This window comes from Mesorhizobium sp. L48C026A00, from assembly GCF_000502375.1.
Lineage (GTDB): Bacteria > Pseudomonadota > Alphaproteobacteria > Rhizobiales > Rhizobiaceae > Mesorhizobium > Mesorhizobium muleiense.
Genome location: NZ_AYWU01000040.1, coordinates 1 through 43,604, shown reverse-complemented (window position 1 = coordinate 43,604; position 43,604 = coordinate 1). Strand labels below are relative to the sequence as shown.

Annotated in this window: 42 protein-coding genes and 1 pseudogene; 26 read left to right on the top strand and 17 right to left on the bottom strand. The window is 59.5% G+C overall.

What is annotated here, in order from left to right:
• Window positions 1-66 precede the first annotated feature (66 nt).
• Window positions 67-222 (bottom strand): annotated as a pseudogene (locus X738_RS83830) (DUF736 family protein); the annotation flags it as partial.
• Window positions 223-955: 733 nt separating this feature from the next.
• Between X738_RS83830 and X738_RS87865 the strand changes: the two are divergent.
• From X738_RS87865 to X738_RS77165, 4 genes are all read left to right on the top strand, one after another.
• On the top strand, window positions 956-1,303 hold the full coding sequence (locus X738_RS87865) for an HU family DNA-binding protein (protein ID WP_245277849.1): 348 nt from the start codon (window positions 956-958) through the stop codon (window positions 1,301-1,303).
• A 146-nt stretch (window positions 1,304-1,449) separates the two neighbouring features.
• A complete protein-coding gene (locus tag X738_RS77175) occupies window positions 1,450-4,539 on the top strand; it encodes an ATP-binding protein (protein ID WP_023803468.1) in 3,090 nt (1,029 codons plus the stop codon).
• A 16-nt stretch (window positions 4,540-4,555) separates the two neighbouring features.
• Window positions 4,556-6,784, top strand: coding sequence for a hypothetical protein (locus X738_RS77170; protein WP_023803467.1), 2,229 nt, complete (start codon window positions 4,556-4,558; stop codon window positions 6,782-6,784).
• 429 nt (window positions 6,785-7,213) lie between these two features.
• Window positions 7,214-7,504: a hypothetical protein gene (locus tag X738_RS77165; RefSeq protein ID WP_023803466.1), complete on the top strand. Its 291-nt coding sequence runs from the start codon at window positions 7,214-7,216 to the stop codon at window positions 7,502-7,504.
• Between the two features lie 205 nt (window positions 7,505-7,709).
• On the opposite strand, the gene X738_RS87860 is transcribed toward X738_RS77165, so the two are convergent.
• Window positions 7,710-8,474, bottom strand: coding sequence for a hypothetical protein (locus X738_RS87860; protein WP_023803465.1), 765 nt, complete (start codon window positions 8,472-8,474; stop codon window positions 7,710-7,712).
• Window positions 8,475-9,076: 602 nt separating this feature from the next.
• Between X738_RS87860 and X738_RS87855 the strand changes: the two genes are divergently transcribed.
• The gene (locus X738_RS87855) at window positions 9,077-9,295 is read left to right on the top strand and encodes a hypothetical protein (RefSeq protein ID WP_245277848.1); all 219 of its coding nucleotides are present in this window, start codon (window positions 9,077-9,079) and stop codon (window positions 9,293-9,295) included.
• A 384-nt stretch (window positions 9,296-9,679) separates the two neighbouring features.
• Here the strand turns inward: X738_RS87855 and X738_RS77150 are convergent, their stop codons facing one another.
• Window positions 9,680-10,684: a hypothetical protein gene (locus X738_RS77150; RefSeq protein WP_023803463.1), complete on the bottom strand. Its 1,005-nt coding sequence runs from the start codon at window positions 10,682-10,684 to the stop codon at window positions 9,680-9,682.
• Window positions 10,685-11,229: 545 nt separating this feature from the next.
• On the opposite strand from X738_RS77150, the gene X738_RS86445 reads away from it, so the two are divergent.
• Complete coding sequence (locus tag X738_RS86445; RefSeq protein WP_023803461.1) at window positions 11,230-11,634, top strand: hypothetical protein; 405 nt, start codon at window positions 11,230-11,232, stop codon at window positions 11,632-11,634.
• A 279-nt stretch (window positions 11,635-11,913) separates the two neighbouring features.
• Here the strand turns inward: X738_RS86445 and X738_RS77140 are convergent, their stop codons facing one another.
• From X738_RS77140 to dcm, 3 genes are read right to left on the bottom strand one after another with little or no spacing between them, the layout of a single operon-like run.
• The gene (locus tag X738_RS77140; RefSeq protein WP_023803460.1) at window positions 11,914-13,137 is read right to left on the bottom strand and encodes a type II restriction endonuclease; all 1,224 of its coding nucleotides are present in this window, start codon (window positions 13,135-13,137) and stop codon (window positions 11,914-11,916) included.
• On the bottom strand, window positions 13,134-13,550 hold the full coding sequence (locus tag X738_RS77135) for a very short patch repair endonuclease (protein WP_245277850.1): 417 nt from the start codon (window positions 13,548-13,550) through the stop codon (window positions 13,134-13,136). The genes X738_RS77140 and X738_RS77135 overlap by 4 nt, the downstream gene beginning before the upstream one ends.
• Before the next feature lie 31 nt (window positions 13,551-13,581).
• Window positions 13,582-14,847 (bottom strand): DNA (cytosine-5-)-methyltransferase, encoded by a 1,266-nt coding sequence (gene dcm / locus X738_RS77130; RefSeq protein WP_023803458.1) that lies wholly within the window; start codon window positions 14,845-14,847, stop codon window positions 13,582-13,584.
• A 708-nt stretch (window positions 14,848-15,555) separates the two neighbouring features.
• Here dcm and X738_RS81380 point away from each other — a divergent pair.
• The 8 genes from X738_RS81380 (at window position 15,556) to X738_RS77105 (ending at window position 26,920) form a co-directional block, all read left to right on the top strand.
• Window positions 15,556-17,421, top strand: coding sequence for a sigma-70 family RNA polymerase sigma factor (locus X738_RS81380; protein ID WP_023803456.1), 1,866 nt, complete (start codon window positions 15,556-15,558; stop codon window positions 17,419-17,421).
• 50 nt (window positions 17,422-17,471) lie between these two features.
• A complete protein-coding gene (locus X738_RS77125) occupies window positions 17,472-18,920 on the top strand; it encodes an ATP-binding protein (protein ID WP_023803455.1) in 1,449 nt (482 codons plus the stop codon).
• Between the two features lie 4 nt (window positions 18,921-18,924).
• Complete coding sequence (locus X738_RS77120) at window positions 18,925-21,759, top strand: Z1 domain-containing protein (RefSeq protein ID WP_023803454.1); 2,835 nt, start codon at window positions 18,925-18,927, stop codon at window positions 21,757-21,759.
• On the top strand, window positions 21,749-22,765 hold the full coding sequence (locus tag X738_RS0144340) for a PD-(D/E)XK motif protein (protein ID WP_198032931.1): 1,017 nt from the start codon (window positions 21,749-21,751) through the stop codon (window positions 22,763-22,765). Before X738_RS77120 ends, X738_RS0144340 begins: the two co-directional genes overlap by 11 nt.
• Window positions 22,762-24,540 carry an AIPR family protein gene (locus tag X738_RS77115; protein WP_023803452.1) on the top strand — a complete coding sequence of 593 codons (1,779 nt, stop codon included), beginning with the start codon at window positions 22,762-22,764 and terminating at the stop codon, window positions 24,538-24,540. The genes X738_RS0144340 and X738_RS77115 overlap by 4 nt, the downstream gene beginning before the upstream one ends.
• Window positions 24,541-24,550: 10 nt before the next feature.
• Entirely contained in the window at window positions 24,551-25,210 is a 660-nt protein-coding gene (locus X738_RS86440; protein WP_023803451.1) for a hypothetical protein, read from the top strand.
• A 43-nt stretch (window positions 25,211-25,253) separates the two neighbouring features.
• On the top strand, window positions 25,254-26,075 hold the full coding sequence (locus X738_RS77110) for an HNH endonuclease (protein ID WP_023803450.1): 822 nt from the start codon (window positions 25,254-25,256) through the stop codon (window positions 26,073-26,075).
• A gap of 554 nt (window positions 26,076-26,629) precedes the next feature.
• Window positions 26,630-26,920: a ribbon-helix-helix protein, CopG family gene (locus X738_RS77105; RefSeq protein WP_023803449.1), complete on the top strand. Its 291-nt coding sequence runs from the start codon at window positions 26,630-26,632 to the stop codon at window positions 26,918-26,920.
• 145 nt (window positions 26,921-27,065) lie between these two features.
• Here the strand turns inward: X738_RS77105 and X738_RS0144330 are convergent, their stop codons facing one another.
• Window positions 27,066-28,172, bottom strand: coding sequence for a hypothetical protein (locus tag X738_RS0144330; RefSeq protein ID WP_023803448.1), 1,107 nt, complete (start codon window positions 28,170-28,172; stop codon window positions 27,066-27,068).
• Between the two features lie 820 nt (window positions 28,173-28,992).
• Here X738_RS0144330 and X738_RS83825 point away from each other — a divergent pair.
• The 6 genes from X738_RS83825 (at window position 28,993) to X738_RS77075 (ending at window position 33,721) form a co-directional block, all read left to right on the top strand.
• Complete coding sequence (locus X738_RS83825; RefSeq protein WP_084833941.1) at window positions 28,993-29,295, top strand: hypothetical protein; 303 nt, start codon at window positions 28,993-28,995, stop codon at window positions 29,293-29,295.
• An 11-nt stretch (window positions 29,296-29,306) separates the two neighbouring features.
• Complete coding sequence (locus tag X738_RS77095) at window positions 29,307-30,704, top strand: tyrosine-type recombinase/integrase (RefSeq protein WP_023803446.1); 1,398 nt, start codon at window positions 29,307-29,309, stop codon at window positions 30,702-30,704.
• Window positions 30,705-31,397: 693 nt separating this feature from the next.
• Window positions 31,398-32,156 carry a DUF4142 domain-containing protein gene (locus tag X738_RS77090; protein WP_023803444.1) on the top strand — a complete coding sequence of 253 codons (759 nt, stop codon included), beginning with the start codon at window positions 31,398-31,400 and terminating at the stop codon, window positions 32,154-32,156.
• A gap of 22 nt (window positions 32,157-32,178) precedes the next feature.
• On the top strand, window positions 32,179-32,781 hold the full coding sequence (locus X738_RS77085; protein WP_023803443.1) for a hypothetical protein: 603 nt from the start codon (window positions 32,179-32,181) through the stop codon (window positions 32,779-32,781).
• A gap of 139 nt (window positions 32,782-32,920) precedes the next feature.
• A complete protein-coding gene (locus tag X738_RS77080; RefSeq protein ID WP_023803442.1) occupies window positions 32,921-33,163 on the top strand; it encodes a DUF982 domain-containing protein in 243 nt (80 codons plus the stop codon).
• Between the two features lie 342 nt (window positions 33,164-33,505).
• The gene (locus X738_RS77075) at window positions 33,506-33,721 is read left to right on the top strand and encodes a hypothetical protein (RefSeq protein ID WP_023803441.1); all 216 of its coding nucleotides are present in this window, start codon (window positions 33,506-33,508) and stop codon (window positions 33,719-33,721) included.
• A 77-nt stretch (window positions 33,722-33,798) separates the two neighbouring features.
• Here the strand turns inward: X738_RS77075 and X738_RS77070 are convergent, their stop codons facing one another.
• On the bottom strand, window positions 33,799-34,125 hold the full coding sequence (locus tag X738_RS77070; RefSeq protein ID WP_023803440.1) for a hypothetical protein: 327 nt from the start codon (window positions 34,123-34,125) through the stop codon (window positions 33,799-33,801).
• 261 nt (window positions 34,126-34,386) lie between these two features.
• Between X738_RS77070 and X738_RS77065 the strand changes: the two genes are divergently transcribed.
• Together X738_RS77065 and X738_RS89435 are read left to right on the top strand one after the other, a co-directional pair.
• Window positions 34,387-34,638 (top strand): hypothetical protein, encoded by a 252-nt coding sequence (locus X738_RS77065; protein ID WP_023803439.1) that lies wholly within the window; start codon window positions 34,387-34,389, stop codon window positions 34,636-34,638.
• A gap of 127 nt (window positions 34,639-34,765) precedes the next feature.
• The gene (locus X738_RS89435; RefSeq protein ID WP_084833939.1) at window positions 34,766-34,993 is read left to right on the top strand and encodes a WGxxGxxG family protein; all 228 of its coding nucleotides are present in this window, start codon (window positions 34,766-34,768) and stop codon (window positions 34,991-34,993) included.
• A gap of 124 nt (window positions 34,994-35,117) precedes the next feature.
• On the opposite strand, the gene X738_RS77060 is transcribed toward X738_RS89435, so the two are convergent.
• From X738_RS77060 to X738_RS81370, 5 genes are all read right to left on the bottom strand, one after another.
• Window positions 35,118-35,348: a hypothetical protein gene (locus tag X738_RS77060; RefSeq protein WP_023803438.1), complete on the bottom strand. Its 231-nt coding sequence runs from the start codon at window positions 35,346-35,348 to the stop codon at window positions 35,118-35,120.
• Window positions 35,349-35,476: 128 nt separating this feature from the next.
• Window positions 35,477-35,842: a low affinity iron permease family protein gene (locus X738_RS77055; protein WP_023803437.1), complete on the bottom strand. Its 366-nt coding sequence runs from the start codon at window positions 35,840-35,842 to the stop codon at window positions 35,477-35,479.
• A gap of 170 nt (window positions 35,843-36,012) precedes the next feature.
• The gene (locus X738_RS87850; protein ID WP_245277847.1) at window positions 36,013-36,240 is read right to left on the bottom strand and encodes a hypothetical protein; all 228 of its coding nucleotides are present in this window, start codon (window positions 36,238-36,240) and stop codon (window positions 36,013-36,015) included.
• Window positions 36,241-36,853: 613 nt separating this feature from the next.
• Window positions 36,854-37,552, bottom strand: coding sequence for a trimeric intracellular cation channel family protein (locus X738_RS77045; protein WP_306455001.1), 699 nt, complete (start codon window positions 37,550-37,552; stop codon window positions 36,854-36,856).
• A 456-nt stretch (window positions 37,553-38,008) separates the two neighbouring features.
• Window positions 38,009-38,389, bottom strand: coding sequence for a response regulator (locus X738_RS81370; RefSeq protein WP_023803434.1), 381 nt, complete (start codon window positions 38,387-38,389; stop codon window positions 38,009-38,011).
• A 156-nt stretch (window positions 38,390-38,545) separates the two neighbouring features.
• Between X738_RS81370 and X738_RS77035 the strand changes: the two genes are divergently transcribed.
• The 4 genes from X738_RS77035 to X738_RS77020 all read left to right on the top strand — a co-directional run bounded on the left by X738_RS77035 (window position 38,546) and on the right by X738_RS77020 (window position 40,092).
• The gene (locus X738_RS77035) at window positions 38,546-38,692 is read left to right on the top strand and encodes a DUF3606 domain-containing protein (protein WP_306455000.1); all 147 of its coding nucleotides are present in this window, start codon (window positions 38,546-38,548) and stop codon (window positions 38,690-38,692) included.
• Window positions 38,689-38,874, top strand: a complete 186-nt coding sequence (locus tag X738_RS77030) for a hypothetical protein (RefSeq protein WP_023803432.1) — start codon at window positions 38,689-38,691, stop codon at window positions 38,872-38,874. The genes X738_RS77035 and X738_RS77030 overlap by 4 nt, the downstream gene beginning before the upstream one ends.
• Window positions 38,875-39,031: 157 nt before the next feature.
• Window positions 39,032-39,790: a Crp/Fnr family transcriptional regulator gene (locus X738_RS77025; RefSeq protein WP_023803431.1), complete on the top strand. Its 759-nt coding sequence runs from the start codon at window positions 39,032-39,034 to the stop codon at window positions 39,788-39,790.
• Window positions 39,790-40,092, top strand: a complete 303-nt coding sequence (locus X738_RS77020; RefSeq protein ID WP_023803430.1) for a DUF6894 family protein — start codon at window positions 39,790-39,792, stop codon at window positions 40,090-40,092. The genes X738_RS77025 and X738_RS77020 overlap by 1 nt, the downstream gene beginning before the upstream one ends.
• Window positions 40,093-40,153: 61 nt before the next feature.
• On the opposite strand, the gene X738_RS77015 is transcribed toward X738_RS77020, so the two are convergent.
• From X738_RS77015 to X738_RS88890, 4 genes are all read right to left on the bottom strand, one after another.
• Window positions 40,154-40,345 (bottom strand): hypothetical protein, encoded by a 192-nt coding sequence (locus X738_RS77015; protein WP_023803429.1) that lies wholly within the window; start codon window positions 40,343-40,345, stop codon window positions 40,154-40,156.
• A gap of 16 nt (window positions 40,346-40,361) precedes the next feature.
• Window positions 40,362-40,577, bottom strand: coding sequence for a hypothetical protein (locus X738_RS77010; protein WP_023803428.1), 216 nt, complete (start codon window positions 40,575-40,577; stop codon window positions 40,362-40,364).
• A 1,542-nt stretch (window positions 40,578-42,119) separates the two neighbouring features.
• Window positions 42,120-42,308, bottom strand: a complete 189-nt coding sequence (locus tag X738_RS87845) for a KTSC domain-containing protein (protein ID WP_023803425.1) — start codon at window positions 42,306-42,308, stop codon at window positions 42,120-42,122.
• A 325-nt stretch (window positions 42,309-42,633) separates the two neighbouring features.
• Window positions 42,634-42,903: a helix-turn-helix domain-containing protein gene (locus tag X738_RS88890; protein ID WP_306454999.1), complete on the bottom strand. Its 270-nt coding sequence runs from the start codon at window positions 42,901-42,903 to the stop codon at window positions 42,634-42,636.
• Between the last annotated feature and the right edge of the window lie 701 nt (window positions 42,904-43,604).

Here is a 43,604-nt window from a genome sequence, read left to right as displayed (position 1 = left end):
AAAACGACAAAAACCCCGGAAAACCGGGGCCGCCAGCACGCGACTCCGCATAATCACGCGCTACGCATAATCGGTGGCGCCGGCGAAGATGCGGAAGTCCGGCCCCTTCTCGTTATCGCCTTCGGCCGGGGAGAACGTCACCGTCTTGACGTTGAGGTTGAGGGTCTTGACCGAGCCGGAGAAGCCGTTCGCGGTGCGGGAGAAAGTGCCGATCGTAGCCATTGTGGTGGTTCCTTCTGCTTTTCTCGGGCCGCGCCCATCGCGGCCTCGATGGTGGTCGTGAGACCGGAGACGATCGGTCCGCACCCCGAAGGGGCTGAAACGAAGTGAAAGACGGCGGCGCGAGGCTTTCTTGGTTCGCGAGGAATGGACGCGCAGCGGCCAGGGGAAGAAAACGCAGCGCCGTCGTTGCGGAAGACGATCGAGGATGAGTGAAGCGAAGCCGGTCTTCGGTCAGACCCAATCCATTCGAGGACGCCGTGGGCGTGGCTTGGAACGAACAGCCAGTCGGAACCGCCATGGTGGCGAATGATCGGTCACCTGCTTCGCACCGTGAGAGCTTCTCCGTTGCGCGAGGATAGGGAGCCTGCATCTCAACCGCTCGGCGATGTCGGCCGCCGCCCGCAATCGAGTGTCGATGCGATGGCCGGACTTCCCTGCTCTTTGCCCGAACCGCTGTCACTCTGCGGTGGCGCGCAGGAACACAGTGCACTTGTCGTGGCCAGCGGCTGCCACGCTGCCAAGGTACCATGACGACTTCCCTATCTCCGCTGGATCAAAGCGAGCCTGGTCGAGAGCGAGGGCGAGGATGACTTAGTCACACGGGATCCTCAGCCGCATCGCCGAATGATCCGGCTACTCGTGGCCGCGCCCCCACGGTGAGGCAGTACCGGGAAAAGGTCCGCCGCCGCCCTTGGTGTCAGTCGATTGATGCCAAGGTGGAGACCTACGCTGCATGACTTTCCTGATCGCAGTGGTGGAAATACCCGGTTCAAGCCTTGGTTTGCGGCGGATTCCATTTCCTGGGGCGATGACAGTGCGGAATCGCCTGTGGCATAAGGCCAGCCGTCGAACCAACACAACAGAAGGGATGGAAACGATGGCAGTAATCACGATCGATATTGCCGAACGCCTTGCAGACGCGCACGGTCTGTCGAAAACCCAAGCGAAGACCGTTGTCGAGGATGTGCTGAAAGGCATTGGTGAGGCCGCTGCCAAAGGCGAGGAAATCAGCCTCAACGGGTTCGGCAAGTTCAAGCCGCTGATAGCTAGCGTCAGCTCTGTGTCTCCGCCTGCCCACTAATGTCGAAAGTGCGCTGTTGGCCCGATGACCTAACCTTGGTGTCGCGCATGTGGTATTCTCCACGGAATCGCAATCCCTCCGCATAATGACCAGAAATCGCCATTCTCCGCGATGATTGGGGATGAACGATTGCGGCCGCCTACTCGATGGGCATGATGCGCATCGCAGAATTTGTCGAGGGGGACGACTTGCAGGCAACAACGCACATCGATTTGGACGTCTTGAGCCCGGCCAAAGTGACAGGAGCGCTCGACCGTGACTCGGCCGCAGCGTTTGTGCAGGCGATCTTCGACCGCGAGATGGGGGTGACACTACACAACTTGAAGGCAGGGTCTAAGCGGGACGAGGCAATGCGCGAACTCACGAAGGAAGCGGCCAGTCTCTATTCCCGTCGCGTCTTGCGCGAGCTTATTCAGAACGCGTTCGATGCTGCCGCCAGCGCAGCCAAGCCCAAGATCCTGCTTCGCCTTGATCTAACGACTGGCGATCACGGGACCCTATACGTGGCTAACAACGGCCGGGGGTTCACGTCGGACAATGTGGACGCGATATCAAATCCGGCAATGAGTAATAAGACGCCGGGTAACTTCATAGGGCACAAGGGCCTGGGATTCCGCAGCGTCGAGCTGCTCTCCGATGACGTGCAGATTTATTCTAAGGTCGATCCCGAAGCCCGCGACTTCGATGGCTTCTGCTTCGAGTTCGCGGCACGGAAAGACGAGCTCGCGTGGGTGGAACGGGCGGGTGAAATGGAGTTCGCGCCCGCCGTCGTCGGCAGGGCGCATAGGCTCCAGCTTCCAATCCCGCTCAGATCGATCGGCCCTGATGCCGAACTCATTGCAGCGGATGGCTTCTCGACGCTCATCCGTATGTCTTTACGGGACGACGTCGCAGCGGAGCGCGCCACCGAGGAGATGCAGATGCTGATCGACGAGAAGGCGCCAATCGCTCTGTTCCTCAATCGACTCGACTCAATGATGCTTGAGACAATCCGCGCCGACGCTCCGCCGGAGACCAAAATCCTCTCCCGATCGAGCAAAGGCGCCCGGCAGCCGCTGCGAGGCCGGAACCTCATGCTCGAGGAGATCTCAGTTGACAGGCAGCGTTTTCTTGTCGGTCGGATGGAGGTCGACGACGCCGCGTTCCGCGTGAGCGTTGAGAAGGCCGTAGAACGTGGTCATCGCGTGGAGCGTTGGCGAGACTGGGAAGGCGCACCCACAGTCTCGATCGCCCTTCCTCTCTCGCAGGATGCAAGATCCGGATCCTTCTACGCGTTTCTGCCGATGGACGCGCAATCGCCCTTCAACGGCTGCCTCGACGCTCCCTTCCATCCCGATACCGACCGGCGAGATCTCGACCTCGTCAACCCGCTCAATTCCTTCCTGCTAGATTCTGTCGCAGACCTCTGCCTGGCTGTCGCCCAAGCGCTCGCAGACGAGCAGACGACTTCGATCGACAGCGCCTCCGCCGTAGTTGATGCGATCGCCTGGTCTGGCGACGCGCAGCGCATGGCCGACGCCTGTGCAAGCGCAGGGATCGAGATGGATGCAGTGCTGCTCCCAACGGTGCGCCGGAGAGAGGTCGAAGGTCGCTGGGCGCCTCTAAAAGATGTCTTCGATTGGAACGACGAGGCCTTCCGGATCATAACAGGAGCGTGGCTCGTACGGGCCTGCAATATCCCGATGCTGAGACGAGGCCTAGGCCCCAAGCGCTTCGAAGCGTTGCGTAATTTTGTGAATGAGGTTGACCTCACCTTCGAACCTGCCGTTTCGAACTGGTCGAGATGGGGACCGGCGCTTGCGAATGACCTCGCGAAGCGTCGGCGCAAGGTGACGAAACAGGAATGGGAGGACTTTTACGCCGATCTCGCCGGCCTGCCTGCCGTCCTGCCTCACCTAAGAGGCTCTGGGATCTTTCGGCTGGACGATGGCCGGATCGAGGCAGCGAACTCGCCCGCTACAATCGCAGAGCGCGAGCTTTTCATCAGCCCTGACCCGGAGAACGCTACGCGATCCAGGAAGCGGCTGGCGGGCACGACACTTTTCCCACCAAAGAGCATCGCGCAGCGCATGCTGTTCGCCGATCCCGCGTTGACGTGGCCGCCCAACGTCACTTCGGCCTTCGTCAATGCTGGCCTCGCAACCGAATATAGTCTCCCGAAGGTTATCGCGGGCATGGGGAGACTGCTCGGCAAGCGGCCATCCCGGCAGACAGCTCTTGCGGCGATTAATTGGGCCTTCGGCGCCTGGAAGGCACACAAATCGAACGAAGTGGAGACGGCACTCAAGCTCGCCGCGCTGCCGCTTCCTTGCGCGGACGGAAAGCTTCGCGCAGCAAACACCGTGCGCTTCGGCGCCAACTGGCGCGAAACGCGCGGCGACCTTTTAGCCGAGTTCTGCGATGCCATCGGCGATGCGCCCCGGGGTGCGAAATCGCTCATTGAGAGTCTTATCGTTCCTTGGGAAGAATGGCCGCTCCGGGAAAAAGGTACCGCGCTCGACTGGTTCGCCTTTATACGGCTCCTGGGCGTAAAAGACGGTATCACGCCGGTCTACTACAAGGCCGTCACCATGCAGGTCGACGAGTGGTGGAGTCTTCGACGCCCGCTCGTCAAAGGGATTCCGTTAGAGGTGTCCGTCGGCCCCCAATGGCGAGCGGCACTCCAATCCCCCCAGCAGGCGTTCTCGTATCAGAGCGGCTCCTATTCGACCGATGAAACGCTGTTTGCGCTCCCCCTTCAGGGTGAGCACGCGGCAATGAGCGACCGCGCGAAGATGGCCTATGCCCGCCTCGTCGTTGCGGGACTGCCAGAATTGAAAGACCATCACTATACCACAACGCTCCGGCGAACCGTCGGAAATAGCGATCATGTCGGCTGGACCAGCCCTCTGCTCGGCTTCCTGCGGGAGGCATCATGGCTTCCGACCTACAGGGGCGATGAGCTCTCCTGGGTTCGACCGCGCGAAGCATGGTTCGCGCCGCGAAAGGATCCGCTCCCCCGTTTCCTTTCGCGCCTCGATCGCCAGCTACGCGACGCGATCGATGCGGATGCTGCAGCCCGCGACGTTTTCTCAAAGCGACTTGGTCTGCGGTTATGGAACGATCGCGCCAGCGCGCCGGCGAGGCTCGCGGAACTCGGCAGCGTGCTCCAGGCAGGGATCGCTGATCACGAGCAAGATAATTTGCGCAGTGCCTATCGCGACGCCTGGGAAGAGATCGGAAGAGCACACGTCTGANGAGGAAGCCGACGACATGACCGTCTTTGTCGGCAACGGCACCGATGCGACTCTCGAGAACCTCCTGGTCGCGCTGGGCCACATTCTCCTCGCAGTGCCCGCGTCGGCGGCCAGCAATGCCGTGGCGGCGCTCTCAGAGGCAGGATTTGGCAATATCCGCCCGGTTGCGGACGTCCGGCCGCGCATCATCGTCGACACGGGCGAGCTGGACCTCAGCGTGGAACACCCGAGACTTGTCGCCGATGGACGTGACTGGCTAGCCGAAATTGCCGTTCTCGTCCTAGAGTTCAACATCGGGCCAATCGGACGCAGTACCCCAAAAAGCCGGCAGACTTTGTACGAGGACTTCAGGCAGCTACGCGTGGTCCACTCTCGCAATGTGCAAGTCGAGATCGACGGCCTTGCCGGTGCCCTCCCAGCAATGCTGGACGGGGTTCTGCCCGTGCCGGACGGCGACCGACCGACTGTCGTCGTACAGAGCTCAGACGACGATCTCGACTGGTCAACGCTCGCGCGCATAGCGCGTGCGATCTCCCTCGCGCTCGGTCGGGGATGGCTCCTCACCGACTTCAAGATGGTCTTCGCCACGTTGGCGCACAGCCAGGCACCACTGGGCGGCCCTCTCGAGCGTCCCGACGACGAGGCGCTTGCGCGCGCCTTCAGTCAGCCCCTGGAGCGGATCCGCGAGATTCTGCGTTCGCTTAGCGCGAGCAACAGACGAATCCTCGAATGGCTGGTGCCAGTTGTCGCCGTCCGCTTCGGGCACGACGCAGCCATCCATCTACTCGATCGCGAATATGTGCTCGTCGAGGACGAGGAGATTGTCACGACGCTTGTCGCCATCTGCATCAACGCTGACGCAATAAGATCGCTGATCGGGGCCTGCCACGCGGCGCAGGGACTCGATGAGTTGCGCCGTGACCTCGGCTTCTCGCTATCGGTGTTCAACGCCGCTACTGAAGCGCTCGGCCCCCCCTTCCCACAGCTGCGCTTCGAAGGCCAGCTTCGGCGATCGTTCTCGGACCGCCTCGACGAACTCCGCCCAGAGCTTCGCGAGCGTGTGCGCAATGCGTTTGCCGGCGAGACTCGCGATGCTCTGATGCTCGCGAAATACAGAGATGCTGCCGCGCTCGGATGGGCAACTTTCGACGAGGCGTGGATCTCAACACACGATGAGCTCGACGACAAAATAATCGATGAGCGGATCGAAAATCTGGCGACGATCGCACTGCCTGCCGTGAGCGAGGCTCCGGAGGTCCCACTCGACGTTGCGCGTCAGGCCAATCGCATCGTGATCATGGAGAACGCCGGCGATATCCAGCGAGTTGTGGCCGCCTGGACCGCTAAGGCACCGGGTCGTGCCGCACACACTTCATGGGTAGGGAAACCAGAACTTCTCGCGCGCGAAGCGCTAGCTTCCGGAATATTCGATTTCGGGACCGTCAGTTTGGGCGATTTGCCGCAAGCGCTCGAACTTGCTGGGCTATGGCCGGCCGGAATGCCGACTTCACTCGATCTCAACGATTTGGGGCTCGTCGCCAATGATCTCGATCAGCAAGCCAAGGCGGAACAGAAGCGCAAGGACGAACAGGATCGGCAGACGAAGACCGTCCGCTTTGGGTCGACCGACATCGTCGGAGGCACCAGCGAATCATTGCAGGCGGTTGTCAGGGCACTTAGTGAAGGACTGGAGTCCAAGGCATTCCAGAAGCGGTCAGGACCGGCCACGCTCAACCCCTTCCCCGAAGGCGACGACAAGGGCCGCAAGCGACGCAAGAGAGGTACATCCGACAAGGATCCTATCTATCTTACCGACCAACAACGCTCACTTATCGGCTTTGCCGGTGAATACGCAGCCTACATCCACCTGAGACGCACAGTCCGAAATTTTGCTGATGAACACTGGATCTCTTCGTTGGGTCGGAACTTCCTGTGCCTGCCGGCAAGGCAGGACGAGGAAGGCTACGACTTCCACGTGCCCCGATGGCGCGGTGGCCTCTACTTCGAGGTGAAGGCGCATACAGGCGATCCAGGATATTTGGACCTCGAGCGATCACAGGTGGCAGCCGCCGTGCAGTTTGCCGACGAGAGGCAGGGCATCTGGAAAGTGCTCTACGTCGCGAACGTACTCGATCCGTCGCTCGTTGCAGTGCACGAACTCGCTAATCCTTTCACCGAAGGGAATATCAACCTCTATCGGCCCAGCAGCCGTCAGGGAGTTCGGCTACTTATCGACAGGAAGTGACGCGCTTGGATTGGCTAGCCGACATCATCGACCATCGCGCCGGCTGTTGTATATACCGGTGACCGGAGCCGGTGGCGGTGCTCTTGTCACCCCACTTCTGCAGTGAGCGCTGGCCTGTCCCTAGTCAGCGCGGCTTGCGCTTGCCTATGGTTTCCGCAATCCTGGCAAGATGCGACGTTCACCTCTTGCATTTCTGCTGACGCTGGCAAAAGGACGGTTGGCTCAAAAGCCCTGCGCCGTTGCAGAGGAATGGAAACCGCTGTCGAAGGCGGCTAAAGGCTTCACGATTGTCTCCGAGGTATACTATCCGCCAGAGGAGTTGGACAGGCAGCGTGAGAACACGAGGCGAGCGACGGAACACTCCGCCGCCTATATCGCAGCTGAATTGGAAAAAGCAAAAGGGCGCAGAGAGCGGCGGCGCAGCCGACTATGACCCGTATGTCCTTTGCTGAAGAGCTTGAAAGCGCCGCGCATCGCATAGCGGACATGTCGCGCCCGGATCTGCAGATCATTCTTCGTCGCGCGGCGTTGATGCTCAGGAATGTTGCCGGCGTGTCCCTGGAGCCGGCGACTGAGGATGCACTCAACGCCATAGCTGCTGAGATGAAAGTCGGCCGATCCGACCTCATACAGATTGTATTGCGCGAGTGGCTGGAGACGAATGCCTATCTCCCGGTGCGTACCATCGACGAGGAGAGCGAAACCGACGGGAGCGCTTAGCAACGATGACGCCGTCGTCATTCGTCTTTTCAGACGACGCGTCGCTCCCTCGTTGATCTCCGCGCCGACGACCGTCGGCGCTCTAAGGAAGAACGGCGTATAAACCGCAGTCCTGCGCGCGTCCGCAACAACGGACGGTTGTCGCGCGTAGGACGGAGGAAATTCGCCCCCGCCGCGGGCGGTGAACGGGACAGCCGTAGGAGCGTCAGCATAGTGCCGGCCGCAGGACGGGACGCGGGACCGACTGTCCCCGTCCACGGTGGTCCGCATCCTTTTGCGTCAGGATGGAAGCCGACGGGCCGCAATCGCGCGCCGTTCCGGTTCTCGACAGTCCGGCCGCTGATCGGCGACGATGCGATAGGATTGGCCAGTACCGGCGCAGAAGTTGGCCTGGAAGAGACCGATTACGTCTCGCAACCTTTCGGCTCCTCTCAATTGCGTGGCAGCTTGTGAATTTCCAGCCTGACAGGCCCGCCCCTGTCACAACTCGTGCAAAAAAGCGCTCGCTCAGAGCGCCTTTTCCATAGCGTTTGATGAGGCCGGCTGGTTTCACCGTTGCATGGTGTGAACAGGATCTGCGCCAGGCCCGCAACACATGCCATTCGCGAAGATCTCCGAGCGCCACATCGAGGCCGGCGTGAACGCTGCCGTCGATGATGGTCTGTGGCGGGATCGTCACCTCGCCAGGTGTCAGGATTTTCTCCATCACATGCCGACTGTTGTAGTGGATCAGCAACATCCCTGGGCGGCGCCGGATAGCGGCTTGCCAGGCTGCCTGACTCACCGTTGAATCGGGGGAACGCGAAATGGTTTCTGCCAAAGCCTGCTCCTCGCGATCCCAGACCTCGATCCGAAAATTGTCTTCCGCTGTTGTTGCCATAGCTTCGCCGGCCAGCGCGATTGACGCCGAGCCATGGCCTTTGCTGCTCCAGATCACGCTGAAATAAGGAACATATTCCTCTCCCGTCAAGGGCACGCTTGACTCTTTGTTCTCATTTTGTTCACATTGGCAGGGCTAGGCCATATGAGGTGAACCATGGAACTTCGCTTGAACATCGAGGACGCAACACCCCAAGAGCTCGTGCGTGGCATCGCGGCGGCCGAAACAGTGTTTGCACGCGCCGGCATTACAGCTTTGCAAGGCGCGGAAGGGCTGTTTGCGTTGGAAGGGTGGGATATCAAAGGCTTTCCAGAAGACGACAAGCCTACCGAGGACGAGGACCGGGCCGCCACAGTTTGGCTGAAGGCCGATGAGGCTGCGGCGACGGCATGTTGTGCGGGCTGGCCGGAGGACAAAGTCCCGCACCATCAGGTCATGGAACTGATCAATGTTCCCCGCACAAAGTTGCAAGCCGAAGCGATTCCAGACACTTGGCCGGAGCGGAAGCAGCTCTATCCTGACGTCGTCAAGCGGCTGGAGATCACGACCGGCCCGGACCGCCAGATCGATTTCGATATTGCCTTCGTTCTCGGTTGGGTTCCCGAGCGGCCGACGCTGGATCGGGTTGAGCCGCTTTCGGAAGACGGAGACCGTATCCCTTCTTCACCAGCGACCTTGCCCAGGTCGAAGAGATGGCTCGCAAGGCGCTCAAGGACTGGACAATCGAGATCGACCGAGATCCCTGTGATGCCCACGTTTTTGACCCGGCGGCCAGTGATGACGATGATGAATTGCGCATGGCGGCATGGCGTGATTTCGACGGCTCCCTGTACATGGAGAAGCCACCGGCAAATCCTGCAATCGCGCTGACACTGGCAATGATGCGCGGCCAGTCCCTGCATTTCGAATAGTGGTCAAACGCAGTCGGGGCTCACCAACGCCATCGGTCATCGACCGCGACTGGCCACACCAAGTTGCGCTGCCGGATGACCTCTGCACCGACCGGAACTTCACCATGATCGCGACGTTCTGCCAGGAACGAGGGCTTAAGCACCAGACGCGGCATGTGCAGGCGATATGGCCGAACGGCAAATATGAAACCCTATCGGCTCCATTGCTTCAGCGATGCCGCATCGGCAGAGGCGTTCTACAAACGACTTCGCCTGTTCTACGGCAAGTCCCTAGAATCCGGTCGAAAGGGCTAGCTTCCCAAAGCTGGCGGTCGAGGGGTGAGGAATGGCAGTGCCAGACCATGCTCTTCCGGTCATCGCCTTCTGCACATCGGCTTATCGCGGCTAGCACGGAATTCCGTCGACGACCGGGTCAAACTGGCCCTCGGGAAACGGTCCCGGATAGATCACGATCCCAAATCGTCGCTTGGCCGGAATCCATTTGAGCGCCTCGCGAATGATGACGAGAGAATTCTGGTAAGCAGCTAGAGCCTCTGAGACGGACGTCTGAATTTCGCCATAGCGGACCTTCGCTTCACACATGACGGCGTCAACCACTGCGCTGGTGAGATGCCTACTGTTCTTGAGTTTTGGCGACAGGTCTACCAGCTTGTAGAGGTGATGGCCTGCCTTGAAGTACTTATCAGATGGTACGCCATCGAGTTGCAGCAGCGCTTTGATTGACTTCTCGGCGGACTGTAGGAAGCACCATCGAGCGTGTCCTAGGGAAACGCCGTCCATGAGAGCGCCCACGCCGCCATTGATATCGGCAGAGGCTTCCTTCACCAGCGCATTGCCAAGTCGCGCAGTCAATTCGTTGTACACTGACATGATCAGCGCGCCCTGGTTTGCAATCGACGGATAGAGGTCAACCGGAATGCTGTCTGCATACTGCTGGGTCATGCCGTCGAGCATTCTGAGCAGGTTGTCCTTCACGGACCTTGGGGCGCGTGCGATAGGTCGATAGCGGAACGCCAGGCGCGCAGGATTGATCTCGACGTTCACTTGACCTGCTTGGATCATATGCACCGACATACGGAACCGATCGCCATCGATATCGATCACGCCGATCGAAGGGTTGAAGATGATATTTGACCGCTTGTCGTAGCGCTGCTCGAACCAACTGAAGATGTGTGCGGTCAGCGCGCCAAGGCTAAGGTCGTCAGGCCGTGGATCTTCGATTGAGGGAGGGAAAGTCAGTGCAAGGCTCCGTTGAAAGCAGAAATCTCTCCATGCGCGAAACGCCCTAGCATGTGGCGGCACGCCGCTCTTGCGCATCTCGTTGTCGAGGGCGGCAAGCTCGGCGTGCAGGTCCTGGAGCGTGTTCAAGGTGGCTTGGTGCTTGTCCATGCACTGGAACTTAAATCAGGCCCCGCGCCATACAAGGCAGAAAAGGGACGGCGGGTTCCTCGCATACTGAAGGGATACATACCAAATAATGGGGATAGCGGTAACGGGCGCCAACGAAATCAATGACTTATTTTTAAAGGCGGGTTAAGTCTTGCCGATGGTCCGCCGCACGGCATCGCCCCAGGCGAAAGGGACTTGAACCGGGGGGGGCGGGACGAAACGGTCTAGCGCTACCATCATCAACCACACCGACCTCATGAGCCGAAGCATCCCATTCGCCCCCTTTGAATGACGAGTGTCTCAAGCAAAATATGCTCCGACGACTGGCGCGGTCGAGTTCCTGATAAAGCCATTCAGCGTAGATAGATTCCCGTCCCGGACCACTTTCTGCTGTCGCGCCGGCCGTGTGGCCGAGTCTGCACTGGCAGCCTCATCCCGCCTTTTTGCAAGTCGAAGCATCCTATTTTTTCGACGGCGAAATTGGATGACTTTTCAAGGCGGAACGCCTTTGCATTTATGCCTTCTATCAAGCATCGGAGACAGCGATGGAAATCGCCCACTTACTGGATATGGATGGCGTTCTTGTGTGCGGTGGAGCGCCCATCGAAGGTTCTATTGGCTTTGTCAGGACTTTGGTGGAAGAAATGAGAGCTTTTCAAATTTTTACCAACAATTCCAGGTACACGCCCGAGGATCATGCGCACCGTCTTCGTGGGATGGGATTTCCCGTTGAACCTCACCACATATACACTTCCGCGCTGGCCACTGCGCAGTTTGTCAGCAAGCAGTTTCCCGGGGTCCCGTTGTGCTTGCGCAATGGGGTGGTCCTTAGGGCTGAAACGAAGTTAAAGACGGCGGGGCGAGGCTTTCTTGAACCGCGAGGAATGGACGCGCAGCGGCAAGGGGAAGAAAACGCAGCGACGTCGTTGCGGGAAGACGATCGAGGCTGAGTCAAGCGAAGACGGTCTGCGGTCAGACCCAATCCATTCGAGGGCGCTGTGGGCGTAGCCTGGAATGAACAGACAGGCAGGAACAGCCACCAAGGCGATCGTGATCCGCCAGCCTTCGCGTTCGCATGATGTCGGCTTTCCAGCTTTCCTGAGGTAACCCCGTCTCAACCGTCAACGATGATGTTCGCCATCCGGCTATCCAGGCGAACAAGACCCGGCCTGACGGTCAGCTTATCCCCAAACTCCGGTGAGTACCCAAGGTAAGCGACCTCGCCTGCCCTACCGCTGACGGCTGTCCACAAGCGTAACAAAATCCAGAAGTGTCATCAGCCAGGGCCGCTGGCTCTCGCGGTAGGTCTCATGGAGCTTCGCCGGCAGTACCAGCTGGAGACGCTCTGCCTTCATCTGGTCGGTCTGGTTCTCGGATATGGCCGGCTCAAGTGTCAGCAGATGCTTTGACGGTATCCGTGCCGCCTCCGGAAGCACCTGACGCCAGCGGTCTTTCAGCGTCGATTTGGACGCCAGCATGGTCAGCAGGTCTGGAGAGAAGTCGGGATCATTGTACTCGGCATGACCAGGAAACAGAAAATCTGGCCTGTTGCGGTTTTCGGTCTCCGCGCCCCGCGAAAACCGGATCGACCGTGCCTGGAACAGCGCTTCCAGATGATGCTCCAGCGACTGCCCCGCCCGGGATTTCCGACGGTTCTGCACGCTCAGGGAAAATGCCAGAAAACCATCAACGTCAGCGATACCATCGCCACCAACAAATCCGTTGCTCAGCCGCCCTGCAACAATGTGGCGCTCCAGCCGCCGGAACAGAAGCTCTTCCCGTTCCAGCCACGCCATGAGAACCGCGTCCGGATTGTCCAGTGCCGAAACGCCGGTGAGTGAAGTCCGCGCAAGCTGCGAGAATTCCCGCGTGCCGGGGAACTTCATGCCAAATCTTACAATAAGCATGTCAAGCTCGCCGGCCTCCGGCTCTTCGAAATCGATGCCGAGCTCGTCAAGGATATAGCGCGCCGCAAAATCGACGATGGCGGCCTGGTCCTCGGTAATTTCGCGGCCGGTGAACTGGAGTTCGGGCTGGTCCTCCAGACCGAAAAGCCACAGCAGCTGGTTCTGGACGGTGCTGTCGGCGGGCGTGACGATCACCATGGCCGTACCGTCACGCCGCAGGGCGACAAACAGCGTATCACCTTCCTTCATCAGGTCGGTCACGTCATTGGTGTAGTAATAGAGGTGGTATTCGGTCCGCGTCGCGTGCTTTTTGCGCGCGTCGTACCAGCTCAGCATGCTGTCGGCCGCAACACCCTCCTGCTCCTCCCCGAGCCATATGAACCGGGTCGGGATCTTTTTCCGGTCGGCATCTCCCATCAGTGCCCGGAGGGTGCGGGAACTGTTAAACTCATGCTGGTTTGAACCGTCTGGTGTCGTTTCGACCATGCTGAGCCGCTTGACGGCCACGCCTTCAAAGTAATCAGAGAGCAGGCCACGTCTGATCATTCCCGCCCTCTCACTGTGAGCTGCGGCCGCCCGGACTCAAGCCACGTAGCGCACTGGACGATGACATCGTCCAGGAGAAGGGCCGTTCGTCCACGTATGGCACACTCCCAGACGACCCCGCAGCGCCACCCAAGCTCGGACAGCGCCCGCTCGGCTGCTTCATCCCGCTCACGGTTGCGGGCAATTTTTTCACGCCAGAATTCAGGCCGTGTTCCTGGCAGCCGGAAGAGATGGCAGTCGTGCCCATGCCAGAAACAGCCGTGCGCGAACAGGACCGCCCGCCGGCGGGGAAATACCATGTCAGGTCGGCCAGGCAGGCGCCGGTCATGGAGTCGATACCGGAATCCGCCCGCATGAAGGGCGAGCCGCAAGATCATTTCCGGCCTGGTATTGACGCCCCTGATGCCGGCCATCATCCGGCTGCGCACCTCGGGCGAAACGATGTCAGCCATTGGCCGCGAAGGCCCTGTCTGCATCGGGCCATGTGACCCGGCGGACAAGCGGAGACGGTCCGGCGGTGGGCGTGCGCCCCAGCGCGACCTCCAGGTAAGGCCGGATGGCCTGCGCGACAAACTCGACGACAGGCACCACCACGGCGTTGCCGAACTGCCTGTAGGCCTGTGTGTCAGAAATGTTGATGCGGAAAGGACGGTCAGGGCGCTCGAAGCCCATGAGCCTTGCGCATTCCAGAGGTGTCAGTCGCCGCGGCCGTTTGCCGGGCTGGTCAATCAGGACTTCGGACCCGTCCTTGTAATAGCGCGCCGACAGGGTCCGGGAGACGTCGTCCGGACCAAACAGGCTGAAACCGAAGCCGTTGCCTGCGGCACGGTGCTTTTCCCTGTACCCCTGCAGGTATTCCCACAGGCGTGGCGTCAGGGTGTATTTCGGGTTGACCTCGGCATGATCCTGGAGGATGGTCCGCAACTTCGGCCCCGAGCCTGGTTTCGGCAGCACCAGCGCTTCAAAATCGAAATCGGTCGGGTCCCTGAAACCGACGATGAATATCCGCTCCCGCTTCTGGGGCACCCATGGCTCCGAGCTGATGACACGGTACTGGACGTGGTACCCCAGCTCGTTGCGCAGCACGTTGATGATGGTAGCGAAGGTGCGTCCCTGATCGTGGCTTTCCAGATTCTTCACGTTCTCCAGGACAAACGCGGCTGGCCTGTGATGTGCAATGATCTGCGCCGTGTCGAAAAACAGGGTGCCCTGCGTGTCGCACAGGAAACCGTGCGGCCTGCCCAGGGCATTCTTCTTGGATACGCCGGCGATCGAGAACGGCTGGCACGGAAAGCCCGCCAGAAGCACCTCGTGTTCGGGTACCTTCTCCGGGTTTTTCGAATACTCCCGCACGTCGCCGCCGATCGGGTGATTGTCCGGAAAATTCAGCGCGTAGGTCTTCTGGCAGCCGGGATCCCATTCTGACGTAAACACGCAGCGTCCGCCAATGCTTTCGAAACCCATCCTGAGGCCGCCGATGCCGGCGAAGAGATCAATGAACCGGAAGCCGGCTGGTGACTGTTCCACCGGCGCAAGCCGCTGGCGGGCAGCTTCCCTGAGCGTCCGCATGGCGAGCCTGCTTGGCTCGCTCCTGCCCTCCTCGTAACGGTAGACGGTGCGCAGGGCCACCTCCAGAAGGCTGGCCGCTTGGTCCAGAGTCAGACCCGCCTGGTCCCGGAGTCTGGTGAATTCTGTACGTCTGCCGCGCATCGAATGCTCCGAATCATTTCTGTGTCATTTTTTGACACCTTGACACTGGATGTCCTAACGGGCAATGAATTTTGTTCTCTTTTTGTTCATTGGCGAGTCTGCATCCACACGTTTAGTTCTGAAAGCTCCCGATCAACGCTTTGCCCGTCCAAAGCCCTGCCCTCAGGCAGGCCTGATTCCGGCGCCGCCGGTGCCGCGCCAGCGGCCGCAAGAGAAAGGGCGCACAAAGCGGAGGCGATGAAATGTCCGCAGCGTGGACAGATCCATTTCATTGCCGGAGCCAGTTCGTGACCTCGAGACCGGTTAACGGGGCGCCGAAGGAGCGTCAGCATGGCGACGCCGCAGGCGGGACGCGGGGCCGCCGCCCCCGGCGAGAGGTGCCGTATGAAGGCGGCAGGTCCGTCAGGGTCGCGGCGAATTGAAGAGCGGCATCCGTTCAAGCCCGAGCCAGGCGTTGCAGCGGACCAGACGACGAGATCCTGGCAAAGCGCTCAGCCTGTCGCAGCCCGAACGGTTCGGACAGCGTCCTGCCCGGCCCGGCAGGTCTGGCTTACAGATGTTGTGGAATTTCTTGCGCTGGCAGGTGAACGGCAACTCGGGCAAAAGTAGACGACACGCTTCCCTTGCGCTTTTTCTTGCTATAAATCCGGTGTGGGAAATATTGGGGGGATTCTGACATGATGCTGCCGACGGACGGCAGGCGCTTTCGTGCTTGACTCGGTCGGCACCGTAGCGGTTTCGCCGCTGTTCAGGCTCGCGCTTTCGAAAGGCCCCGAGAGTTCCATCCTCTTGCACCTCAGGCGCGGAGCGGCTGTCAATGGCCGTGATGCTGCAGGGCGAACGCCGCTGATGATCGCGGCCGCGCTTGGACGGGAAGACATCTGTGCTCTTCTGCTGGACGAGGGGGCGGAATCATCGCTCAGAGATCCTGGCGGCCTGACTGCTGCCGAGCTCGCCACAAGGGCAGGCTACCGGGAAGTCGGGCATTATCTTTCGCAGGTAGCTCTGGCGGATGCCGTCCTTGACCAGCGGGCGCATGAAGGGCTCCGCGGCCCTGAACCAGAAACCGGCGCCGCAGGATGGGAGCCCGAGCAAGATTTCCAGCCGCCAGAGTGTAAACAGGCGCCCGACGAGAGTGTCCTGGCTCTCCAGGCAGCCATTTCGTCACATCGGGCAAGGGTCCATGACGACGACTGGTCGTCCGCCGAAATCTCCTTGCCCCCGGGATCTTCGCTCGGCCAGACCTTCGTGCTGCCTGACCAGGCGGGCATGATCCTGGCTGAGGCGATTGCAAGCGGATGGATATCCGGGCGCAGCCTGCGTCAGGCCTGGCCAGGGGCCACGGTCGATCAGCTTCTCCTGTTCAGGCTGATTGTGCAGGAAACCGGTGTCAGGATTGTCGCGGGCCGCATCGCAGCAACATTTCTGAACCGCGGAGCCGTGGTCCCCGACCGGCAGGACAGGGAGCTTGCGGCTGCAGCAATCATTCAGCTTGAGGATGAACTGAACAATCCTGCTGCTGAGGAAAGATACCTCGCCGACATCCGCTCATTTTCGACTTTCAGCCGCGATCGGGAACAGCGGATCTTCATGTTACTGGCGCAGGCGCGCCAGGAGGTTGCTGAGGCATTGAAGGGCTGTCTCCATCTGTTCAGAGGTCTTGAGACAGTCCGCACCCCGGGTGAAAGCGTCGAGGAACCGGAAGACACGGATATCGAACTAAGCGCGCCTGATGCGGACGGTTCTCCCGATGATACAGATCTTGCGGAAGCGGATGACGGCGCTGGAAGCTGGCCACATGAAGCCCTTTTCAAGGCGCTGGAAGAGGTCAGTGCCGATCGTCACGATCCAGCCGTTGCGAGACTGTCAAAAGGCCTTGAGAAATACTGGGCAGCCCGCAACCGGGCGATGGAAGGCGGCCTGAAACTCGTGCCCTGGATCGCACGAAGATACATCAGGCGAGGACTGCCATTCGACGATCTTGTCCAGGAAGGGAATCTCGGACTGCTACGGGCCGCCGAGAAGTTCGATCCGCAGAAGGGAGCGCGCTTTGGAACCTATGCCACCTACTGGATCCGGCAGAGCATGTTGCGGGCGGTCGATGACCAGTCGCGTATCATACGGATCCCGGTGCATGTCGCCGAACAAATCAGGAAGGTCGCCCGGCTGCGTGAGCGGACACGGGCCGAATTCAACAGGGAACCGAATGTTGATGAGGTGGCGCAGAAACTCGAAAAGCCGCCTGCCTTTGCAAAACGGATTCTCAACCTTCTGGTCGCCTCAAACCGGAGCATCCCGGAGAGACTTGTCGACAGAACTGGTTCCCAGCCGGATCGCCGCCACGATGCGGCATGCCTTCGCAGGCTGATCGAGGGTGTTCTCGCGCAACTTTCGCCCCGCAGCGAGCGGGTAATTCGACTGCGTTTTGGGCTGGCGAATGTCGATGAGCATACGCTTGAGGAGGTCGGAGATCTGTTTGAGGTCACCCGTGAGCGGATCCGTCAGATCGAGGCCAAGGCAATCAAGATCCTGAGACATCCCAATCGCTCGACTGCGCTGCAGCCATTCCTGTGACATCAACTGTTCCGCCACGTTCAAGAAATGCTCCACCACGTGCCAGCGCCATGGTCGAGGCTCTGCGCGGGCTAGGCTATTCACCGGCCACCGCCATTGCGGACCTTATCGACAACAGCATTGCTGCCCGTGCCTCCGCTGTCGACATCCGGTTCGTCTGGGACGGGCCGGACAGCAGCATCTCGATAACCGACAATGGCGCAGGCATGCACGAGCAGACGCTGGATTCAGCGATGCGCCTTGGCGAAAGAAGCCCGCTCGAGCAAAGGGAGACAGGCGATCTTGGCCGGTTCGGCCTCGGCCTCAAGACGGCGTCATTTTCGCAGGCGCGGCGCCTGACTGTAGCATCAAGACGCGATGGCGCGACGTCCTCGCTGCGCTGGGACCTCGATGTTCTCCGTGACGACCCGACGGGGAGCTGGTCACTTCTGGAAGGACCCTCGCCCGGTTCTGAATCCCTGCTGATGCCTCTGGACGAAATGCCAGGTGGAACGCTGGTTCTGTGGGAAAACATGGACCGGATCGTTCCTGCCGGCTCCAGGGACCAGGATTTTCTGGCTGTGATAGACCGTATCGAACGGCACCTTTCGATGGTCTTTCATCGTTATCTTGAGGCCCGCCGGCTGGTTATCCGGATCAATGGCACGGCCATCCAGCCGTGGGACCCGTTCCTGCGCAGCCGGCCGGACACCTGGCGGTCGGGATCCGAATCATTCCGGGTCAACGGTCATGGCATTGAGGTGGAAGGTTTTGTCCTTCCCCACAAGGACCGGCTGTCACCAAAGGTATACGACGAGGCGGCCGGACCGGATGGATGGACGTCCCAGCAGGGCTTTTATGTATATCGCAACGAGCGCCTTCTCGTTGCCGGGCACTGGCTCGGTCTCGGACAGGGCAGATCCTGGACCAAGGAAGAACCGTTCAGGCTTGCGCGCATCCGCCTCGACATTCCCAACAGTGCTGACGAGGACTGGAAGATCGACATCAGGAAATCGACGGCGCGCCCGCCACTTGAGGCGAGAACGCGCCTGTCGCTGTTTGCAGAAGACGTTCGCCAGCGTGCGCGCAAGGTCTTTGCGTTTCGGGGCAGACCGGAACGGTCTCCAGGTGCGGGGCCGGTCTCGCCCGCCTGGCATGCGACGCACCTCACGGGCGGCCTGCGCTACCGCGTCGACCGCAATCATCCGGCTGTTGCGGCAGTGCTGGAGAATGCCGGCGCTATCCGGGACGACGTCATCGCAATGCTGAGGGTCATCGAGGAGACGGTACCGGTACAGCAGATCTGGCTCGATACGGCCGAGGCAAGAGAGACGCCGCGCACGGGTTTCCAGGGCGTACCGCCGGAAGAGGTCAGGTCTGTCATGCAGACCGTCTTCAACAACCTAGTGAACCGGAAGGGGTTCACGGAAGAGCAGGCAAGACGCCAGCTCGCGGCCACCGAACCCTTCGACAGCTGGCCCGGCTTTGTCGAAACGCTGCAATCCGTCTCCAGAGGATAGACCATTGAGTAACCAGAGTGTCATCAAGTTTGCCCAGGAGCTGCTGGTCAGCGAGGATCCCGGCACGATCAGCCCCGCGATGATCAGCGCAAAGATCGATCAGGTGCTTGCGTTCCAGCCAGCCTGGCGTGAGGGATTCGACCTGGATGCAGCGATCGCCGAGCTGGTGAGACGCTTCAGCGTATGGGTCGGAACCGACTCCACCATACGCAACGACGAGGGCCACAGGCCGTGGCTTGAAGCTTCGCGCAAGAGCGACTGGCGATACTGGCAGCGATATCGCGAGTATCTCGAGGCACGGATGTCCCTTGCAGCGGTCGATGGCCTTGATCGCTCCACCGACATGATCCTCGGAATGCTGGAGGATCCGCTGCGTGATGGAGCATGGGATCGACGGGGGCTGGTCGTGGGGCATGTCCAGTCGGGCAAGACCGGAAACTATACCGGTCTGATCTGCAAGGCAGCTGATGCGGGCTACAAGATCATCATCGTGCTGGCCGGTCTCCACAACAATCTGCGCTCGCAGACGCAGATGCGTCTCGACGAGGGGTTCCTTGGCTATGAGACCCGGCCGATCGCTGACGATATCCGCGAGATTGGCGTCGGTCTCGTGGACCGGGACCCCTCGATCCGTCCCAACTACGTCACGAACCGCACCAACAACGGTGATTTCAGCACAGCCCGTGCGAACACGCTCGGAATCACGCCGGAGCAGCGGCCGTGGCTTTTCGTGGTCAAGAAAAACAAGACCGTGCTCGAGCGTCTGCTCGGGTGGGTACGCCATCATGTTGCCGACGCACAGGACGAGAACGGGCGCAAGATCGTCAAGCGACTGCCCCTGCTGCTGATCGATGACGAGGCTGACCATGCCTCTGTAGATACAGGCGAGCAGATCTTTGACGAGGACGGCAACCCGGACCCCGAGCATCAGCCGACCGCGATAAACAGCCTTACCCGCAAGATCGTGCACACCTTCAGCCGGTCCGCATATGTCGGATACACTGCGACGCCCTTTGCCAACATCTTCATTCACGAGCGGGGAGAAACAAAAGAGGAGGGTCCGGACCTTTTCCCCTCTGCCTTCATCGTGAATCTGGCTGCTCCATCGAGTTATGTCGGCCCTGCGCAGATCTTCGGGCTCCGGTCGACAGCAGGACGCACACCTGGACTGCCGCTTTACCGGGAGGTGGACGATCACATGTCGGAGGATGGCAGAAACGGATGGATGCCGCACACCCACAGGAACGGTTACGCGCCGCGCAGCGACCGCGAGACAGGCATCCCGGCAACGCTGGAGGCGGCAATCGACTCCTTCCTGATCGCCTGCGCGGTGCGGCGGCTGCGCGGCCAGGGTGATGCACATTCCTCGATGCTGGTGCACGTCACACGATTCACCTCCGTGCAGAAGATCGTGCACCAGAAGGTCGAGGAGTACATCCTGTCGCTGCGTCAGCGCCTTGGCCGCCAGATCGGACATGAAGACGCCGAGGCGCGTCTCGGGCAACTGTGGTTGGCCGATTTCGTCCCGACAAGCCAGGCTTCAGCAGAGAGTTTCGGGACCCTCGCTGGAGATGCAGTACTTCCCGCCTGGCCGGATGTGCTCGAGGCAATCCGGCTGATCATAGCCGACATCGACGTCCGCATGATCAACGGCACGGCAAAGGATGCGCTTGACTATGCAGACCAGACAGGCCCCGGGCTGAAGGTGATCGCCATTGGCGGCGACAAGCTTTCGCGTGGGCTAACCCTTGAGGGCCTGTGTGTCAGCTATTTCCTCCGGACGTCGAAAATGTACGACACGCTCATGCAGATGGGCCGGTGGTTTGGATACCGCCCCGGCTACATTGACCTTTGCCGGCTCTACACCACTGGTGAACTGGCGGGCTGGTTCGGACACATCGCAGACGCCGCCGAGGAGCTTCGCGAGGAATTCGATCTCATGGCCGCTTCTGGTGCCACTCCCCGGGAATACGGGCTGAAGGTCCAGTCACATCCCGTGCTGCTTGTCACGTCGCGGCTGAAGATGAGATCGGCCAAAAGCTTCATGCTCTCGTTCAGCGGGCAGGTTTCGGAAACGATCACCCTCTTCACAGACGAAACGGTGCTGAAGCGCAATCTGGATGCTGCGACGGATCTTGTCCGCAGGCTAGGAGAAGGCGAGGACAATCCCGAACGGCGGCGGGGAGATGGCATCCAGCGCTGGCAGGGACGGCTCTGGAACAATGTCGCCGCCACCGACGTCATTGCCTTCCTGAATTCGTACAGGACGCATCCGGAAGCATACAAGGTCAACAGCGTCCTGCTCGCCGAATTCATCACGAAGATGAATCTCGTTAACGAGCTGACCAGCTGGACTGTCGCTGTCGTCGGCGGTGGGCGCGGCGTGTCCCATCCACTTGCCGAAGGTCTTGACGTGGCCATGCTGAGACGGTCGTCCGACGGTGTCGAGGGGCGCTATTCGATTGGCCGGCTGCTGTCACCGCGCGACGAGGCGCTCGATCTGGATAAGGATGAATGGGACGCGGCCATGGCGATCACCACGAGCGGCTGGAAGCCTGATCCTGCGCGTTCCCGATCCGTCGAGAGTCCCTCCGACCCCTCGGGGCCGGCTATCAGGCGGGTCCGGGGTGAGGGCATGGACGGACAAGGCGGCCATCCCGAACGCGGCCTGCTTCTGATCTATCTCCTTGACCCGGCAGAGGCAGGCAGGAACGTGCCAGCGGGGCTGCCGCCGGTGGTCGCCTTCGGCATCAGTTTCCCCGCCAGCGAGTCCGGAACAAAGGTCGAGTACAAGGTGAACAACGTCGCGTGGATGCAGGAGTATGGTGGTGCTGACTGATACGGGCGAACTGGAGACCGCATGGAGTGCGCTCGCGGGCCAGAAAGCGGAGAAAGGCTTTCTGACGGTAGCACTTGGCCATTCACAGCCCCGCTTCAGGGGCGGGATTGCTTTTCCTGAAGGAGGCGAGACGCTCCTTGTGGGATTCAATGTCGATACCGCACCTGCCAAAGCCGAGCTGCCCGAAGGCAGCGGGTTCCGCGTCGAGACTGCAGGAGAGGCGCTGGCGCCGGGCTTCGGATTATGGGTCTGCCTGATCCGTCAGGCGGGAGCCGGCCGCGATCTTTTTGTCCAGATGTCGGCCGATATTGTCGCTGCGCTTTCGGCTACCTCCACGAAGTCGGACAGCTGGCTACTCGCGCTGATGCTTGCCCGTATCAGGGCGTGGCAGGATTTCATGCGCAGGCCTAGGCCAGACCGGCTTTCGCCGGAAGAAGAGATCGGGCTGTATGGCGAGCTGGTCTTTCTTCGTGAATCGCTTGATGCGGGGGCCGTTCCCGACATCATGGTCCATTCATGGGCAGGCCCCCGGGGCGGACTTCAGGATTTCCAGAGCGACACCATAGGGATCGAGGTGAAGTCGACGACATCGGTCAACGGCTTCCCGGCCCAGATCAGCTCGCTTGAACAGCTGGACGGTCTTTCCGGCCGGCCGGTTCTGCTTGCCGGTCTCCGGCTCTGCCAGCAGCAGACCGGCCAGACGCTGCCCGAGCTGGCTGATGCTCTAAGAGCCCGGGTCGCATCATCCCGGGACCTCGCTGCTTCCATGGACCGCGCGCTGCTCCTGGCCGGTTATGACGGTTCGGCCGCAGGCCTTTACTCCCGCCGGTTCGATCTGGTGGACGTCCGCGTTTTCGAAATCGATGCCGGTTTTCCGTGCCTGCTGAGAAGTTCAACTGATCCGGCAATCAGGGCAGCGGTCTATGAAGTCGATCTTGACCTGGTGAATGCGAATGTCATTTCACTGCCCGAAGCTCTGACCCGTTACGGAGTGCTTTCCGCATGACCCTTCAGGAATTTCTGATCCAGACCCAGAACGAGGTAAATGCCCTCGTCAGTGATCGCATGACGGAAGGCGGATATCTCAAGGCCGAAGCTGCCTTCACCGACGTCGTCATGCAGCACATGGCCGAATGCGGCATGACGTTTGATCCCCGTGTCCTTCATATCGAACGCAAGGTCGGTGCTGCGACGCTCAAGCTCAATGGTTACGCCGTGTCGGACGAGGCTGACCAGGTTGACCTGTTCGTCACGCTGTATTCGGGGACCGATACCGTTCAGCCCATATCGGACAGTGAGGTAGTCAAGGCAGCGGAGCAGTGTCTCAAATTTCTGGGCAGCTCCGCGGATGGCAGACTGGTGAAGGCGATAGATCCTTCCGATGATGCCTACGAGTTCAGTCTGACCATCCGGGACTGCTACGCCGATCTCGAGCAGGTCCGTGTCTATGTGCTGACTGATCGCCAGGCCAAGACCAGGACGTTCAAGCCGCGCGATGTCGCCGGAAAGTCGGTGCGGCTGGAGGTCATGGATATCGAACGCCTGCACCGGCACTGGTCGGAAGGAAAGCCGCGTGACGAACTGGTCGCCAGTTTTGAGGAGATCTGCGGCTCCCCGCTGCCGTGCGTCTATGTGCCTGGTGAAAACGAGGAATATGACTACGCGCTCACGGCGATTCCGGCGAATGCCCTGCGTTTGCTCTACGACCGCTATGGAGCCCGGCTTCTCGAGGCAAATGTCAGGTCGTTCCTGAGCCAGACCGGGAAGGTGAACAAGGGAATCCGGGACACGCTGCGGGACACTCCCGAGCGGTTCATGGCCTACAACAATGGTATCGTCCTGATTGCTGACGAAGCAGGCCTTGGACGCGCGGGGGACAGCTCGACGGGCCTTGCCTGGCTCAAGGGAATGCAGATCGTAAATGGCGGCCAGACCACCGCGTCAATCTATTTCACCAAGCGGAAGTTCCCCGAAACGGATCTTGCCCGGGTCAGGGTTCCGGCAAAGGTGATAATCCTGCACCGGCACGACCCCGAGGCCGAGGAAATCCTGATTGGTGATATCTCCAGGTACGCCAACAGCCAGAACGCGGTGAAGGTTTCCGATCTCTCCGCCAACAAGCCGTTCCATGTCGAACTCGAGAAACTTGCCCTGTCGACCTACTGTCCGGATGGCGTTGGCCGCTGGTTCTATGAACGGGCAGCCGGCAGCTACAACGTCATGCTTGCCAGGGAGGGAACGACTCCGGCGAGGCTACGACAGATCAGGGATGCAGTGCCGCCAGCAAGAAAGATTACCAAGACAGATCTTGCCAAGTACATCCAGGCCTGGTCCAGCAGGCCGCATATCGTTTCGCTCGGCAGCCAGAAAAATTTCGAAAGGTTTATGGCCGAGCCCGAAACCACCGCAGCCGGGTCTCTGGATGTGGCGGGGTACAAGAAGCTGATTGCACAGGCGATCCTGTTCAAAGCAGCCCAGAAAGTGGTTCGAAATGGTGGCTTCAGCCAGGCCCAGGCAAACATAGCCGCGTACACCGTGGCCTATCTTGCGGAGAAATGCCGCAGCAGGCTTTCCCTGGAATCGATATGGCAGCGCCAGTCAGTTTCTCCGCAGCTGTCGAGCTTCATTTCGGAACTCGCTTCGAGAATGAACGAGGTACTCCTTCAGACGGCCCGCGGAGCCCAGGTATCCGAATGGGCAAAAAAAGAAGAATGCTGGGATAAAGTGAAACTTGCGTCGCTTCCGGCAATTCCTGATGGAGTGCCCGAACTGGCGCGTTAGGAGAAATCTTTTGGCAACCGGCACAGGCGTGCTTTCGGACCTTTTCAGCGGGATCGTCTTTAAGCGGCTGAGCCCGGTCGAGGTCGATGCCGTAAGATCCAACCAGCATGAGTTTAACGGCTCCAGACCTCTGATCGAGCTGTTCGGCCGCGAACAGCCGCAGCGTCTGGATACCGATTTCTACTGGATGTCCAACGCCGGGCAGCTCGTGTCTGAAAGGGGAATGCTGACGTGGTATGATGCGAGGGCGCGTCATCCGACGCGGACGGAGTACCGGCTCTACTACTACGACAATTCCGTAACCCGGAAGGCAACGGCGGGAGATACCCTCCTTATTGGCCGCAAGCCCGATAAATCGACATTTCTCCTCATAGCGCCTTCCACGGGCGCGGCAGCAACGCGCATTGCCTGGCTCTTCGGCATCGAGGTCGAGCCGGGCGCGGCTTTCGCGGCGCTCGATCTCGATGCCGCAGAGCGATCAGGACTCAGTATCGCATTCGGCATGGACGATCCGGAGGAGATGTCACTGTGGCAGACAGACCAAAGCGCGCGATTGTCCGACGAACCTCCCGAACTGCGAAATTCCATCAGGATTCTGCAGAAAAGGCTTGGAGAACATTCAAACAGGACAGCGATCAAGGCATTGCCCACTTTTCAGCCCGAAGAGTAAGCCGGCCTGCTGCTCCCTGCCGTGATGACAGGAGACATGCTCTATGGACCTCAGGAAACCGCAGGATCTCCTTACTCTGCCTCGAGGGGAGACGATCACCAAAAGGAATCTCTACGATCTGATCCAGTTTTCAAAGGTTGTGGCATCTCCATACTGGGGCGGGTCCGACTTTTCGATCGGGAATACGCCGCAGCAGGGCATCAACTGGATTGGTGCGCCACCTCGCGTCCATGGGGTGGTGATCAAGACGCGACCGGGCTCGTACGAAGAGGACGGATGGGTAGACCAGACAAGGGACATCTATCGATATTCCTTCAAAGCCAGGAACTCCAGAATCTCCTATGCCGAGACCGCAAACAGTGTCCTGATCGCCCAGCCACAGCATATGTACCCGGTCCTTCTTTTTACAGAGAGTGGGCCGGGCTGGGTTTTCGAAGGGGAGTTCTCGGTCGCCGAAATCGAGGATACCAACGTCGTTCTCCATAGATACATTTCCGGTACCCATCATACCTCTACTCTCGACGACGAAGTGGTCTTTGAAGAAGGCGGCAGGCGGTACGCTGTCCATCTTCTTGCGGAGAGAAGTAAAGGTGTGGTCGCTCTCCTCAAAAGTGCGGGTACTTTCGTCTGCGAAATCTGCGATGTCGACTTCGCTGTCCGGTATGGAATGGGATACATCGAAGCGCATCACAAGGTGCCCATCTCGAGCTACACCTCCAAGCATACCGTCAAAGCTTCGGATCTCGCGCTGCTTTGTCCCAACTGCCACAAAGGTATCCATCTCCACATGAAAATGGACGGAAAGAGCTACTCGGAGATCAGAAGCCTGATTCGTTCCCACATGAAACTGGTGAACACGAAATAAGCCTCTGCAGTAGTCTGCACGACAGAGTTCCTTCGCCAGATTGTTGTCATATATTCGCAGACACTGGTATCGCCTGATAGTGGATGGGCACCTTGTTATCAGCGTCTTCGGCAATCACGCATTACGGGCATCGCGGGCCGCTACGGCTGAGGCGCGGCAGACCTGATGCCGTCTGGTACCCGGGGTCTGGAAATCCCGGCCCCAAACACGACGGCCTCTTTCCATTGTCGAAGTCATTAAGGCAGCCCAAACGAAGCGCGCTTGCGCTTACATACGGTTTCCGCAATCCTGACCAGATGCGACATTCGCTTATTGCATTTGCTCTGGCGCTCGCGAGAGTGCGGTTGGCTCAGAGGCCCTGCGCCGGTGCAAAGGAATGGAACCGCTGTCGACGGCTGCTACAGTCTCCGCGGCTCTCCCCAGGTGTACTACCCGCCGGATGAGTTTGAGCGGCACCGCAAGAACACGAAGCTGGCGACCGAACGCGCTACTGCCTACATCGCTATTGAGCTGGAAAAAGCAGAAAAGCGCAGGGAACGGCTCGCCTCGCGACAATGACCCGAACATCCTTTGCTGAAGAGCTCGAGAGCGCCGCGGATCGCATTGCGGACGTATCGCGGCCGGACTTGCAGATCATCCTCCGTCGTGCGGCATTGATGCTCAGGAATATCGCCGGAGTGTCTCTGGAGCCGGCGACCGAGGATGCACTCAATGCCATAGCTGCCGAGATGAGGATCAGCCGATCGGATCTTATCCAGATCGTGTTGCGCGAGTGGCATGAGACAAACGCCTATTTGCCGGTGCGTACCATTGATGAGGAAAGCGAAACAGACGGCAAGGCTTAGTAGCGATGACGCCCTTAATGAGGCATTGAAAGGTGGCGCCAGTGTGAGAGCACCATCCGCACCGTCCAGACTCAGCATGGCGCTCCGGAGCTAGTCGTATACCGCTTTGGCAACGCCAATTTGGCCCGCCTGCAACGGGTTCTTGTCAATCGTGATAGGTCCAATCGTTGATCTCTGCGATCCGTCTGAAGATACCGTCAACGCCCTCGGTTGTGGGATCAGCGCGTGTAAGCCAATCCTCAGCCCACGCTATCCATTCTTCAATGCTCCGCCCGTCAATTTCGGCAGACGGGTCGACATTCATTGAGCGAAGCGCCACGAGGAAATCGCGTACGGTGGCAAGCTCGTGCCAGTCTTGTGCCATCTCCTTGAAGCGGCGCCAGCGGTTCGCGTCGCGTTTGCGCCGTCGCTGCTCTTCATATCGGCGTTGCTCCGCAAGCTGACGCTCGCGCTCGACGGCTTCTCGATCCTTTCGCTGTTGAACCAGCAACGGCCCAGCAGCCACGAAGGTGGTGAGGATGTCAGGCAACATATCTTGCATTGCCTGTTTGTCGCTCTCGACCCATTGGCGCCGTAAACCGCCAGGCCACTGCCACGTCTTGATCTCGAAGACGAGACGTCCGGTTGCAACCAACTCCTGCTTCCAGTGATTGTCGTCGGGCGAGCGCCATCGCTTCTCATCGGCCGTTAGCGGTCGACGTTCCTGCTTTTGCTTCTCACGAACCTGGAACTCGACTTTTTCTCCCAAAACCTCCGCAAATAGTTCGCGCCGGTCTCCCTGTTTAATCCTGCCGCCGTGACGTTCGACGGCCTTGAACAGAGCGTCCAGAATCCGGTGCTTCCGGCGATCGCTTTGTGTGAACTCGCCCGGATCGTACAGACTGCGCGTCCACGGATCTCGCTCCCTGCGCGCTCGCTGCTTCTTCTCCTCGTGCTCGGCGAGCCACCCCGCGATAACCGCATGAGGTCGCAGAAGACGCTCGCTCACCGCTATAGCAGGCTCGCTGGCGCGAGCCTTGTCTACCTGCTGTTGCACCTCCGGCGGCAGGTCAATTGGCGGTGGCGGCAACGGTGTCGGCCGAATGGTGATCGCATGGGAACTACCAGATTCCGGCAACGGAGGCTGTGCCGGCGCCCTGCCCACGGCCAGCTTCGCCCAATAGCCGCGCGGCGGATACGGGATGTTCTCCCGATCGCAAATCTTGGCGAGACCATTGCCGCTGATGCCAAACTGCTCCGCCAGTCGAATCATCGGCGTTGTCCAGACCGAGCTATATAGCTCGTCGCGCGTTATCGTCGTCGGCTGTGTCGGACGCGGCTTGATCGGCGCCGGCACGGGCACTTCGAGCGGTTGTGCCCGGATGTCGGGCTTTGGAGCCGGATCCGCTTTTGGTGTTGCCGTCCCTTCTTTCAGCCTGGGCCGGCGCGCTGCGCCTCAGATCGGAAGAGCACACGTCTGAANGGCTGGCGCCGGCGGCAATGGCTGCTGAACGACAGGTTTCCCGAAGTCCTTTCGCATCCAATGGCCAGCAGGCGGAGTGGGTATGTCCGCACGACGCAACAGGGTACCCAATATTGCCGTCGTCGTCCCAAGCTCTGAGACAATGTGCGACATCGGCTTGGACCAAACTCGGTCATACAGCTCTTGGCGGGTGAAGTGGTGTTCCATGAGGCCAGGCAGGTCTTCGAGTGGGGCCCAAAGTTGAGTGGTTGCGGGCATTCCGCTCACAGAACATACCGGAGCACATCCGATCTGAGGAAGCCTTGCGACTGCGATTGGGTCGCGAAATCGGACAAAAGCCTTGTCAGATCCTGCCAATCGCCACGTCCGGCCTGATGTGACCGAACAGATCGTTGGACTACGACCCGCTTCCGTTTCGGGCGCATGTAAGCGCTCTCTTCGCTCAGCCGCAACAGCGAAGCCTGAACCGGTAGTTCGATGGGTGTGGGGAAGGTGGCAGCGCTCGAGCGCTTCCATCATCAACCGCACCAATCTGATGAGCCGATGCATCCTATCTACAGGCCGCGACCGCAGTTTGCCGCACAGCCCAATCACACCTCTTCCCCCCGGGATGACGCCGGTTTACGGAAATTCTGATTTCTCAACCGGGACCGGAGGTGAAGCCGTGAGAAGCGACCCGCTCTCTTATCCTCCACGAGGCCTGTCACGCGAGGAAGCTGCGCGATACGTCGGCGTCGGGATCACCAAGTTCGACCAAATGGTTTCGGACCGTCGCATGCCGAAACCAAAGAAGGTGGACGGTCGAGTGATCTGGGATCGTATCAAACTTGAGGCGGCGTTTGCCGACCTGCCTGGCGACGATGAAGAGAATATCGTCGACTTCCTGTTGCAGGGGAATCATAGAAAGGAATAGATTCGTTTGCGATGAAGGATAAATATCCTGGCCTCTCCTCCTATACCGATCGCCATGGCAAGGTTCGCTGGCGCTATCGAACCAGGGAGCGCGTGGTCAGTCTGCCTGCACCTGATCAGCCTGGATTCAAGGCGGCTTATCAAGCTGCCGTCGAAGGCCGAAAGGCCCCAAAGGCGCCCGTCGTCAGGATGCCGGGCGCTGCCCTGCCCGGCACGTTCGGCGCGGCCACCCAGAGGCTAAAAGTATCGGTCAAATGGCTGGCCCACGACGAAGCGACAAGGCGAAAAAACACTCGTCTAATCGATGAGTTCCTGGACCTGCGGGTAGTGCCTGACCATTCGCTTACCTGGCGCGACGTGCCAGTCAAGAATCTCAGGCGTGCGCATGTCGAAGAACTTCTGGGCCGTTTCATTGCCACGCCTCACAAGGCGAAGCACCTGTTGGTCGCAATTCGCAAACTTGTCTATGTCGGGCTGCGCCAGGATTGGATCGAGACAGACCCTACCGCCTCGGTTGAATGGCGGCCTGCCTATACCGGCTGGAAGGCGTGGCCTCGCGAAGCAATGGAACAATTTGAAAGGCGCTGGCCAGTCGGCACTTCCGCACGCACGTGCTACGGCCTTGCTCTTTGGCTTGGCAATCGTCGAGGCGATGTCGCAGGCTTGCGATGGGACCAGCGCGTAACCCACCGCGTCCTGATCGATGGTGTCGAGCGTCAATTCGACGGATTTGATATTGTTCAGGCCAAGAACAAGGGAAGGACCGGCGGCAAGCGGCTTTTCGTTCCGGTAACTCCCATGCTCGCCGAGATCCTCGACGCCGCGGACCGGCGCGGCGAAACCGTCCTGGTCACCGGATATGGCCAGCCTTTCTCGGCGAAATCCCTGACCGGTGCCATGGCACACTGGTGCGCCCTCGCCGGATTGCCGAAGGGCCTTACGCTGCACGGTCTGAGGAAGTCACTCGGGGTCTATCTCGCCGAAGCCGAAGCATCCACCAGGCAGATGATGGATGTTCTCGGCCACGACGACATCGACCATGCCGAGCTCTATTCCCGGGAAGCGTCGCAGGTGCGCTTGGCTGTGCAGGGCATGGACCGAGTCGTCCGGCTGGTAACGCGCAAGCCGCTGCTTGGCGAACCTGTTGGCGAACCGCATGGCGAACCTGTCCATAAACCATTGATAAATAACAATGATGGTGGGCCCGGAGGGTGTTCAGAAAGCCATAACAATCAATTGGTTAGAGATCAGTGGGACTTCAGAGTATTCAAATCTTTTCCAATGTTTTTCGATGTTGTTGTCCCACTCAGAAGTGCCTCAGTCCACCAAGCCGACGCACTGAACGCCTCACTCGGAAGGGAGGTTTGCGCAAGGCGAAAGGAAGATCGCGTCGGTGTGCAGCCTTCCTGAGAAAGGTCGCGATAGCGCCAACTGCTGACGCTCAGCGCGAAGACAATCAACGTCCTGTTAGGGGCCGCAAGCTGTAAGTCTGCTTGTCGGCAACAGGGTAGGATAGCAGACGCTTGCAGATGGCGACCGCGTGGGAGACACATTTGCGAACCGCCATCGCGATCACATCGTTAGATACCGCCGCTAGGGTGCTGGTCGCCGGCAGTACAGCTCAAAATCGCGCGGGACTTTGGGCGTGCGCGGCCGAACAGGGGCGATGAACGCGAGAGTGGCAAGCCGGCGTTTGCTCTGATGGCCGAGCGAGGCACAGGCCGCTATGTTGGCAGCGCATTCATGACCTTGAACCGGAAAATGCGGGAGCGGCTCTGGAAATGGGTTCAGGAAGCCCCAGGACAGCCGCCAAAGGGCATGAAGCGGCCCCGGCGACACAATGGGTCAAGCCGGGGCTGATCGGCCGCGTGAAGCACCTGCGAGGCGAGGAGGACTTGCGCCACGCCTCCTTGCAAGATTTCAAGGAAGAGAAGCCCTAGCAGGGTCTGCTCCGTCGAATTCAGACTTCGGGGTAGGCGGACAGATACAGGGATGGTGCGGCTGTGACACTCATTGCACAGATTATCGCTTTTCCGTCGGAACAAAGCCCGTGCGCCGTAGTTAGTCCGCGATCGCACAGCCGTGCTTAACGAGGACAGATTCATGAAGACGAGTTACTTGGTGGCCTGCTTGGCCACCGCTACTGCTATTGGATTCGCAACGCCCGCCTTCACGGCGGAAAAAGCGCAGGATTTCGTCACCAAGGCCGCTGTCGGCGGGATGTTCGAGGTGGACTCAAGCAAGGTCGCCCAAGGCAAGGTAAGCGCCCAAAACGTCAAAGACTTCGCACAAAAGATGATCGACGACCACGGTGCGGCTAACGCCAAGCTAGAGTCGATTGCAGGCGAGCAGAAGCTGCAGATCCCCGCCGATCTGGACGCTCCCCATCGGACCGATTTGCAGAAACTTCAGGACGGCAACGCACCGCTCGATCAGGCCTACGTCGAGACGCAACGTAGCGCTCATGCCGACGCGGTTTCCTTGTTCGAGGAATATGCGAAAGACGGCGACAACGCTCCGCTTAAGGCGTTCGCCCACGAGACACTGCCGACGCTCAAAATGCACAGGGAAATGATCGAAAAGATCGCCACAACAATCGGCACCGACCCTTCCTCGGCAACGAGTTCAACAACGCCGGCTGCTAAAACGACGGACACGCCCAACGCCGCCGCTCCTATCCCCGGCGCCAACAGCTTTACCGAGGACCAGGCCAAGAGTCGCATCCTTGATGCAGGTTATTCGAACGTATCCAAGCTCACCAAGGATGACCAGGGCATCTGGCGCGGTCAGGCGAGCAAGGACGGGAAAGACACCGCAGTGGCGCTCGACTTCCAAGGCAACGTCATTGCCGGCAGCAATTAAACATTTCAAGGGAGAGACCCCGATGAAAACAGTAACTGGACTGTTCGACAACTACGACGACGCCTCCGAAGCCGTCGGTGAATTGGAAGCAACGGGAGTCCCGGCTGCCGATATCAGCATCGTGGCAAGCAATTCTAGCGATTGGTACGATGACGATCGCTCCGAGGCCGGTGAGGATGCCGCCAGTGGCGCGGGAATCGGAGCAGTGGTAGGTGGCACCGGCGGATTGCTGACAGGGCTGGGCATCATGGCCATTCCAGGCGTCGGACCGGTGGTCGCGGCGGGATGGCTTGCTGCCACAGCCGCGGGCGCACTTGCTGGCGCTGCGGTCGGCGGTGCTACCGGAGGGATCATCGGAGCTCTCACGGATTCCGGCGTGCCCGAAAGCGATGCGCATGTTTACGCAGAGGGCGTCCGACGTGGCGGGACTTTGGTTACGGCCAAAGTTGCGGACGAGCTTGTGCCGAGCGCCGAGCAAATCCTCAATCAATCCAGATCGGTCGACTTAGCCGAACGCCGCAGGGACTATGAAGCGGGCGGTTGGACCGGGTTTGACGCCGACGCCGAGGACTATACTGCCGATGAAATCGAGCGTAACCGCGCCCTGAACACCAACCGAATTTAATTGAGAAGCCCTGCCACTGTCGTTGGCGGGGCTAATTTCGTTGTTTCTTGATGCCAGTTCACTCTGGCTACTCTAGGTCCTCAATTCCGCCGGCTCGGCCGCGGATTCTTTTCATTCCTTCGACGGTCGCGAGCAAGCGATGCACAGGTTCTCTTCTCCGGTCTATGTGAGGACCGATCGACCAGACTTACGCCATGGCGTCGATCACGTCCAAGGAGCCGCCGAGCAGCTCGTCAAATGGGCAAAACGCGGTCCTAGGTGGAATAAGGCGATGACGCTTTGCCTGTCTGCTCTGGAGGGTGATCCGATTGATCCGCAGATAGTACGGAAGGCTTTTGAGGCTGCGGCCAGGGAGGCCAAGATGTTGTTCCCCTCCGACTAGGGTCTTACCAGCCGGCTACGAGCTCTAGTCAGAGGGAACGCTCCCCTTCGGCTCGGTGCTCGAAACAGAATTAGTGCGATGGCTGGCGCGGCTTGGCAAACGCCCCATCCCGCATTCTTGGCGCAGCGGGGATGCTCGCACCTATGGTGCTGAATGCCAGGGCGCGTGACTGGCTCCATTGCCCAGGGAAGGCGGATCAGTTCGTCGCTCATCCGTTATCGTGCTCTTGGATGTGAACGAAATCGCAACAAAAATGTCAAGCACTGTCTTGACGGGAGAGGAAGATATTCCTTATTCGTTGGTTGAATCTCACCAGGAAGAACTGAGGGCGATGCGCCATTCGTGCTGGCCGGCGAAGCTATGGCAAAAACAGGGGAGGACAATTTCCGGATCGAGGTCTGGGACCGCGAGGAGAAAGCGCTTGTAGAGACCATCTGCCGCTCGCCGGACTCTTTTGTTAGCCAAGCGGCCTGGCAGCCGGTGACCTGTGCGAACAAGGGCCTCACCTCGCAAAACCATATGACCCTGCAACTGTTCTGGACCACGTCAAGAGGCTGAAGGGCGGGTCGGCGTAGGGCTTTGCACCGCACCGGTTGCCAGACCTCGGCGCGAATTTCATCGCTAGACGGCCTAGCTCACGCATCATCGCACGCGCCATCGCAAGCTGCCATTGGCCCGACGACGAGCTGGCTGAAGACCAAGAGCTGGACGGTCACGAATTCGAACTGCTCGGCGAGCGTGAGCCGGGTAAGGCGGCATTCGCGCTGCTGGCTGAGCCAGGCACCGGGAAATATCTCGGTACCGGCTTCATCACCCTGGGCCGCGACATGAAGGATCGGCTGTTGAAGCGCGTCCGGGGGCACGCCGGCCCGCCGCCAGAGGCCATGAAGAAGCGGCCGGCGACGCGCGCCGACGGCAGCCTCCACGATCCGAATCTGGAACGATGCGCGCCGACCGATCAATGTGCAGGTCCGTGTTCTTCGCTGGACCCAGAAAAACGGGGAGGATGCCTACGAAGGGTCGACGGCGACCACGACACGCTGCAGATCGGGCTGGCGGGCAATGTTAATTTCTTCGCCTGGCCAGAGGGTGCTTCGGCGGATAGCCCAGCCCGGCGGACCCGCTCTCCCCACCCCGGTTTGGAGCGTGGGTCCTTGGAACGGAGTCGCATCATCGGCGTTACCGGGCCAACCAAACGCTGCCAATGATATGGAGGAACGGGCGTGATTGAGTTGACCGAGAAGGAAAAGCGCTTTCTCACGCGCGTTGACACCATCACTCACGTTCCGTGGTCGAACAAAGTCACCGCCGCAGATGCCGAAGGCAAGCCAATGCGTATCGCAAGGGCGACGTTTGCCCGATTAAGAGACGACGGCATCATCATCCGATCCACTAGCGACCTGACCTCGAACACCTACGTCATTAATTCTGCACCCGTGACGCCACAAGTCGCGGAAGTGGAGGAAGCATCCTGATCGGGCGGGATGCTCAGCGCCCCATGATCGCGCCTGATTTTGGTTGCTCCGGTCACCGTTTGAGCACTCGCGGGAACAAAGGTCGTGTCCGCCTGTTAGATCACACCTCGAACAACGGGAGACTGCGATGCTCACCAAATCTCTATTAGCGCTTATGCTGGCTACCGGCTTGACTGCAACAGCAGCACCTGCCCTTTCGCAAGAGACGCCAACACCTACACCGCCTGCCGCAGCCGATGATGCTCGCGACGACTTCGACTGGGGTTGGTTAGGCCTTATCGGCCTACTGGGTCTGGCAGGTCTAACAGGCCGCAGGAGGCGGGACGACACTCTCGGTCGGACGAACGTCAGGTAATGAGCTACGGCGTGAGCGCCGAGCGCCACTCCGCCATCCTCGCCGCCCTTAGTAGCGCTCTGCCTCAGATGTGCGATGCTGAGCACCGCACTGGCGCCTTCTCTGCGTCGCACAGTGCGGCGTTCTACTTCTTACGCTTATACGGGAAGGTGGCGTCGCCATCATCATTCCCGGATATGACGCGAGGATTGGCGCTAGAGACGCCGTCGCTGGTTCCACCTTTGTGGTTTTTCTCTGACTGGCCCTTGGCGTCCGCCTCCGGGCCCGGCTTAGCGGATGAGCGTTTGAGTTCTCGATCGACTACCGAGCGGCTGCCTTCGGCCGGGTCTTTATCAAGACGGTTTTTCTTAGACATGGCTCTTTCTCCGTTGAGAAATCGCCAACTCGGCATGAGGAGCAAAAGTTCCCTCGAATAGGCGGCTTTCCGCTTCTGCCCTCCCCGCTGGCGATACCGTGCCCCAGTCGGGCTAGGCCGCCGGGCGCTCAGGCGGGCAGAGGCCCGTCTTCCTCTGCTTTTCGATCGGCCTCCGCCGCTTCCATTTCAAGCCGCGCCAAATGGGCCTGGATCTCCTCGGGCTCGGCGTGCTCTAGCCCGACGACATTGTTCCTCGTTTCCTGCAGTGCAACGATGATCTCATCAAGCTTTGCATGAATAGCAGCGGTATCGCGATAACCCTGGATCAGGACGACACCGGTAATCACAATCGCAGCTACTGAAAGCGCATAGGTGACTACGTTTGTAAGCCCGAAAGGAACCACCGCGGTGCAAGCAACCATCGCGGCGATCATCAAATAGAAGCCAGGCGGCCGGGACAAAAAGTCGGCAACCGCAAAGAGAAATCGGTTCATGCGAATCCCCAACGAACAATCTATTACGATTGGGGGATTTTACATATTCGTCAATGCTCCGGGGGGCTATGAGCCGGACGGGCTCGAATGATGCCGGTTGACGATCAGTCTTCGAAGCAACGGCGGAAGCGCCATGACGGGTTTGAGATGGATGGACTGTTTAACGGTTCTCAGCAACCTTCCGCCCTCAGGGATCGCACCATTCGCACCACAATCGGATCGTACGGGATTTTTTCATCGCTGCTGTAATTTATGACAAAGAGCGCGGCACGGTCGTTGCAGACCGCAATGGCGCGGACATATCGGATCTGTTCGTTCTTGATACCCGAGTAGCTGGCCCATCTCGGCGTGACGCGCCTATAGGTCAGTTTCCAGCCCTCCTTTTCATCCTCGACCATGCGGTGCTCGATCTCGGCGCGAAAACTGTGCTTGCCGAGCCTTGCGCCCCACACGGTAAGAAGGGCATCGTTTTCGCCCCGAAATTTCCGCGCCCTGGTCCGAACGCTGCGTCAGGACAAAGCCAGGGGGAACATCGAATATGAAGCCAAACTGCCTGACGCCGAAAAGCTGCCACGCTTGCGCTTGGAGAAGCGTGCTGCAAAATAAAATTGAAACGAGGCTCAACAGAAAACGTGCCATTGGCATTAAATTAGCGTCGCGTCATATACTGTCCAGACCGGACAAGATTGGCGACAAAAAAAGTCGCAGACGACTTGCCGCTGATGGCAGCCTCTGCGCGACTGAAACCCGGGAGACCACCCTTGAAATTCTTAAGGGTTGATCACTTCAAGCCGGGCTCCTATCAACCACGGCGGCGGGAGATGTTGGCATAGCGCCGGGGCGGACTAGCAGGTCTCGGGGGCGTTATGCACTTCGATCCAGGCGGTCGATCTCATCGGGCATTCGCCCCCGCCACTCCGCGATAGCGTGGCAGCGACCATCCCTTATGCAACGCCATGCCGCGCACGAGCAGCCCGGCAATGAGACCTGCCCCGAGCACGACCTCGCGACTTAAGCCGATACTCGTGAGCACAACAAAGACGATCGCCCTAGCAAGGGCTGCCGTGACATAGACTTCACGGGAAAGCACTCCATTGCCACCGCCACCACCGCGCCTGAGCCTGCAAGCAAAGCGCGCTCCGCACCCGTGACAGCGAAGAGCGCCAAACCGGCATCGAGCCACAGGAGCAAGCGGTAGCGACTCTGCGGGATGTGAGCGGTGAAAAACACTGCGCATGATACGATGACGCATGCGAGAAGAACGGCGGGCTCCCGCACCCAGAAAACGGGGCTCAAGCCCAGAAGAAGGTCGCGCAGCGTGCCACCGTCGATGCCCGTCACCGCGCCGAGCAGGACGAAGCCGACTACGTCCATTTGCTTGCTCGAGGCGACCAGCGCGCGCAAGATCGCAAAAACGATCAAGCCCAGCCAGTCGAGAAGTGCGGCGGCTGTGTCGAAGAGCTTAGGAATCTTCCGCTTAGGTGGCGACCGCAGCGCGTCTTCCGCTGCTGCATACGCTCGGCTACGCGTCAACACAGAACCAATGCTCACTGTGGGGAGAAAGTCTAGCGAAGAGTCGCTGCCGTCCTTCAGACAGCCATAACGGTAACGGGGCCACTCGCTGGCAACAATGACGATACCCGATCCGACCAGACTGGCTGAGTTTGCCGAGTTCGACCCCTTATATCTACATCTGAGAAAACGCCACACCCAAAAGTCCGTCGCGCCTTCGGCGTACTTAGCGGATCGTGCGTGAATCCCACGACTTGAGATGCCCGTGGTCACAGCACCTAGCAAGGTCAAGACGCAGCTCGCGATCGCGCGCACAATGATCCGCGCCGCCCGGCTGTTCTAGGTGCTGACAATCGGCCGCAGCGAGAGCTCTTAAAGCTTCTGCCCTAGATCACGGCGCAAGAGACGCGCTTCTCTCAGGATCGAGGCACGATCAAGCCCGATCAGCGATGCAATGTCCCGTATCTGCTGCTCAGTTGCACCTGACTGCTGCGCAAGTGAGCGCACATAGTCATCTGTCGGGCGGACCCGCCCTGCTTCTTCTGCCATCAGACAATGCCTTACGTTTGGGGCAGGAGTGCGATGCTCGCTCCCAAGCGTCAGCGCCCATTGTGCGTGGCTGGCGATCTCACATTGTACCGACTTGCATAGACTTTAGCAGATGGAAGCGTGTTCGCCAGCCGTGGATGCCCTAGCCATCGAACTCGCCAAAGCTACGAGCACGGAATCGTCGGCAGGTTTCTCGACAAAAGTCCCGGCCTTGAAGGCCTCACCTCGGCCCTCGATGTCCGTGGCACTATAAACTACAAAGGGGATGTTGCGGGCCACGAGTTCTTCAGCAACCGAAGAGCTGACGCCGTCCTGCAAGAGCACGTCCAGGATAACGACGTCCGGCTCAACAAGGGCCAAAATTTGTCTTGCACGAACGCAACTTGGCTCTGAGGCTACCGCAAAGCCAGCCTGTTTAAGGTACGCCTCGATGTCAACGACGATCATCGGCTCGTCCTCAACAATGAGTGCTAAAGGCTTTCTCATGTGCTCCTCCTCGCTGGGCAGCCGACCTGCGCTGACACCACGGCGACCAATTTCATAAGCCTGTCCGGATCAGAGTGCATGCTCATTTGTTAAACGGGCGAAAACAGATCGCGCCCAGGAGGCATGGAGCCAGGCTCTCATGCGATTCGCAATCGCGTGTCAGCCGACGAAGATTACGAAGCGGAACATTTCGCCCGCGAGAATGGCGTCACGATCGAGCAGGTCCGCGAGCTCATCAAGGCCAACGGCGACGATCGTGAAGGCCTGATAGAAGCCGCGAGGGTATTGCGGGAGCGGAAGTGAGATATCGGACCAACAACGAAGGCACGGGCTACACGGGCAAGGATCACGACCGGCCAATCAAGCCCGAGGCGGAGCATTTCGAACACTGCCCTATATGCGGGCAGGATTTCGACATGCGCGATCTCGGTCAGGTGCTTCATCATGCAGAGCCGGAGCATAGGCCGGTTCCGGTAGACCAATAGACCGGCCATTCGTCGCTGAAACTCAGCAGCGAGGGGTGCCATATGTGGCTGTGATCGCCGCGCAGATGCCGCAGCTTCATCCCGGGCGTGTCCACCTCTTATCCGCATCAGCAGCGTGGAACATCTGAGGCGAATGCAAGTTCGGCCGGTAACGCCCATGGAGGTAACCAAGTCCTTGTGTCCAGCTTTGTCCTCGGACGTGCTCATCCGCAAGCTGCTTCGCGTCGCTGATATCAGCGATGATGACGCCGCAGCCTTAGGAGGCCTCACGATTCAGGAGAAGGATGTTCCGCCTAACAGGGATATCGTCTTAGAAGGCGATCGACCAACCAACTCATTTGTCGTCTTGGACGGCGTGGTATGTTCATACAAGCATACAGGTGCGGGAAAGCGGCAGATCACCAGCTTCTTTGTCGCAGGCGATCTCCCGGATCTGCACGGCATCCATCTCTCAGTCATGGATTGCAGCTTCTCGAGCATGACGCCCGGCAGATTGGGCTCAATCCCGCACAGCGCACTTCGTCGAATTTGCGAACAGCGCCCGCGTGTTGCAACCGCATTCTGGCGATCGACCCTGATTGACGCTGCGATCTACCGGGAATGGGTCACCAACGTCGGGAGACGGGACGCCTACGCTCGCACGGCCCACCTATTATGCGAACTCATTGTGCGGTTGCGGTTTGCAGGACGCATTGAGGACCACGTCGCGGATCTACCGATCACCCAGGCAGCATTTGGTGATGCGGTGGGTCTGTCCGCGGTTCACGTGAACCGCACGCTTCAGGCGCTACGAGGTGACGGGCTGATCGCCACGTCAGGTAGCAAGTTGCGTGCTCTCGATTGGCCGGGTTTGGTTCAGGCAGGGGAATTCGATCCGACTTACCTGCACCTGAAGGACCCCGACGTGGCATTCTGATGACGGAAGCCGATATGCCGAGATATTTCTTTGATAGCGGCGATCACCAGCATCTCGTGGAAGACAACACGGGTCTGGAATGCGAGGGGATTGAGGCAGCGCGCAATGCAGCCGTCGAAGGATTGACTGAGCTGGCAAAGGACGAACTCAAAGGTCCCGATGGGCAGCAACTCATCATGGATATCAGGGACGAGAGTGGCAGAAAGGTTCTGAGGCTTCGCCTGTCCCTGGTGATCGAACCGCTTGAGGTAAATGCCGTCTCGCCGACATCCAACGAAGATGAAACTCGACGTCGCGGTTGAACCTTGCGGCGCCGGAGCACCAGCCGCTTGTAGCTGTGCAGCGAACGGAAGACCGGACCTTTTAGCCGACGTCGCGGATCAAAGCGATGCGGGCCTTGCCAAGCGAGACGGACAGGCGCTCTAGAAGGCCTTCGTCCACTTCGGAAGCCAGACCGAACCGCCGGTCGTGCTCAACGATCCTGTCCTGGATCGACACGAGGATTTCATACCGAGCGACAAGGCTCGTCAGGACTTCCTGATGGTGGGAGGTCAACGCTTTTCTTTCCGCGCTACAATCGGGCATAGAGTCGAAGGCGTTCGTAAAGAACTGCCTCGTCAAATTCGCCATCTGAGAAAAGTTCCATTGCGATCACGCTCAGGCGCTCCGCCTGCTCGCTACCGACGGGAATACCTTCCTCAACGCGAACACGATCAAAGACCTGCTTCAACAAAGTCAGGTCACTAGGAAAGGCAATGCCACTCTTTGCAGTCTTAAGGCTGACCATATGCCTTTCCTCCCATTGGGGCGGAAGCGCGGTCGCTCACAGCCAGCGATGCCCGTTGTCTATCGCCGATGAGAACACATTACGCCGATCGGCGCGGAGAGTCTTGAAAATAGCGCCAGACGCTTTCTGCCCGTCGGTTCCATGCTGCCCGGGAAATGACAACAATGAACCGTTGAAAGACAGGCAGTGCGACGGCGAGGCATTGGGAACCAGAACAACCGTAGAGCGTGACCCAAAGCCTGGATCTGCAAAAGCGGCCATTTCGCTGAGCAGTTGCCTTCATGCCGGCGAAACGCATGCGCCTGGTGTTCCGTGCGAACAATAAAGCCCGCGCCCCACGAGGATAGGACGCGGGCCGATCAGTGCATCTCCGATCTGCAGCCCATCTTTGGGAGGGAACAAGATTGCTGCACTTCCCGAACTTTCATCTCCAGCATGTGTTCCAAAGAAAGCCAAAAATGCCTGGAAAGTGGAGCCATTCATGGCAACAAAACCCTCCCGCCGGCGTTCCGGTTCAATCCAAGGGCTGAAAAGGCTAACCATGGGCGAGGAAGAAAAGTCCGACCGCGACCGAATGACGGATTTCCAGGCGCAGTTCCTCGCCAAGGAAGCCGGAATAACTGAAGCTCAAGCGCGCGAGCTGATCNCGAATGACGGATTTCCAGGCGCAGTTCCTCGCCAAGGAAGCCGGAATAACTGAAGCTCAAGCGCGCGAGCTGATCGAGTTGATCGGCACCGATCGAGCATCATTACTTCGGGAAGCTCGGCTGCTGAAGGCCCGGCTGAAGCCTCGGGACGCTTAGGAGCATCCACATGGGACAATTTTGAAATAGAAGCCACTCGATTGAATGAGAGTCGCGCGCGAGCAGAATCGATGATCTACGCCAGACGGTAAACGATACCCGCCGCCTAATACTGGCATCCCGTAAGCTGTTGGATCGCATTGCCGCAGACGATACGCTGAGCAAGTGATCAACCGCTAAAATCCCGCACCATCAAACCGCAGAGCTATTCCGCGCTCGACCTTTGCGCATCGGCCGGCGATTCGATCGAACCGCGCGGCCTGCGGAGAGGACCGCGGCTGATTCGAGGGCGCCAGGCGCAGCCTGCCTTACTACGACTTCTTGGTCTTCCAATTCCTCTTCGGTTTCGGTGCCGATGCAGCAGGAAGGGCAGTCTCAGCTTTAAGTCGTTGCTCCCGCAGCCGAGCCGTCTTTGCATCTCGTGCGACCCGCTCAATGTCTGTTAATGCCGCGCAGCATCCGTGGTGCGCTCCCGTCGGTCGTGTTTTTCTTTATCGGTTAAGCCATGCCTTTCCTGCATTCTTTTGTCCTCGATCTGACGGTACGGCGCTTTTGTTGGTGCCCGAACGATTGTCGCCAGATCGTGTTCCCCCAGACAACAAGAAAGCCCGCCGCACCTTTCGGCACGGCGGACTATCAGTCGTTTGCACAGGGCGGGCGGGGATCGTAAGAATATCCTTCGCGCGCCGGCTGCGCTGCGTCCACCAACCGGCAGTTGGAATGTATTAACAGCTTGCCGTCATCCCGCATCCTTGCCGCCGCAACCTGACGGTACCGGAAGTGATTCCGGATGTGCTCGTTGAAATAATTTCGCAAAGGCGGCTTTGAACGCGGCGAAGGTCTCCGGCGGCACGTTGTCAAACTCGTACCGCTTGTCGCTGACAACGAACCACACCGAGAGGATTCTGCTGTCGGGATCGTATGCCATTTTTCGTATCGAGGTCGATGGCCATGATAAATGACTCGATCAAAAGTCTTCAACGATCGCAGAGCCTGTCACGTTCCTTCGTAGTGTTGCTCGCGAGCAGCGCACGAGGATTTGCTCCGGGCCACCTAACGCATTGCGGCATCGCAAGCGCGGCAGGCACGGTCTTCCGGGTCTCTCTTTTCTACGCCGGCAGCGAACTTCAACCTTCCAATCGCTTCGATGGCGAAAGGGGCTAGGCGTGGGGAACGCTAATGCGCGATGCGTCGTTTGAATTGCCGACAACGGTGGCGCGCGTCGCTACCGTGACTTTCGCGGAAGCCCCCGATCATAGCGGCTTCTCGATTTTCCCCAGCAACCGCCTATATTCCCGCTCCGGCTCGCTGTAGGTGCCATCGGCCAACTGGAACAAACCATCACGGTCCCTGATGACGATCTCGCCCCGCGTGGCTCGGATCAGGCCCCTGCCCTCAAGCTCCTGGATGGCAACCGTGACACCCGGTCGCCGCACACCGAGCATGACGGACATGAACTCGTGGGTGATCGCAAGCCGGTCACCGCGGACGCGATCGTGGCACATCAGAAGCCAGCGAGCCAACCGTTCGTCCAACTTCGACCGTGCGTTTACCAGGGCGGTGTAGCTGGTCTGAATATAGAGGGTTTGGACATAGAGAAGCAGAAGAGCCTTCAGCGTAGTGCTCTCAGACAGAGCAGACGACAGTGCCGGGGCTGGAATNGACATAGAGAAGCAGAAGAGCCTTCAGCGTAGTGCTCTCAGACAGAGCAGACGACAGTGCCGGGGCTGGAATTCGCAAGCCGCTTCCCGCCAGCTGCATATAAGTGTCATGCGCGGTGCGATCGCCGCCTAGGGCCACTAAGGCTCCAGTCATGCCTTCCATGCCGATCAGGCCGACCTCGGTATCCCGGCCCTTAGGTAGTTTGGCGACGACCGACGCGATGCCGTCTTCCAGGAAATACACGTGTTCGATAACGGACTTCGTCGACTCAAGCTGGGTCCGCATCGGCAGCGCTACCCGTTCCATGTTGGGTTCGATTGATGCCAGATCGCCAGGGGAAAGTCGCCGCAATAAAGCATTTTGATAGGGAATATTGGGCTGGTTAAACATAAACTCCACCCTCGGTAGGGCAAGAGCTTTCTGATCTCCCAGCCGTTCGCGCCCGTGCCAACGTGCGAACGATAAAACTACATATGGGGTCCTAAAATCCCGAAGCCAATCACTTTAAGCATTAAGGGCGGGTACCGGGCATTCTGGCGGCATCCGAGAAGGGAAATCGCAA

Bases quoted from the DNA above. Each gene is read 5' to 3' on its own strand.
- X738_RS83825 (WP_084833941.1), top strand. From the start codon at position 28,993: ATGACGCCGGTTTACGGAAATTCTGATTTCTCAACCGGGACCGGAGGT.
- dcm (WP_023803458.1), bottom strand. From the start codon at position 14,847: ATGCGCGGCAGACGTACAGAATTCACCAGACTCCGGGACCAGGCGGGT.
- X738_RS77175 (WP_023803468.1), top strand. From the start codon at position 1,450: ATGGGCATGATGCGCATCGCAGAATTTGTCGAGGGGGACGACTTGCAG.
- X738_RS77170 (WP_023803467.1), top strand. From the start codon at position 4,556: ATGACCGTCTTTGTCGGCAACGGCACCGATGCGACTCTCGAGAACCTC.
- X738_RS77105 (WP_023803449.1), top strand. From the start codon at position 26,630: ATGACCCGAACATCCTTTGCTGAAGAGCTCGAGAGCGCCGCGGATCGC.
- X738_RS77110 (WP_023803450.1), top strand. From the start codon at position 25,254: ATGGACCTCAGGAAACCGCAGGATCTCCTTACTCTGCCTCGAGGGGAG.
- X738_RS87850 (WP_245277847.1), bottom strand. From the start codon at position 36,240: ATGGTCGAGGATGAAAAGGAGGGCTGGAAACTGACCTATAGGCGCGTC.
- X738_RS77080 (WP_023803442.1), top strand. From the start codon at position 32,921: ATGCACAGGTTCTCTTCTCCGGTCTATGTGAGGACCGATCGACCAGAC.
- X738_RS87855 (WP_245277848.1), top strand. From the start codon at position 9,077: ATGGCTCGCAAGGCGCTCAAGGACTGGACAATCGAGATCGACCGAGAT.
- X738_RS86445 (WP_023803461.1), top strand. From the start codon at position 11,230: ATGGAAATCGCCCACTTACTGGATATGGATGGCGTTCTTGTGTGCGGT.
- X738_RS77090 (WP_023803444.1), top strand. From the start codon at position 31,398: ATGAAGACGAGTTACTTGGTGGCCTGCTTGGCCACCGCTACTGCTATT.
- X738_RS77165 (WP_023803466.1), top strand. From the start codon at position 7,214: ATGACCCGTATGTCCTTTGCTGAAGAGCTTGAAAGCGCCGCGCATCGC.
- X738_RS77125 (WP_023803455.1), top strand. From the start codon at position 17,472: ATGGTCGAGGCTCTGCGCGGGCTAGGCTATTCACCGGCCACCGCCATT.
- X738_RS77020 (WP_023803430.1), top strand. From the start codon at position 39,790: ATGACGGAAGCCGATATGCCGAGATATTTCTTTGATAGCGGCGATCAC.
- X738_RS77140 (WP_023803460.1), bottom strand. From the start codon at position 13,137: ATGATCAGACGTGGCCTGCTCTCTGATTACTTTGAAGGCGTGGCCGTC.
- X738_RS77025 (WP_023803431.1), top strand. From the start codon at position 39,032: ATGGAGGTAACCAAGTCCTTGTGTCCAGCTTTGTCCTCGGACGTGCTC.
- X738_RS77010 (WP_023803428.1), bottom strand. From the start codon at position 40,577: ATGGTCAGCCTTAAGACTGCAAAGAGTGGCATTGCCTTTCCTAGTGAC.
- X738_RS77060 (WP_023803438.1), bottom strand. From the start codon at position 35,348: ATGTCTAAGAAAAACCGTCTTGATAAAGACCCGGCCGAAGGCAGCCGC.
- X738_RS77135 (WP_245277850.1), bottom strand. From the start codon at position 13,550: ATGGCCGGCATCAGGGGCGTCAATACCAGGCCGGAAATGATCTTGCGG.
- X738_RS77150 (WP_023803463.1), bottom strand. From the start codon at position 10,684: ATGGACAAGCACCAAGCCACCTTGAACACGCTCCAGGACCTGCACGCC.
- X738_RS0144330 (WP_023803448.1), bottom strand. From the start codon at position 28,172: ATGATTCGACTGGCGGAGCAGTTTGGCATCAGCGGCAATGGTCTCGCC.
- X738_RS77055 (WP_023803437.1), bottom strand. From the start codon at position 35,842: ATGAACCGATTTCTCTTTGCGGTTGCCGACTTTTTGTCCCGGCCGCCT.
- X738_RS81370 (WP_023803434.1), bottom strand. From the start codon at position 38,389: ATGAGAAAGCCTTTAGCACTCATTGTTGAGGACGAGCCGATGATCGTC.
- X738_RS87865 (WP_245277849.1), top strand. From the start codon at position 956: ATGACTTTCCTGATCGCAGTGGTGGAAATACCCGGTTCAAGCCTTGGT.
- X738_RS87845 (WP_023803425.1), bottom strand. From the start codon at position 42,308: ATGGCATACGATCCCGACAGCAGAATCCTCTCGGTGTGGTTCGTTGTC.
- X738_RS77085 (WP_023803443.1), top strand. From the start codon at position 32,179: ATGAAAACAGTAACTGGACTGTTCGACAACTACGACGACGCCTCCGAA.
- X738_RS77095 (WP_023803446.1), top strand. From the start codon at position 29,307: ATGAAGGATAAATATCCTGGCCTCTCCTCCTATACCGATCGCCATGGC.
- X738_RS77115 (WP_023803452.1), top strand. From the start codon at position 22,762: ATGACCCTTCAGGAATTTCTGATCCAGACCCAGAACGAGGTAAATGCC.
- X738_RS89435 (WP_084833939.1), top strand. From the start codon at position 34,766: ATGCTCACCAAATCTCTATTAGCGCTTATGCTGGCTACCGGCTTGACT.